Origin of the sequence: Streptomyces sp. NPDC005722 (assembly GCF_040630935.1) — a bacterium.
In the GTDB taxonomy this organism is placed as follows: domain Bacteria; phylum Actinomycetota; class Actinomycetes; order Streptomycetales; family Streptomycetaceae; genus Actinacidiphila.
Genome location: NZ_JBEXYN010000010.1, coordinates 171,260 through 222,079, shown reverse-complemented (window position 1 = coordinate 222,079; position 50,820 = coordinate 171,260). Strand labels below are relative to the sequence as shown.

At 72.5% G+C, this 50,820-nt stretch carries 43 protein-coding genes (1 of these 43 running past the window's edge); 21 read left to right on the top strand and 22 right to left on the bottom strand.

The features are described 5' to 3' along the window. Positions 1-585: 585 nt before the first annotated feature. Positions 586-1,593: a stage II sporulation protein M gene (locus tag ABZ479_RS15310; protein WP_500462030.1), complete on the bottom strand. Its 1,008-nt coding sequence runs from the start codon at positions 1,591-1,593 to the stop codon at positions 586-588. Positions 1,594-1,687: 94 nt separating this feature from the next. Here ABZ479_RS15310 and ABZ479_RS15305 point away from each other — a divergent pair, with 94 nt between their 5' ends. Then, positions 1,688-2,701, top strand: coding sequence for an RDD family protein (locus ABZ479_RS15305; protein WP_500462029.1), 1,014 nt, complete (start codon positions 1,688-1,690; stop codon positions 2,699-2,701). A gap of 23 nt (positions 2,702-2,724) precedes the next feature. On the opposite strand, the gene ABZ479_RS15300 is transcribed toward ABZ479_RS15305, so the two are convergent. The 8 genes from ABZ479_RS15300 to ABZ479_RS15265 form a co-directional block, all read right to left on the bottom strand. Then, positions 2,725-3,348, bottom strand: a complete 624-nt coding sequence (locus ABZ479_RS15300; RefSeq protein ID WP_500462028.1) for a hypothetical protein — start codon at positions 3,346-3,348, stop codon at positions 2,725-2,727. A gap of 129 nt (positions 3,349-3,477) precedes the next feature. Next, positions 3,478-4,929, bottom strand: a complete 1,452-nt coding sequence (gene ahcY / locus ABZ479_RS15295; RefSeq protein ID WP_500462027.1) for an adenosylhomocysteinase — start codon at positions 4,927-4,929, stop codon at positions 3,478-3,480. Positions 4,930-5,167: 238 nt separating this feature from the next. After that, positions 5,168-6,112, bottom strand: coding sequence for a cation diffusion facilitator family transporter (locus ABZ479_RS15290; RefSeq protein WP_500462026.1), 945 nt, complete (start codon positions 6,110-6,112; stop codon positions 5,168-5,170). A 95-nt stretch (positions 6,113-6,207) separates the two neighbouring features. Further along, the gene (manA, locus tag ABZ479_RS15285; protein WP_500462025.1) at positions 6,208-7,416 is read right to left on the bottom strand and encodes a mannose-6-phosphate isomerase, class I; all 1,209 of its coding nucleotides are present in this window, start codon (positions 7,414-7,416) and stop codon (positions 6,208-6,210) included. A 4-nt stretch (positions 7,417-7,420) separates the two neighbouring features. Beyond that, positions 7,421-8,572, bottom strand: a complete 1,152-nt coding sequence (locus tag ABZ479_RS15280; RefSeq protein WP_500462024.1) for an SIS domain-containing protein — start codon at positions 8,570-8,572, stop codon at positions 7,421-7,423. Between the two features lie 145 nt (positions 8,573-8,717). After that, positions 8,718-8,897 carry a Trm112 family protein gene (locus ABZ479_RS15275; protein WP_431967699.1) on the bottom strand — a complete coding sequence of 60 codons (180 nt, stop codon included), beginning with the start codon at positions 8,895-8,897 and terminating at the stop codon, positions 8,718-8,720. Positions 8,898-9,085: 188 nt separating this feature from the next. Then, positions 9,086-10,444, bottom strand: a complete 1,359-nt coding sequence (locus ABZ479_RS15270; RefSeq protein ID WP_500462023.1) for a phosphomannomutase/phosphoglucomutase — start codon at positions 10,442-10,444, stop codon at positions 9,086-9,088. A gap of 277 nt (positions 10,445-10,721) precedes the next feature. Then, positions 10,722-11,141 carry a DUF3499 domain-containing protein gene (locus ABZ479_RS15265; protein WP_078619945.1) on the bottom strand — a complete coding sequence of 140 codons (420 nt, stop codon included), beginning with the start codon at positions 11,139-11,141 and terminating at the stop codon, positions 10,722-10,724. Between the two features lie 302 nt (positions 11,142-11,443). Between ABZ479_RS15265 and ABZ479_RS15260 the strand changes: the two genes are divergently transcribed. Beyond that, positions 11,444-11,899: a metallopeptidase family protein gene (locus ABZ479_RS15260; RefSeq protein ID WP_500462022.1), complete on the top strand. Its 456-nt coding sequence runs from the start codon at positions 11,444-11,446 to the stop codon at positions 11,897-11,899. A 34-nt stretch (positions 11,900-11,933) separates the two neighbouring features. On the opposite strand, the gene ABZ479_RS15255 is transcribed toward ABZ479_RS15260, so the two are convergent. From ABZ479_RS15255 to ABZ479_RS15245, 3 genes are all read right to left on the bottom strand, one after another. Continuing rightward, the gene (locus ABZ479_RS15255; protein ID WP_500462021.1) at positions 11,934-13,415 is read right to left on the bottom strand and encodes a DUF5719 family protein; all 1,482 of its coding nucleotides are present in this window, start codon (positions 13,413-13,415) and stop codon (positions 11,934-11,936) included. Continuing rightward, positions 13,412-17,227: a glycosyltransferase gene (locus ABZ479_RS15250; protein ID WP_500462020.1), complete on the bottom strand. Its 3,816-nt coding sequence runs from the start codon at positions 17,225-17,227 to the stop codon at positions 13,412-13,414. The genes ABZ479_RS15255 and ABZ479_RS15250 overlap by 4 nt, the downstream gene beginning before the upstream one ends. Positions 17,228-17,426: 199 nt before the next feature. Next, positions 17,427-17,690 (bottom strand): WhiB family transcriptional regulator, encoded by a 264-nt coding sequence (locus ABZ479_RS15245; protein WP_018559705.1) that lies wholly within the window; start codon positions 17,688-17,690, stop codon positions 17,427-17,429. A 590-nt stretch (positions 17,691-18,280) separates the two neighbouring features. Between ABZ479_RS15245 and ABZ479_RS15240 the strand changes: the two genes are divergently transcribed. From ABZ479_RS15240 to ABZ479_RS15230, 3 genes are read left to right on the top strand one after another with little or no spacing between them, the layout of a single operon-like run. Next, positions 18,281-18,790, top strand: a complete 510-nt coding sequence (locus tag ABZ479_RS15240) for a cysteine dioxygenase (protein ID WP_500462019.1) — start codon at positions 18,281-18,283, stop codon at positions 18,788-18,790. Between the two features lie 25 nt (positions 18,791-18,815). After that, positions 18,816-19,787 carry a 2-phospho-L-lactate transferase gene (gene cofD / locus ABZ479_RS15235; RefSeq protein ID WP_500462018.1) on the top strand — a complete coding sequence of 324 codons (972 nt, stop codon included), beginning with the start codon at positions 18,816-18,818 and terminating at the stop codon, positions 19,785-19,787. Beyond that, entirely contained in the window at positions 19,784-21,088 is a 1,305-nt protein-coding gene (locus ABZ479_RS15230) for a coenzyme F420-0:L-glutamate ligase (protein WP_500462017.1), read from the top strand. The genes cofD and ABZ479_RS15230 overlap by 4 nt, the downstream gene beginning before the upstream one ends. A 53-nt stretch (positions 21,089-21,141) precedes the next feature. Here ABZ479_RS15230 and ABZ479_RS15225 read toward each other — a convergent pair whose 3' ends face one another. After that, the gene (locus ABZ479_RS15225) at positions 21,142-21,573 is read right to left on the bottom strand and encodes an ATP-binding protein (RefSeq protein ID WP_500462016.1); all 432 of its coding nucleotides are present in this window, start codon (positions 21,571-21,573) and stop codon (positions 21,142-21,144) included. Positions 21,574-21,685: 112 nt separating this feature from the next. On the opposite strand from ABZ479_RS15225, the gene ABZ479_RS15220 reads away from it, so the two are divergent. Both ABZ479_RS15220 and ABZ479_RS15215 read left to right on the top strand, forming a co-directional pair. Further along, entirely contained in the window at positions 21,686-22,552 is an 867-nt protein-coding gene (locus ABZ479_RS15220) for a helix-turn-helix domain-containing protein (RefSeq protein ID WP_500462015.1), read from the top strand. Next, positions 22,549-22,734, top strand: coding sequence for a DUF397 domain-containing protein (locus tag ABZ479_RS15215; RefSeq protein WP_500462014.1), 186 nt, complete (start codon positions 22,549-22,551; stop codon positions 22,732-22,734). Before ABZ479_RS15220 ends, ABZ479_RS15215 begins: the two co-directional genes overlap by 4 nt. 93 nt (positions 22,735-22,827) lie before the next feature. Here the strand turns inward: ABZ479_RS15215 and ABZ479_RS15210 are convergent, their stop codons facing one another. From ABZ479_RS15210 to ABZ479_RS15195, 4 genes are all read right to left on the bottom strand, one after another. Continuing rightward, positions 22,828-23,619 carry a hypothetical protein gene (locus ABZ479_RS15210; RefSeq protein WP_500462013.1) on the bottom strand — a complete coding sequence of 264 codons (792 nt, stop codon included), beginning with the start codon at positions 23,617-23,619 and terminating at the stop codon, positions 22,828-22,830. A gap of 29 nt (positions 23,620-23,648) precedes the next feature. Then, the gene (locus ABZ479_RS15205; protein ID WP_500462012.1) at positions 23,649-24,626 is read right to left on the bottom strand and encodes a DNA-3-methyladenine glycosylase family protein; all 978 of its coding nucleotides are present in this window, start codon (positions 24,624-24,626) and stop codon (positions 23,649-23,651) included. 131 nt (positions 24,627-24,757) lie between these two features. Next, positions 24,758-25,840: a mannose-1-phosphate guanylyltransferase gene (manB, locus tag ABZ479_RS15200; RefSeq protein ID WP_500462011.1), complete on the bottom strand. Its 1,083-nt coding sequence runs from the start codon at positions 25,838-25,840 to the stop codon at positions 24,758-24,760. Between the two features lie 64 nt (positions 25,841-25,904). Continuing rightward, on the bottom strand, positions 25,905-27,515 hold the full coding sequence (locus tag ABZ479_RS15195; RefSeq protein ID WP_500462009.1) for a peptidoglycan recognition protein family protein: 1,611 nt from the start codon (positions 27,513-27,515) through the stop codon (positions 25,905-25,907). Between the two features lie 116 nt (positions 27,516-27,631). Between ABZ479_RS15195 and ABZ479_RS15190 the strand changes: the two genes are divergently transcribed. From ABZ479_RS15190 to ABZ479_RS15170, 5 genes are all read left to right on the top strand, one after another. After that, positions 27,632-28,384, top strand: a complete 753-nt coding sequence (locus ABZ479_RS15190) for a TIGR03089 family protein (RefSeq protein WP_500462008.1) — start codon at positions 27,632-27,634, stop codon at positions 28,382-28,384. Positions 28,385-28,513: 129 nt separating this feature from the next. Further along, complete coding sequence (locus ABZ479_RS15185) at positions 28,514-29,824, top strand: LCP family protein (RefSeq protein ID WP_500462007.1); 1,311 nt, start codon at positions 28,514-28,516, stop codon at positions 29,822-29,824. A 120-nt stretch (positions 29,825-29,944) separates the two neighbouring features. Further along, entirely contained in the window at positions 29,945-31,762 is a 1,818-nt protein-coding gene (locus ABZ479_RS15180) for an LCP family protein (protein WP_500462006.1), read from the top strand. Between the two features lie 53 nt (positions 31,763-31,815). Then, positions 31,816-33,489 (top strand): LCP family protein, encoded by a 1,674-nt coding sequence (locus ABZ479_RS15175; protein WP_500462005.1) that lies wholly within the window; start codon positions 31,816-31,818, stop codon positions 33,487-33,489. Positions 33,490-33,692: 203 nt separating this feature from the next. Continuing rightward, positions 33,693-35,600, top strand: a complete 1,908-nt coding sequence (locus tag ABZ479_RS15170; RefSeq protein WP_500462004.1) for an LCP family protein — start codon at positions 33,693-33,695, stop codon at positions 35,598-35,600. 16 nt (positions 35,601-35,616) lie between these two features. Here ABZ479_RS15170 and ABZ479_RS15165 read toward each other — a convergent pair whose 3' ends face one another. After that, positions 35,617-36,780, bottom strand: a complete 1,164-nt coding sequence (locus ABZ479_RS15165; RefSeq protein ID WP_500462035.1) for a glycosyltransferase family 2 protein — start codon at positions 36,778-36,780, stop codon at positions 35,617-35,619. Here ABZ479_RS15165 and ABZ479_RS15160 point away from each other — a divergent pair. Then, on the top strand, positions 36,744-38,189 hold the full coding sequence (locus ABZ479_RS15160; RefSeq protein ID WP_500462003.1) for an LCP family protein: 1,446 nt from the start codon (positions 36,744-36,746) through the stop codon (positions 38,187-38,189). The genes ABZ479_RS15165 and ABZ479_RS15160 overlap by 37 nt on opposite strands. 51 nt (positions 38,190-38,240) lie before the next feature. On the opposite strand, the gene ABZ479_RS15155 is transcribed toward ABZ479_RS15160, so the two are convergent. After that, on the bottom strand, positions 38,241-38,783 hold the full coding sequence (locus ABZ479_RS15155; protein ID WP_500462002.1) for an acyl-CoA thioesterase: 543 nt from the start codon (positions 38,781-38,783) through the stop codon (positions 38,241-38,243). A gap of 130 nt (positions 38,784-38,913) precedes the next feature. Between ABZ479_RS15155 and ABZ479_RS15150 the strand changes: the two genes are divergently transcribed. Beyond that, complete coding sequence (locus tag ABZ479_RS15150) at positions 38,914-39,177, top strand: DUF1876 domain-containing protein (RefSeq protein ID WP_499611127.1); 264 nt, start codon at positions 38,914-38,916, stop codon at positions 39,175-39,177. Between the two features lie 118 nt (positions 39,178-39,295). Next, a complete protein-coding gene (locus ABZ479_RS15145) occupies positions 39,296-40,522 on the top strand; it encodes an LCP family protein (protein ID WP_500462001.1) in 1,227 nt (408 codons plus the stop codon). A gap of 83 nt (positions 40,523-40,605) precedes the next feature. On the opposite strand, the gene ABZ479_RS15140 is transcribed toward ABZ479_RS15145, so the two are convergent. Beyond that, the gene (locus tag ABZ479_RS15140) at positions 40,606-41,673 is read right to left on the bottom strand and encodes an LCP family protein (RefSeq protein WP_500462000.1); all 1,068 of its coding nucleotides are present in this window, start codon (positions 41,671-41,673) and stop codon (positions 40,606-40,608) included. Positions 41,674-41,855: 182 nt separating this feature from the next. On the opposite strand from ABZ479_RS15140, the gene ABZ479_RS15135 reads away from it, so the two are divergent. Continuing rightward, on the top strand, positions 41,856-43,199 hold the full coding sequence (locus tag ABZ479_RS15135; RefSeq protein ID WP_500461999.1) for a UDP-glucose dehydrogenase family protein: 1,344 nt from the start codon (positions 41,856-41,858) through the stop codon (positions 43,197-43,199). Positions 43,200-43,788: 589 nt separating this feature from the next. On the opposite strand, the gene ABZ479_RS15130 is transcribed toward ABZ479_RS15135, so the two are convergent. Further along, positions 43,789-45,291: a peptide MFS transporter gene (locus tag ABZ479_RS15130; RefSeq protein ID WP_500461998.1), complete on the bottom strand. Its 1,503-nt coding sequence runs from the start codon at positions 45,289-45,291 to the stop codon at positions 43,789-43,791. A 342-nt stretch (positions 45,292-45,633) separates the two neighbouring features. Between ABZ479_RS15130 and ABZ479_RS15125 the strand changes: the two genes are divergently transcribed. Continuing rightward, positions 45,634-46,308, top strand: coding sequence for a response regulator transcription factor (locus tag ABZ479_RS15125; RefSeq protein WP_089222240.1), 675 nt, complete (start codon positions 45,634-45,636; stop codon positions 46,306-46,308). A gap of 47 nt (positions 46,309-46,355) precedes the next feature. Beyond that, complete coding sequence (locus ABZ479_RS15120; RefSeq protein ID WP_500461997.1) at positions 46,356-47,603, top strand: sensor histidine kinase; 1,248 nt, start codon at positions 46,356-46,358, stop codon at positions 47,601-47,603. Positions 47,604-47,652: 49 nt separating this feature from the next. Here ABZ479_RS15120 and ABZ479_RS15115 read toward each other — a convergent pair whose 3' ends face one another. After that, a complete protein-coding gene (locus tag ABZ479_RS15115) occupies positions 47,653-48,207 on the bottom strand; it encodes a GtrA family protein (protein WP_500461996.1) in 555 nt (184 codons plus the stop codon). 106 nt (positions 48,208-48,313) lie between these two features. On the opposite strand from ABZ479_RS15115, the gene ABZ479_RS15110 reads away from it, so the two are divergent. The 3 genes in view from ABZ479_RS15110 to ABZ479_RS15100 are tightly spaced (at most 32 nt apart) and all read left to right on the top strand, a layout consistent with a single transcriptional unit that may run on beyond the window. Beyond that, positions 48,314-49,453, top strand: coding sequence for a 5-(carboxyamino)imidazole ribonucleotide synthase (locus tag ABZ479_RS15110; protein ID WP_500461995.1), 1,140 nt, complete (start codon positions 48,314-48,316; stop codon positions 49,451-49,453). A gap of 32 nt (positions 49,454-49,485) precedes the next feature. Beyond that, on the top strand, positions 49,486-49,989 hold the full coding sequence (gene purE / locus ABZ479_RS15105; RefSeq protein ID WP_499600295.1) for a 5-(carboxyamino)imidazole ribonucleotide mutase: 504 nt from the start codon (positions 49,486-49,488) through the stop codon (positions 49,987-49,989). 3 nt (positions 49,990-49,992) lie between these two features. Then, on the top strand, positions 49,993-50,820 hold the 5' portion of the coding sequence (locus ABZ479_RS15100) for a dipeptidase (RefSeq protein ID WP_500461994.1). It continues 357 nt past the right edge of the window; the window shows 828 of its 1,185 coding nt (coding positions 1-828); the start codon lies at positions 49,993-49,995; the stop codon falls past the right edge of the window.

The following is a 50,820-nucleotide window of genomic DNA, read 5'->3' as shown; positions in this document are numbered from 1 at the left end:
GGCACCATCGGGAGGAATAATCCCGACGTGCCCAGCGTCCTCGCTGTGTTTTTCTTCAAAGGAACCTCGCCCCAGACCGAATGGTCCGGAGACGGAGTATCAACATATCTGGCGTTGACTTTTGGCACGCTGTTGAGTTCTCAAGGAACGGAAGCTTCCTTCGAGACCGTCTCACCGGCCCCTCCGGACTTTCCCTTCGTTGTCTCCAACCTTACCAGATCCGTTTCGCGTTTCCGCTCTTCGTTTCCGGCCCCCTATTGGAGCGGGGTTTTTATCTCCGGGCTTTCGCCTTTCGACGTCTCCGACTTTATCAGACTCTTTCGGGCCCGATTACCGCCGGGGTTTTGCCTCTATGAACAGCGACACAAAAGACCACTCAGAAAGTTCTTTCTGAGAGGTACTGTGCGATCGATGGTCTTTCGAAGCGGGCTAGATCCTAGCCGCTGGCCTCCGAACGTCTCCGTTCGTGGCAACTTCTCGAATCTACCTCCCCACGCCACCCGTGTCAACAGGTGTCTTTGGGGCGAGGAGGAGACTAGCAGGTCAGCCACCGCAGATGCACATCGCCGGCGTCGGCCGAACGGGTCATGCCGCGGTGGGCAGGACGTCGCTGCGGTCGCCGCGTTCCAGGTCGCCCGTCTCGCCTGCGCGGGCGGCTCGGCGCCCCACGACGAAGACGTAGAGGAGGAAGAGCAGCTCGGCGGTCACGCCGATGCCGATACGGGCCCAGGTGGGGAGGCCGGAAGGGGTCACGAACCCTTCGATGGCGCCGGAGACGAAGAGGACGGCGGCGAGGCCTATGGCCATGCCGATGGCGGCCCGGCCTTCTTCGGCCAGCGCCGTACGGCGGGGACGCGGGCCGGGGTCGATGACCGTCCAGCCGAGGCGGAGTCCCGTACCGGCCGCGACGAACACCGCGGTCAGTTCGAGGAGACCGTGCGGGAGGACCAGCCCGAGGAAGGTGTCGAGGCGGCCCGCGGAGCCCATGAGGCCCAGTCCGAGACCGAGGTTGAGCATGTTCTCGAAGAGGACGTAGAGGACCGGAAGCCCGAGGAGGACGCCGAGGACCAGGCAGTAGCCGGCGGCCATGGCGTTGTTCGTCCACACCTGGGCCGCGAAGGAGGCGGCGGGGTGGCTGGAGTAGTACGTCTCGTACTCGCCGCCCGGGCGGGTCAGGGCGCGCAGTTCCTCGGGGGCGGCGATGGCGGACTGGACCTCGGGGTGGGTGGCGACCCACCAGCCGATCAGTGCGGCGACCGCGGTGGAGGCGAGCGCGGTGGGGACCCACCAGTGGCGTGAGCGGTAGACCGCGGCGGGGAAGACCCGGGTGAAGAAGAGGACCGCGTCGCGCCAGCCGGGGGTGCGGGCGCCGGTGACGGCGCTGCGGGCGCGGGCGACGAGGGTCGTGAGGCGTCCGACGAGTGCGGGGTCGGGCGCGCTGGACTGGACGAGGGAGAGGTGGGTGGCGGCGCGTTGGTAGAGGGTGACGAGTTCGTCGGCCTCCTCCCCGGTGAGGCGTCGCCGCCGGCGCAGCAGTGCGTCGAGCCGGTCCCACTCGTGGTGGTGGGCGGCTGCGAAGACGTCGAGGTCCATGGGCGCTGCTCCTGGCTGGCCGGGGAGGTCCCAGCTTGGCAGAAGGGGCAGACTGGGCGCTCCGGGTCCGGGGTGGGCAGGAGGAGGTTCCCGCATGACTGAGGCGAGCGCGGTGGACGGTACCGGGCGTCTGGTGACCGGTGAGGCCGTCGAGCTGGGGTTGCACACGGCGAAGTTGCCGAGCCGGGCGCTGGCGGCGGCGCTGGACGGGGTCGTGTACATCGGCGGCTATCTGGTCGTCTCGATCGTGCTGGCGGTGGCGACGGCGTCGATGGACGACGCGGCGGTCGCCGCGGTGTACGTGGCCTCGTTGTTGCTGGTGCTGATCGGGGTGCCGATCGCGGTGGAGACGCTGACGCGGGGGCGGTCGCTGGGGAAGCTGGCCTGCGGGTTGCGGGTGGTGCGCGACGACGGCGGGCCGATCCGGTTCCGGCACGCGCTGGTGCGGGGGGCGGTCGGGGTCGTGGAGATCCAGATGTTCCTCGGGGTGATCGCGTGCATCGCCTCGCTGGTGTCGGCGCGCGGGCGACGGGTCGGGGACGTGTTCGCGGGGACGCTGGTGGTGCGGGAGCGGATTCCGGTGCCGCGGGCGGCGCGGCCGATGCCGCCCGCGCCGCCGTGGCTTGCGGGGCAGTTGGCGGGGGTGGACCTGTCGGCGGTGCCGGCGGGACTGTGGCTGGCGGTGCGGCAGTTCCTGTCGCGGGTGCACCAACTGGACCCGCAGGTGGGCTGGTCGATGGCGGAGCGGCTCGCGAGCGATGTGGTGGCGTGCACGGGGGCGCCGGTGCCGGAGGGGACGCCGCCGGCGGCGTTCCTGGCGGCGGTGGTCGCGGAGCGGCAGGCGCGGGACGCGCGCCGGGTCTTCGGCGCTCCGGTCGGCGGGCCGGTGGAAGCGGGGGCGTTCGGGGTGGTGGAGCCGGGGAAGGGTCCTGCCGACGGTTCGACGGTGGGCTGGGGGACGCCCGGTCCGGACGGTGGGGCGCGGGAGGACGTTCTGCCGCCGGTACACGGGGAGCAGGCTCCGCGGGGGCCGGTGGCACCGGGGCCCTCTTCTCCGCCCTCGGCCTCTCCGCCCTCGTCGTCGACGGGCTTCGCGCCTCCGGCCTGAGGTGGTGCCGGGGCGCCGGGGTGTCAGTCCGTGGCCGGGAACACGGACGGGGGTGACTCGAGGTCCTCGAGTTCGATGCCCGGGGCGGACAGGACGACGTCGCCGGCGATGTGGACGGTGTGTTGTTCACCGGTCTGCAGGTCGTTGACCTGGTACTCGTCCACGAGCAGGGGGGCGTTGTCAGTGGGGTGTGCTTCGCTCTTGATCAGTGCCCACGACTGGTCGAGGGTGCGGGGTGCGAGCACGGGGGGCTGGAATGCGACGAGACGTACGCGGGTGGCCGGGGAACCGGGGCGGAGCCGGAGCAGCCGCGCGGTGGCGATGTAGAACGCGGGGGACGCGCCCGTGAAGGCGTGGCCGGGGACGTTGCCCTCCTGAGCGTGTTCGCCGGAGGGGTCGGTGCGGACCCAGGTGAGGCCGTCGAGGGCGGCGGCGCGGACCTGCCAGCCCGCGGCGTGCAGTTCGAGGCGGATGGGGCGGCCGAGTTCGTCGACGGTGAGGTCGACGGAGCCGGCGTGGCCGCCGTCGGGGTGGGTGTTCTGGGCGGTGTAGCGCCAGCCGGTGGGGCCGGTGGCGCAGTGGAAGTGTTCTTCGCCGAGGGGGGTGTGGTCGTGGGTGTCGTGGAACGAGTAGCGGCCGCGGGGCATGGTTCGACCTTACAAAGCGGGCCGGGGCCCTACGGGGCAGGCCCCCGCCGGGGGCGGGGGCCTGCGGGGTGGCTCTTGCGCTGCCTGTCGGGCCGGTGGCGCGCTGTCGCGCGTGCGGCCCGGGCGGCGTCAGTAGCGGTAGTGGTCCGGCTTGTAGGGGCCCTCGACCGGGACGCCGATGTAGGAGGCCTGCTCCGGGCGGAGGGTGGTGAGCTTGACGCCGAGGGCGTCGAGGTGGAGCCGGGCGACCTTCTCGTCGAGTTGCTTGGGAAGGACGTAGACGCCGATCGGGTACTCCTCGGGCTTGGTGAACAGCTCGATCTGGGCCAGGGTCTGGTCCGAGAAGGAGTTGGACATCACGAACGAGGGGTGGCCGGTGGCGTTGCCCAGGTTGAGCAGGCGGCCCTCGGACAGCACGATCAGGACCTTGCCGTCGGGGAAGGTCCAGGTGTGGACCTGGGGCTTGACCTCGTCCTTGACGACGCCGGGGATCTTGGCGAGGCCGGCCATGTCGATCTCGTTGTCGAAGTGGCCGATGTTGCCGACGATCGCCTGGTGCTTCATGCGCTGCATGTGCTCGGCGAGGATGATGTCGCGGTTGCCGGTGGTGGTGACGAAGATGTCGGCGGTCTCGACGACGTCCTCGAGCACGGTGACCTGGTAGCCGTCCATCGCGGCCTGGAGGGCGTTGATGGGGTCGATCTCGGTGACGATGACGCGGGCGCCCTGGCCGCGCAGCGATTCGGCGCAGCCCTTGCCGACGTCGCCGTAGCCGCAGACGACGGCGACCTTGCCGCCGATGAGGACGTCGGTGGCGCGGTTGATGCCGTCGATGAGGGAGTGGCGGCAGCCGTACTTGTTGTCGAACTTCGACTTGGTGACGGCGTCGTTGACGTTGATCGCCGGGAAGAGCAGGGTGCCGTCGCGCTGCATCTCGTAGAGGCGGTGGACGCCGGTGGTGGTCTCCTCGGTGACGCCGCGGATCTCGGAGGAGAGCTGGGTCCACTTCTGGGGGTTCTCGCCGAGGGTGCGGTTGAGGAGCAGCAGGATCTGCTCGTACTCCTCGCTGTCGGCGGTGGAGGGGTCGGGGGCCTGGCCGGCCTTCTCGAACTCGACGCCCTTGTGGACGAGGAGGGTGGCGTCGCCACCGTCGTCGAGGATCATGTTCGGGCCGCCGGTGGGCACGTCGGGCCAGGTGAGGGCCTGCTCCGTGCACCACCAGTACTCGGCGAGGGTCTCGCCCTTCCAGGCGAAGACGGGGATGCCCTGCGGGTTCTCGGGGGTGCCGTGGGGGCCGACGGCGATGGCCGCTGCGGCGTGGTCCTGCGTGGAGAAGATGTTGCAGGAGGCCCAGCGGACCTGGGCGCCGAGGGCGGCGAGGGTCTCGATGAGGACGGCGGTCTGCACGGTCATGTGCAGGGAGCCGGTGATGCGGGCGCCGGCCAGCGGCTGGGAGGCGGCGTACTCCTCGCGGATGGCCATGAGGCCGGGCATCTCGTGCTCGGCGAGGGTGATCTCCTTGCGGCCGAAGGCGGCCAGGGAGAGGTCGGCGACCTTGAAGTCGTTGTTGACGGGGGACATGCAGTCTCCTCGTGGGGTGCTTCCAGAACGGACATCGGCTTTCCGCTGCGGGGCGTGGGAAGGCATGCGGACATGCGTCTCCCTCGACCGCAGCTCAGCCCGTCGGAGGCCCTCTCTCCCTCGGCCGGTCCGTGTCCGGACCGCCCGACCGCCATCAGCAGCGACGTCTGGCTAGTGACGAATCTACACCGAGTGGCCGGGCGCGTCCGGAAGGTGCGCGGAGGTCGTGCGGGGCGGGTCAGTCCGCCGCGGGGGCGGTGGGGGCGGCGGACTGCTCGCGGTAGATGTCGGGTTCGAGGTAGATGACGCGGGCGATGGGCTCGGCCTCGCGGATGCGGGCTTCGGCGGCGTCGATGGCGCGGGCCACCTCGGTGGCGGTGTCGTCGTGCCGGACGGCGATCTTGGCGGCGACGAGGAGTTCGTCGGGGCCGAGGTGGAGGGTGCGCATGTGGATCACGCGGGTGACGGTGTCTCCGGCGGAGATCGCCTCACGGATGCGGGCGACGACCTCGGGGCCGGCCGCCTCGCCGAGGAGCAGCGACTTGGTCTCGGCGGCGAGGACGAGCGCGATGACGACGAGGAGGACGCCGATGCAGAGGGTGCCGATGCCGTCCCAGATGCCGTCGCCGGTGAGCAGGGACAGGCCGACGCCGACGAGGGCGAGCACGAGGCCGACGAGCGCACCGAAGTCCTCGAGGAGGACGACGGGGAGCTCGGGGGCCTTGGCGGTGCGGATGAACTGGCCCCAGCTCTGCTTGCCGCGGAGCAGGTTGGATTCCTTGATCGCGGTGCGGAAGGAGAAGCCCTCGGCGATGATCGCGAAGACCAGGACGCTGATGGGCCAGTACCAGGCGTCGATCTCGTGGGGGTGCTGGACCTTCTCGTAGCCCTCGTAGAGCGCGAAGACGCCACCGATGGTGAACAGCACGATGGAGACGAGGAAGCCGTAGATGTACCGCTCACGGCCGTAGCCGAAGGGGTGTTCCTCGGTGGCCTTCTTCTGGGCCTTCTTGCCACCGAGGAGGAGCAGCGCCTGGTTGCCCGAGTCGGCCACCGAGTGCACGCCCTCGGCGAGCATCGACGAGGAGCCGCTGAAGGCGAACGCCACGAACTTGCTCACCGCGATGGCGAGGTTGGCGCCCAATGCGGCGACGATCGCCTTGGTTCCGCCTGACGCGCTCATAGGTGCTGGTGGTCCCTTCCCTCGGCCCTGGTCTTTGCCCGGTCTTTACGGCGTTACGGCGGGACATTCTTGCAGGCCGTGGTTCACGTGGTGCGTCAGGCCACCACGGTGGCCCGGAAGACGGTTCCCTCGCCGGTGAGTTCGACCCGCTCGCCTGCGGGAACGTAGGCGGACTGGCCGCGGTCCAGGGTGAGTTCGGGTGCCGTGGGCTCGCCGGGCGTGCGCAGGGTGGCGGTGCCCTCGGTGCAGAGCAGGATCTGGGCGGTGCGGTCGTCGGGCGTGCGGGGGGCGGCGCCGGCGGCGAGCGAGTAGCGGGAGAGCCTGAACTCGTCGATGGGGGTGGCGTAGAGCTCCTCGCCGTCCGGGGACGCCTCGGGGCGCAGGACGCCCGCGTCGCCGGCCTGGAAGCGGACGATGCGCAGCAGTTCGGGGATGTCGACGTGCTTGGGGGTGAGGCCGCAGCGCAGGACGTTGTCGGAGTTGGCCATGATCTCGACGCCGAGGCCGCTGAGGTAGGCGTGGGGTATGCCGGCGCCGAGGAAGAGCGCCTCGCCGGGCTGGAGGCGCACGTGGTTGAGGAGCATGGCGGCGATGACCCCGGGGTCGCCCGGGTAGGCGTGGGCGATGGCGGCGTAGGCGGCGTACGCGTCGGCGTGCGGTCCGTCCTCGGTGGCGAGGCGGGCGGCGGCCTCGGCGGCCTCGTCCACGGCGCCTGCCATGGCGTCGCGTTCGGCTCCGAGCACGGCGGTGAGGACCTCGCGGAGCGCGGCCTCCTCGGGGTGGGCGCGCAGGATGTCGGCGTAGGGCTTGAGGGAGTCCACGCCGAGGCCGGAGAGGAGGGCCGCGGTCTCCTCGGGGTGGCGGAAGCCGCACAGTCCCTCGAAGGGGGTGAGCGCGACGATCATCTCCGGCTTGTGGTTGGCGTCCTTGTAGTTGCGGTGCGGGGCGTCGACGGGGATGCCGCGGGCCTCTTCGTCGGCGAAGCCGGCAGCGGCCTGGACGAGGTCGGGGTGCACCTGCAGGGAGAGGGGGGAGCCGGCGGCGAGGAGCTTGAGCAGGAAGGGCAGCCGGGGGCCGAAGCGTTCGACGGCGGGGGCACCGAGTTCACCGCCGGGGTCGGCGGTGATGACCTGGTCGAGCGGGACCGGACCGTTGCCGCGGTCGATGCGGGAGGGGGCGCCGGGGTGGGCGCCCATCCAGAGTTCGGCCTGCGGCTCGCCCGTGGGGGTGGTGCCGAGCAGTTCGGGGATGGCGGTGGCCGATCCCCAGGCGTACGGGCGGATGGTGTTGGTCAGGCGGTCCATGCGGTCATGATCTCCCGGTGGAGGTGATGGCGAGGTAAACGGAGGCGAAATCCGCGACGGCGAGGAGTTCGACGGCGGATTCCAGGTCCCCCCCTTCGGCGGGGGCGAGTTCGCTCATCGGGGTGTCGTGGGTCGTGGCGAGTTCGCGGGCGAGCGGGGCGGAGCTCGCGGCGACGTTGCCGGGGCGGTGCATCAGCACCACGCGCAGGCGGAGGTCCTCGGGCTCGTCGACGCGGTCGCGGAAGAAGTCCTCGGGGTCGAGGGCGCCGGCCAGGGAGCCGGCGAGCAGCGCGCCGTGGGTGTCGAGCGCCTCGGGGAGTTCGCCGTGCAGGGCGGGGCGGCCGGCGCGGGCGGCGATGGCCGCGGCGAAGCGCCGGGCGGCGACGGCGGCCACCGGTCCCTCGCTCCACATCACCGGCAGGGATTCGGCGAGTTCGGAAGCGAGTGCCTTGGCGGGGTTGCTGTAGGTGGCGGTCGCGGGGCCGCAGCGGCCGGCGACGTCGTCGAGGCGGTCGGCGGCGCGCTCGATGGCGTCGGGCGGCGCGGAGAACAGGCCGATGCGGTCGCCGAGGGCGAGCAGCGGGGTGAGCAGCGCCCAGAAGGCGCCGAGGTCCTCCGCGGGGTCGGCGGCCTCGCCGAGGACGCCCGCGACGGACGCCGGGTCGGGGGCGGGGGCGTACGGCAGGACCATGCCCCGTACCTGCTGGATCGCCTCGGCGATGGGTGAGCCGGCGGGGACGACGGCGGCGGCGGTGCAGCCGCGGCGGTAGGCCTGCTCGATGAGGTCGGCCAGGCCGGCCTCGGTGCCCGCGGGGCTGGCGATGAGCAGCAGGTCGAGGGGGCCGGCCCAGCCGGGGAGGTTCCACCGCAGGTCGTACGGGGCGGGGCCGGTGGGGTGCAGGGACAGCACGGGTCCGCTGCCGTTGCCGAGGGCGGCCAGCAGTTCGGCGACGGCGGCGACGGCCACGGCGCCGGGTCCGGCGACGAGGACGCTGCGGGGGCGGCCGTCGGGCTTGAGCTCGCCGACGCCTGCCTCCTGGGCGAGGCGGGCGGCGGTACGGACGCGGGCGCCGGCGGCGGCGACGCCGAGGAGGAGGCCGCGGGTGTCGGCGCGGGCGAGGGCGTCGGGGTCGTCGAGCAGCGTCTCGTCCAGCATCGGGGGTGACCTCCGGTCCGGTCCGGTCGTGTCGGGTGTCGCGGTGGCGCCGTGCGGTGCGGCGCGGGTGTTCTGCGGGCGGGGGCCGCCGTGGCGGTGGCTGCCGGGCGGGCGGGCGCGCGGCAGCGGACGGTCCCGGGTCGCGTCACGCGGGGCGGCGGGCCTCGTCGACCAGGAGGACGGGGATGTCGTCGCGCACGGGGTAGGCCAGGCCGCAGTCGGCGGAGGTGCAGGTGAGCTCGGTGGCCTCGACGTCCTCGCGCAGCGGCGCGTGGCAGGCGGGGCAGGCGAGGATCTCCAGGAGGCTGGCTTCGACGAGCGGCATGGGTGGCGTCTCCCCTGTGTTCGTGGTGTCGTCGTGGTTTCCGGGTGTCCGCCGTGTGCGGGCGTACACGTCCGGACCGGCGGATTCAGCCTATCGCCGGGGGCTCCGGCCCGCGTGACCGTGTCGGGGACCCCGGCTCCCGCCGGAGGAGCGCACCGCGTGCGCCGCCTCCTCCGGCGGGGCGGCCGTCAGGCGCGGACGATGGCGAGGACCTCGTCGCGGACGCGGGCCATGAGCTCGGCGTCGCGGGCCTCCACGTTGAGGCGCAGCAGCGGCTCGGTGTTGGAGGGGCGGAGGTTGAACCACCAGCCGTCGCCGGTGACCGTGAGGCCGTCGAGCTCGTCGGTTCCGGTGCCCGGGGCGTCGGCGTAGGCAGCGCGGACGGCGGCGGTGCGGCGGGCCTGGTCGTCGACGGCGGTGTTGATCTCGCCGGAGGCGGCGTAGCGGTCGTACTCGGCGACGAGCGCGGACAGCGGGCCGTCCTGGCCGCCGAGGGCGGCGAGGACGTGGAGCGCGGCGAGCATGCCGGTGTCGGCGTTCCAGAAGTCGCGGAAGTAGTAGTGCGCGGAGTGCTCGCCGCCGAAGACGGCGCCGGTGCGGGCCATCTCCTGCTTGATGAAGGAGTGGCCGACGCGGGTGCGGACGGGCGTCCCGCCGTGCTCCTTGACGACCTCCGGCACGGTCCACGACGTGATCAGGTTGTGGATGACGGTGGAGCCGGGGTGCTTGGCCAGTTCGCGGGCGGCGACCAGGGCGGTGATCGCGGACGGGGAGACGGGCTCACCGCGCTCGTCGACGACGAAGCAGCGGTCGGCGTCGCCGTCGAAGGCGATGCCGATGTCGGCGCCGGTCTCCCGCACCTTCTCCTGCAGGTCGACGATGTTCTTGGGGTCGAGGGGGTTGGCCTCGTGGTTGGGGAAGGTGCCGTCGAGCTCGAAGTACATCGGGACGAGGTCGAGGGGCAGGCCGTCGAAGACGGTGGGGACGGTGTGCCCGCCCATGCCGTTGCCGGCGTCGACGACGACCTTGAGGTGCCGGATGGAGCCGAGGTCGACCAGGGTGCGCAGGTGGGTGGCGTACTCGGCGAGCATGTCCCGCTGGGTGACCTCGCCGGGGGTGGCGTCGCTCGCCGGGAGGCCGGTCTCGGACCACTGCTCGACGAGCTCGCGGATCTCGGTGAGGCCGGTGTCCTGGCCGACGGGGGCGGCGCCGGCGCGGCACATCTTGATGCCGTTGTACTGCGCCGGGTTGTGGCTGGCGGTGAACATCGCGCCGGGCAGGTCGAGCCTGCCGCTGGCGAAGTACAGCTGGTCGGTGGAGCACAGGCCGATCTCGGTGACCTTCGCGCCGCGCGAGGCGGCACCACGGGCGAAGGCCCGGGACAGGCCCGGCGAGGAGGGCCGCATGTCGTGGCCCGTCACGATCGCGTCGGCGCCGGTCACGGTCACGAAGGCCGCGCCGAAGAGCTCGGCGAGCGGCTCGCCCCATTGGTCGGGGACGACACCGCGGACGTCGTACGCCTTCACGAGCTGGGAGAGGTCGGTCACCGCATGTGCTCCGCTCTGGAATCCGGTTGCCGGTGGATGGATCGTGGCAAGAGCCAACCTACCGGGGCGGATCCGAACGGGCCGACGCGGATGCCGCGCGAGCGCGGGCCGGGGGTGGACGGCGGGGGCGCCTGTTCTTCGGGGGGCGGCCACCACCAGCCGGACCACCGCCAAGGAATGGGACGGGTGGGGCGTGGGTGCCTGCCGGGGGCCGGGCAGGTCGGGTGGTGGAGCGTGCCGACGCCCGGGGTACCGGCGGGGAGTCCGGCCGGGGACGTCAGGAGTCGGGGGAGCGGAGGACGCGGAGGTGGCCGCGGCGGGCGATCTCCATGGGGTCGCCGCCTCGGCCGTTGGTGCCGTTGCCCTCGCGTTCCTGGGGGCGGGCGGCCTCGCGCACGGCGTTAGCGAGCGCTTCGAGGTCGTCGCCGCTGGGGCGGGTGGGGCCGGTGTCGGTGGCGAGCCGTACGACTTCCCAGCCGCGGGGGGCGGTGAGGCGCTCGGAGTGCTCGGAGCACAGGTCGTAGCAGTGGGGTTCCGCGTAGGTGGCGAGCGGTCCGAGGACGGCGGTGGAGTCCGCGTAGACGTACGTCAGCGTCGCGACGGCGGGACGGCCACACGCGGTGCGCGAACAGCGACGTACAAGGCTCACGACGTTGGACGGTACCGCACTCTTGAGCGGGCCGCGACGACTCCCCAGGAGCTCACCCCGTCGTGTCGTCCGGGTTGGCCGGGAAGGTCCGACCTGCGCCCGAGGCAGCTGACCTGCGAAGGGCCGGAAATGTGCGGATGCCCCGGCGGGCGCATCGATCACGAATCGTCGCAAATGATGCCAACAGCGATCGGCGAAGCGGTCAGGGCAGAGGAATCGCGCGGGCTCAGGGGGTCGGCGACCGTACATTCTGCGACATCGACGGGGATGTCCCGTCCTCGTACCCCGTGGTGGTGGCAGCGGTCACGGAGCCGCATACCCGGGGCTCCCGACGGCTACTCTCAGAGGTGATGGACACCCCTTCGCCCGCACCGCGCCAACGCCACCGCGACCGACACGGCCGCGGCATGCGTGGCCCCATCGCGCCCCCGCAGGTACCGCTGGCGCGCACCCGCGCCGACGCCTTCGACGACCTCGTGCGCGACGCGGCCGACCGGCTCGAGCGGCGCTGGCCGCAGCTGGCGGAGGTGGAGTTCGCGGTGCAGGAGGTGCCCTGGCCGGTGGACGGTGCCGCCGACGGCGCCGCGGCCGACGGCCGGTTCGACGACGGGGTGCCGCTGGGGCGCCTGCTCGGCGGGCACAAGGGCAACCCGCACCGCATCGTGGTGTACCGGCGGCCGGTGGAGATCCGGGCCAAGAGCCGCGAGGAGCGGGCCCTGCTGGTGCACGACGTGGTCGTGGAGCAGGTCGCCGAGCTGCTGGGGCTGTCGCCGGAGAACGTCGACCCCCGGTACGGGGAGGGCTAGCCTCCCCGCGCCGGGGGCCGGGGCGCGGGGGCCGTCAGCGGTTCAGGATGGACAGGTCCTCTTCCGACTTCGGGACGGCGACCAGGCCGCGGTCGTCCGGCATCGTCTGGATGGTGAACATCGGGACGCCGCCCTCCGGCAGGGCGAGCATCCGCGAGGCGTAGACGGGGCCGCCCGAGGCCGGTTGCACGGTGACGGCGAAGGAGCCCTTGCCGGACGAGGGGGCGGGCGGCGACAGGACGACCGTCGTGCCGCGCTTGACCGGGACGTTCTTGGTGACGGCCTCGCCGCCCTTCGTCGAGGCGGAGGTGACGACCCGTACGGTGGCGTCGCCCTCCGGCGCGGTGAGGGCGAGCGTCGAGCCCTTGGTGCGGTTGTCGGCGGCGCTGGCGCGGTCGCCGATGGGGGCGGTGGCGGACACGAAGGCCGTCTCCTGATTGTCGCCCTTGCCGCGGGTGATCCGCAGGGTGGCGACCACGGGGGCGTCGTCGGAGGGGTCGGTCGGGCTGAGGACGAGCGAGCCGGCCTCGCCCTTGGTGACGTCGCCGAGGTCGACGGCGGTGGTCATACCGCTCTTGACGTGGACGGTCTCATGCCCGGCCGGGGTGATCTCACCGCCCGAGGAGGCGAGCCGCAGCTTGAGGTCGGCGTCGCTGTCGCCGGTCGCGAAGACCACCAGGCGCACGGAGGAGGCGTCGCCGGGGATGCCGGGCATGACGGCGCCGGCGGCGGGGTCGGTGGAGGCGGGCAGCCAGTCGCCGCCCGCCTTGGCGTCCTCGGCCTCCACGGTGGCGCCGACCCGGCCGCTGCGGGCGGTGACGTGCAGGGTGAGGGCGTCGCTCTTCTCCGTGGTGAGCGTGGAGAGCAGGACGGGCACGGTCGCGCCGGGCGGCACCGTGATGCCGTCGGTGGTGGTGGTCTTGACCTCGCCCTTGTCGCCGTAGAGCCGCAGGTCGACGACGGCCGCGGTGTCGTCCGGGTTCGTCAGGTGGACGTAGTCCTGCCGGTCGGCGCCGGTGCTGATACCGGGGAACCAGAACTCACTGTCCGGCACGGCGCAGGAGGTGCCGAGGACCGCCCGGGCCGGGCCCGCGTCGACGACCGTGGTCTGCTGCACGGTCCAGCCGGGGGCCAGCGCCCCGTCGGCGGTGCCGACGAGGGCGGGGGCGTCGGTGGCCTCGGTGACCGCGGTGACCGGCGTGCCCGCCTCCTTCAGCGGCGCGACCGGCTTGCGCTTGGCGGGGGCCTTGCCGTCCTGGCCGGCGGCGGGCAGCAGGGCGGCGGTGCCGCCGGAGCCGGCGGAGTCGCCCTTGGGCGTGAAGGCGGTGTAGGTGGTCGAGGCGAAGTCGGAGTCCGACGGCGCCGGGCAGGTCAGCGTGGACCGTTCGACGGGCAGTCGCGCCGCGCTCACGGCGGGCGCGGCGTCCGGGGTGCCCGCGCCGGAGACGGTGGCGACGCCGGCGACCGCGGCCAGGGCGGCGGTGACGCCGATCAGGGAGAGGGTGCTGCGGTTCACTGCTGGTTGCTCCCGTCGCGGCGGTAGCCGTCCGTGTCGTACGCGTCCGTGTCATAGGTGCCGTACGGGGCGTACGAGGCGTCGTAGCCCTGTTGCTGCTGGGGCTGCTGGGGCTGCTGTTCGTAGCCCTGCGGCTGCTGGGGCTCCTGTTCGTAGCCCTGCCGGTCGTAGCCGGGCTGCGGGGACTGCTGCCCGTAGCCGTACGGGTCGTAGACCTGCTCCTGCTGCTGGGCGGGCTGCTCGTAGCCGTAGCTGCTCTGGTACTCCGCGGCCCACTGCTCCTGGCCGTACGGGTCGTCCTGCTGCGGGGCGGCATAAGGGTCGTACTCGGCGTACTGCGCGTACTCGGCCTGCTCCTGCCGGGCGGGCTCGGCGGCCCGGGGCTCGTCGGGGGCGTCGTCCGCCTCCGCCTCCCCCTCGGCCTCGGCGGCGGCGCGCAGCCGGCGGGCACGTCGGCCGTCGCCGCCCTGCGACGGGATGCCGGCGCCCGCGGCGGCGAGCACGGGCTCGGGCTCCGCGTCGGGCAGGTCGTCGTCGACCTCGCGGCGCCGGCCCGGCAGGGCCATGACGACGAGCACCAGGCCGAGGAAGCCCTGGACCCACAGCCACACGGTGTGCGTGAAGGGGTCGTCGTAGACGAGGTCGAGCCGGCCGCCGTTGGCGGGGAGCCGGAAGCCCTGGGCCCAGCCGTCGACGGTGGTGGCGGTGAGTTCCTTGCCGTCGAGGGTGGCGGTCCAGCCGGGGGCGGCGCGGTCGGCGATGCGCAGCACGCGGCCGTCGGTGCCGGCGGGGACGGTGGTGTGGGCCTCGACCTTGCCGGAGGCGACGGTCACGGTGCCGGCGGGGGCCCCGGTGTCCTCACCGGAGCCGTCCTCGCCATTGCCGGAGTCCTCACCGCTGCCGGAGTCCTTGCCGCCGGAGGGCTCGACGATCGTGACGCGTGCGACGTCGTCGTCGACCCGCCACAGGGCGCTGCCGTCGGCCTGGCTGAGCCGGGACAGGCCCGGCGTGCTGTCGAGGGTGCGGCCGACCTCGCGCGGGGCGCCGCTCTGGACGAGGACGTAGCGGACGGCGTAGCCGCCGAGCTGGCTGGCCTGGTCGGCGCCGGAGCCCGCCACCAGGTTGCCGACGATCTTGGCGAGCCGGGCGTCGCCACCGTCCGCGGCGGCGATCTCGGCGTCGCCGAGGCGGGCGCCGGCGCCCCGGACGAGGGCGTACGAGACGTGGGCGGGCGTGCCCGACAGGACGAGGGTGCGGGCCTGGTCCCGGGTGGTGCTCTCCTCGGCGACGAAGGCGGGCACCTGGGTGGGGTCGCGGCGCTCCAGCGGGCCGTCGGCGCCGCCGGCCATCCAGCCGACGGCGGCGGACAGCGGCGCGAGCACGGCGGCCAGGGCGACGAGCGCGGCGACGGGCTGGCGCCAGCCGAAGCCGGAGGCGGCGAGCCGCTCCTGGGCGCGCTCGGCGCCGACCGCGGCGGCGGCCAGCAGGGCGAAGCCGTAGACGAGGGTGGCGGGGCCGGCCCAGGCGGCGGTGTTGGCGAGGACCGCGAACACCAGGCCGGTCAGGGCGCCCACCCAGGCGGTGACGATGGCCGAGCGGCGCTCGGCGCGCACCAGTGCGGCCAGCGCGGCCAGCACGATGCCCGCGAGCAGGTAGCCGCCCGTGGCGCCGGGGCCGCCGGGGTTGATCAGCAGCAGGTCGGTGGCGCCGGCCGACTGGGCGCCGAACGGCAGGCCGGCCTCGTCCAGGAAGCGGCGGGGGTGCGTGAGCAGCCCCAGCGACCAGGGCGCGAGGACCACCATGGGGGCGCCGAGCACGGCCACGGCCCGCAGGGCGAGCGGGACGAGGAGCCGGCCCTGCCCGCGCACGACGCGCGTGGCGATGGCGACGCCGGCGAGCACCAGCGCGATCAGCCAGGTGATGGGGGTGAACGCGGTCGTGACGGTCAGCAGCAGCGCGACCGCCCAGGCGGCGCGCCAGCCGGGCCGCAGCCCGCGCTCGACGGCGTCGGCGGACATCCGCAGCCCCGCGGCGGAGACGGCGGCGCGCGCCATGAGCGGCAGCAGGATCGCCAGGACGGCGGTGCCGAGCCGGCCGCCGGCGAGGGCGCCGGTGGCGGCGGGCAGGAAGGCGTACGCGACGGCGCCCCAGGCACGCAGCAGGCGGGAGTCGACCAGCGGCCGCGACACGAAGTAGGCGCTGAGGCCGGCGAGCGGCACCGAGGCGACCAGGAGCACGGTCAGGGCGAGGCCGGAGCTGCCGAGCAGGATGCTCGACAGGGTGGCCACGATCGCCAAGTACGGCGGCGCGCTCTCGGTGCTGCCGGCGCCGAGGGAGTGCCAGCCGCCGAGGTAGGAACCCCACAGGTCGGAGGCGTCGGAGGCGGCGGGCAGCAGTGCGCCGCCGGACAGCGCGCCGCCGCCGAGGAGCGCGCGGCAGGCGATGAGGGAGAAGAGCAGCAGGACGGCGAAGAGCATCGGGGCGGGCTGCCGGGCGATGCGCTTGAGCAGTGCGAACTGCTCGACGTCCATGTACTCGCCGTCGTCGTCGCCACCGCTGGGCCCGGACTCCAGGCCGCCGCCGTGGCGTCCGGCGGAGGAGGCGTCGGCGGCCGCACGGCCGGAGACGTTGCTGACGACCTGCTCGACGGTGGCCCGTACGGTCGCGCCGGGCGGCGGGAAGAGCGGCCGGAGTTCGGAGGGCGGTACGACGGCCCGGGAGCGCCGGCGGCGGGCGCCGAGGAGGCGGCCGGGGCGCAGCAGGACCGACAGCAGGCCGGTGATCTCGTCGACGGCCTGTCCGGGGACCTTGCCGACGAGGTAGGCGAGGGTGCGCAGCACGGTGCCGAGCACGACGCGCGCGAAGACGTACGGGAGCAGCGCGCCACGGGTGTTGGCCAGAAGCGTGTAGACGGCGCCCGCCTTGTCGACGCGGTGCGGGTCGACCGCGGAGCGGCCGGCGCAGTCGACGGGGCGGCGCTCGCGGGAGGCGGCCTCGGCGTGCCGCAGGACGGCGTCGGGGGCGACGAGGACGGTGTGGCCGGCGGACTGCGCGCGCCAGCAGAAGTCGACGTCGTCGCGCATGAGGGGCAGCCGGCGGTCGAATCCGCCGAGGTCCTCCCACACGTCGCGGCGCACCAGCATGCCCGCGCTGGAGACGGAGAGCACCTGGCGGACCTGGTCGTGCTGGCCCTGGTCCTGCTCGCGGCGCTCCAGGCCGGTCCAGCGGCGGCCGCTGCGGGCGATGGAGACGCCGACCTCCAGCAGCTGGCGCCGGTCGTACCAGCTGCGCAGCTTGGGGCCGATGATCGCGGCGGAGGGCGAGGAGTCGGCGACGCGCAGCAGGTGGAGGAGGGCGTCCGGGGCGGGCTCGCAGTCGTCGTGCAGGAGCCACAGCCACTGGACGGGTTCGCCGTGCGGCTGCTCGGGCTCGTCGTAGGCGTCGTCGTTCCAGGTGCGGGTGGCCGGGTCCCAGCTGCTGCGCCGTGCCAGGTAGGGCAGCTGCTCCGCGGTCAGGGGCTCGGCGGCGCGGACGCACTCGTCGACGGCGGCGCCGAAGCCGTTGCGGCGGGCGAGGTGCAGGACGCGGTGGTCGCCGAGGCTCTCGGCGAGCAGACGGGCGGAGTCGTCGCTGCTGCCGGTGTCGGCGGCGATGACGTCCTGGACCGGGCGGTCCTGGGAGACCAGGCCCGAGAGCGCGTTGGGCAGCCAGCGGGCACCGTCATGGGAGACGAGCACGGCGGTGACGACGTGGCGCGGGAACTCCGGTGCCTGGGCGGCGTATTGAGTCCCGGCTGAACTGTTCACGGACATCGAGGTTCGGGCCCCGGTTCGCTGGACTTCGGACGACGCCTTGGGCGTCTCGGACGGGCCCCCACACTAACGGTTGCGGGAGGCGGCCCTTCCGGGTCCGGGGCACATATGCCGACGAAGCCTGCCGTGACGGGCGCGAACCGGGCGGACACCGTGCGGTCGCCCTGCGGTCACCGCGCGGCTGCCGTACGGAGGGGCGTCAGACGACGCCCTTCTTCAGGCGCCGGCGCTCACGCTCGGACAGCCCGCCCCAGATGCCGAAGCGCTCGTCGTTGGCGAGGGCGTAGTCCAGGCAGTCGGAGCGGACCTCGCAGGCTAGGCAGACCTTCTTGGCCTCGCGGGTGGAGCCGCCCTTCTCGGGGAAGAAGGACTCGGGATCGGTCTGCGCGCACAGCGCGCGCTCCTGCCACCCGAGCTCTTCGTCGGCCTCTTCGGCCAGCAACAGCTGGAACAGCTCGGTCATGCGCGCCCCTCGTCTGTTTTCGCGTCCCCGTGATGTTGCCGTTACCTGCGACGGTCGAACGACACGAGTGAAATTACAAGTGTGCCGATACGGGCCAGTCAAGCCGAGATCTGCTATTGGGCCCGTTATTCACCCTGCGGAACCAAGGCCTGACAGAAAGTGTTCAAATCAGCCCAAACGTCCGCATACGTCAACCGCGGTCGCGGCCCCTGGAGGGTGGCGATCACGATGCGATCACGAAAACACAACGACGTTTCACGAGGAGACGTTCCTGCGTACCCGTGTGGTTGCGTCGGCACTTTTCCTGGGTGTTCTGCACACAAACCTTTCACCACGCCGAATAGCCGGATCAGGTGAAAGATTTACGACAAACCCGACATCAAGTTGACAGGCCGCCGGGGACCCGGTGTGCTAGAGCGCATGCCAGTGACCCACGTGCCCACCCGGACCCGCCGCCTCGGCGAGTTCCGTCGTGCCGTGGAAGCTCACTGTCGCTGTTCCAGCTGTTGCCGCTGAAGGACACTTCCCAGCCCGCACAGCCTCATGCGCATGCCTGACGCTCCTCACTTCCCGTAGGAACTCCCGCACCCATGAACAGCGACGTCTCGATCGCCGGCGACCCCCTCGCCATCCCCCACCTCCTTCCGCCTGCTCCCGCCTACCCCGGCACGGTCGCGGAATTCGCCGGACTGGCGCGCAAGATCGCGGCGGACCGCGCCCGTTGGGCGCCGCGCGTCCGCTACGACGCCACCACCCGCTGGTACGAACGCCTGGAGACCGGTCCCGGGTACGAGGTCTGGCTGCTCAGCTGGGTCCCCGGCCAGGGCAGCGGGCTGCACGACCACGGCCGGTCCTCGGGGGTGCTGACCGTCCTGGAGGGCGGACTGACCGAGCGCGCCCTCGGCGGCAACGGCGAGACCCGCCGTTCACTCCTGCCGGGGCACCAGCGGGTGTTCGCCCCCGGTTACGTCCACGAGGTGGTCAACGACTCCCTGGAAGGCGCGGTCAGCCTGCACGTCTACTTCCCCGGCCTGACGGAGATGACCCCGTACGCCTGCACCCCGGGGAAGCCGGCGGCCGAGGGGACGTTCGCTGGCTGACGCAGCGGGCTGACAGACTGTCCGCATGCGAATCGTGGTACTGGCCGGCGGCATCGGGGGAGCCCGTTTCCTGCGCGGTCTGAAGGCGGCGGCGCCGGAGGCGGACGTCACCGTCATCGGCAACACCGGCGACGACATCCACCTGTTCGGCCTCAAGGTCTGCCCCGACCTCGACACCGTCATGTACACCCTCGGCGGCGGGATCCACGAGGAGCAGGGCTGGGGCCGCGCCGACGAGACGTTCACGGTCAAGGACGAGCTGGCCGCCTACGGCGTCGGACCCGAGTGGTTCGGCCTGGGCGACCGCGACTTCGCGACCCACATCGTGCGCACCCAGATGATCGGCGCGGGCTACCCGCTCAGCGCGGTCACCGAGGCGCTGTGCGCGCGCTGGCAGCCAGGGGTGCGGCTGATCCCGATGACGGACGACCGGATCGAGACGCACGTCGTCGTCGACGACCCGGACGTGGGCCCCGGTGGCGGACGCAAGGCGGTCCACTTCCAGGAGTACTGGGTGCGGCTGCGGGCCTCCGTCCCGGCGTACGCGGTGCTGCCGGTCGGCGCGGAGGGCGCCAAGCCCGCGCCCGGCGTGCTCGAGGCGATCGCGGAGGCGGACGTCATCCTCTTCCCGCCGTCCAACCCGGTGGTGTCGGTCGGCACGATCCTGGCCGTGCCCGGCATCCGCGAGGCCATCGCCGAGGCGGGCGTGCCGGTGGTGGGCCTCTCCCCCATCGTCGGCGACGCACCGGTACGCGGCATGGCCGACAAGGTGCTGGCGGCGGTCGGTGTGGAGTCCACGGCGGCGGCGGTCGCCGCCCACTACGGCTCGGGGCTGCTGGACGGCTGGCTGGTCGACACGGTCGACGCCGGTTCGGTGGCGGAGGTCGAGGCCGCGGGCATCCGCTGCCGGGCCGTGCCGTTGATGATGACGGACCTGGACGCGACGGCCGCGATGGCCCGCGAGGCGCTGACGCTGGCCGGGGAGGTGCGGGCGTGATCGCGTCCTTCCGTGTGTGGACCGTCGCGGGCCTGCCCGAGGTCGGGCCCGGTGCGGACATCGCGAAGCTGATCGCGGCGAACGCGGCGGAACTGGCGGACGGCGACGTCCTGGTCGTCACCTCGAAGATCGTCAGCAAGGCGGAGGGACGCGTCGTACGCGCCGCCGACCGCGAGGCGGCGATCGACGCGGAGGCGGTGCGGCTCGTCGCGCGCCGCGGGCCGACCCGGATCGTGGAGACCCGGCACGGCTTCGTCATGGCCGCGGCCGGCGTGGACGCCTCCAACACGGCCCCCGGCACGGTGCTGCTGCTGCCCGAGGACCCGGACGCCTCCGCCCGCACGATCCGGGCGGGGGTGCGGGACGCGCTCGGCGTCAACGTCGCCGTGGTCGTCACCGACACCTTCGGGCGGCCCTGGCGCGAGGGCCTGACCGACGTCGCGATCGGCGCGGCCGGGCTGCGTGTGCTGGAGGACCTGCGGGGGGCGACGGACTCCCACGGCAACGAACTGGCCGTCACGGTCACGGCCCTGGCCGACGAGCTCGCCGCGGCCGGGGACCTGGTGAAAGGCAAGGCCACCGGGTCGCCGGTCGCCGTCGTCCGGGGTCTGGAGCGCCTGGTGCTGCCCGCGGAGGAGGACGGCGCCGGCGGCCGCGCCCTCGTCCGGCCCGCCGCCGACGACATGTTCCGGCTGGGCACTTCGGAGGCCGTGCGCGAGGCCGTCTCCCTGCGGCGCACCATCCGCGACTTCACCGACGAGCCCGTCGACGGGGCCGCCGTACGGCGCGCCGTCGCCCTCGCCGTCACCGCGCCGGCGCCGCACCACACGACGCCGTGGCGCTTCGTGCTGCTGGAGTCGGAGCAGGCGCGGGTCCGGCTGCTGGACGCCATGCGCGACGCCTGGATCGCGGACCTCCGGCGCGACGGCCGCAGCGAGGAGTCCATCGCCAAGCGGGTCCGCCGAGGCGACGTCCTGCGCAGGGCGCCGTACCTGGTGGTGCCCTGCCTGGTCGCGGACGGGGCGCACGGCTACCCGGACGCACGGCGGTCGGCGGCGGAGCGCGAGATGTTCGTGGTCGCCATGGGGGCGGCCGTGGAGAACCTCCTCGTCGCCCTGGCCGGCGAGCAGTTGGGGTCGGCGTGGGTGTCGTCCACGATGTTCTGCCGCGACGTGGTGCGCGAGGTGCTGGACCTGCCGGACGACTGGGACCCGATGGGTGCCGTCGCGATCGGCCGCCCCGCGGTGCCCCCGAAGGAGCGTCCGGGGCGGAGCGCGGAGGCGTTCATCGAGGTGCGCTAGGCGTCCTTCGGGACGGCCTGCGCCGCCGAGCCGTGCTCTGACACAGGCGTCGGTCAGTGGCCGAGAGGAAGTTCGACGTCGGCCCGGACCGTCTTGCCGGGAGACCGGTCCACGACGTCCCACCGGTCCGCCAGCGCCTCCACCAGCAGCAGGCCGCGCCCCGATTCCGCCTCCGGGCCCGGGGCGGCGGCCGGCAGGTGCGGCATCCGCTCACCGCGGGTGTCGCCGACTTCGACGCGGAGCCGCCGCGCGGTGAGGACCAGGCGGAGCTCGAAGCAGCGGCCTTGCACGCGGCCGTGGGTGACGGCGTTGGCAGCCAGTTCGGCGACGATCGCCGCGGCCCGGTCGGAGACGTCGCTGCCGCGCGGGATGCCCCACTCGCCGAGCCTGCGCAGCGTCACGTGGCGGGCGAGACGGGCCCCTGCACGGGTGGCGCTGATCAACTGCCTGAACTCGGTGGCGGGAGTGATGATTTCGGCGTTCACCTCACCGAGCGTGGCCGCCGCGCCCTACGCTGACCAGCAGCAACACCGGTACAGAACGTAGCTGTACGGATGCGCTGCGTTGCCAGTACGGATGTCCGGGAAGCGGGGACGCATGGGCGATGTCACACGCGAGGAGCGCCCGCCGCCCCCGGAGGACGCGGACGCGGCGGCCGATCTGTTCCGGGCGCTCGGCAGGCAGGTCAAACTGCTGCGCGAGCGGGCCGGGCTCACGCAGCGCGAGATGGGCGAACGCCTGGGGTACGGGGAGGAGCAGATCTCGTCGCTGGAGCGCGGCCGCCGGGTCCCGCAGCCGGAGTTCCTGGCCGCCGCGGACGAACTGCTGGGCGCGGGCGGGCTGCTGCGGGCAGCGACGGAGGACGTCGTTCGCGCCAGGGCGAAGACCCGCGTCCGGCACCCGTCATGGTTCCGGGACTACGCGCGCCTGGAAGCGGAGGCGGTGGAGCTGCACTTCTACAGCAATCAGATCGTCCCCGGGCTGCTGCAGGCGGAGGAATACGCACGGGCTGTGTTCGCCATGCGCAGGCCGTTGCTGGACGACGAGACGATCGAGCGGCGGGTCACCGATCGTCTGTCACGACAAGCGGTCTTCGAACGGTGGCCCGGGCCGGTCGCGAGCTTCGTGATGGAGGAGGTCGTCCTCCAGCGTCCTCTTGGCGGGCACGCCGTACAAAAGGTCCAGCTCGAACAGCTCCTGCGCATCGGCCGCCTGCGGACCGTGGAGCTTCAGGTGATGCCGACCGACCGGGAGGAACATCCCAGCAACGACGGGGCCTTCACCTTGCTGGTCCCGAAGGAGAGGCCACAAGTGGCCTACACGGAAGTCCAGGGGTACAGCCGCCTGATCGTCGATCCGGAAGAGGTGCGTCTCATGGCATCGCGATATGGCATCCTCCGGGCACGGGCGCTCACGCCACGGGAGTCGCTGGCCCTGATCGAGAAGACGCTGGGAGAGCTATGAACACGGAGACACTCACCTGGTTCAAGAGCAGCCACAGCGGCGGCGAGGGCGGCGAATGCGTCGAGGTCGCCGTCGGGCAGGGGATCGTGCACGTGCGGGACTCCAAGGACCCGGACGGGCCGGGGCTGGACTTCACCTCCGCCGAGTGGGCCGCCTTCGTCGGCTTCGTCGCCGGGCTCTAGCGGCCGTCTGCCGGCCTCCGGGCCCCGGCCGGCGGGTGACCATGCGGTCGCGGTCGTCCCGGACCGCGTCGATCTCCCCGTCCGGCAGCGCGCCTACCGGCGCCACCAGCGGCGCGGCCGCTCGGGTGCCACGTCGTACTCGCGCGAGACCACCTCGACGCGGCGTGCGGCATGGTCCGCGCGCACGGTGTCCAGGCCCATCGTGTCGAGTTCGCGCGCGGCGGCCGCATCGGCATCGGATTCCGGGTGCAGCACCCGTACGACGACCTCGCGGGTCTCGGCGCCGAGGGCGATCGCCGAGAGCACGTCCTCCATCAGCGCGTCGGCCGTGCCCGGTTGCGCGGCGTCCGTGAGCGCCAGGTGGAGCATGAGCTGTTCCGTGCCCGTGTCCATCCAGCGGACCTCGGCGATCCACACGCACCCGATGCCGGGGAAGTCCAGGAGCCGGTCGCGGACCGTGTCGCGCAGCGCCACGGCCATCGGGTGCGTGGACCAGCTGTACCTCACGGTGCGCTCGCTCGTCAGGCGCATGCCCCGGCTGCGCAGGGTGTGTGCCACCAGGGCGAAGGGAACCGTGGCCCAGCCGTGTTCGGAGAAGACGGCGAGCGCTTCGGTGTTGGTGTGCTTCTGGATGTCCATCAGGCGCGTCACGTCGCAATGAAGGGCGGCGGCGGCTTCGGGCCGGCGTTGGTGACAACACGCCTCGCTGACGTAACCGGGCAGCACGGGATCCCCGTCCTGCCCCTTCATGAAGATCACCGAGCCGTTGTCGCCCACGGGGACGAACACGCCGAAATCGATGACGGCGGCGAGCAGTTGCTCCGCCTCCTCCTCCGGCTTCCGGCGGTCGAGTATGTCGGCGAGGGCGGCGTTCGTGGTCGTCACCCGCAGAGTGTAGGGCGGCGTCCCGCGCGTCAGAGCGGGACGATGTTGCCCGGGGCCATGCGGGGGGCGCGGCGTGGGGGGCGGCGGCCGGTGAGGAGGATGAGCCGGGCGGCGCGGTGGCGCTGGCCGGCGTAGGGCTCCAGCAGCTCCAGCATGGTGGCGTCGTCCGTGCGGTGGGCGCCGGTGAGGGCGTAGCCGACGGTGTGCGGCAGGTGGAGGTCGCCGACGGTGACCGCGTCCGGGTCGCCGTTGCTGCGCTGCAGGGTCTCGGCGGCCGTCCAGGGGCCGATGCCGGGGACGGCCTGGAGCCGGGCGAGGGCGTCGGCGGGGGCGAGGGCGGTGGCCTGCTCCATGCGGGCGGCGGCGCGGGCGGCGCGGACCGCGGCGGCGGAGCGCTTGCCGTCCACGTTGGCGCGGTGCCACTCCCAGGAGGGGATCATGGCCCAGCCGCGGGCGTCGGGCATGACCCGCATGCGCAGTTCCTCGCCGGGGCCGGGGGCGGGCTCGCCGAAGCGCCACAGCAGGACCCGCCACGAGCGGTAGGCCTCGTCGGAGGTGACCTTCTGCTCCAGGATCGCCGGGACGAGGGACTCCAGCACCAGTCCGGTACGGGTCAGCCGCAGGCCGGGGTTGCGGCGGTGGGCCTCGTGGACGACGCGGTGCCGGGCGGTGAAGGCGGCGGGGTCGTCGGTGTCGCCGAGCAGCCCGGGGAGGCCGTCCAGCAGCCATTCGGCGCCGGGGCCCCACGCCTCGGCCTCGACCTCGCCGCCGGAGGGGCGGGCGATGCGCAGGGTGCCGGGGCCCTCGGGGGTGCGTGAGGCGCGGTAGACCGCGCGGTCGGCGCCGACGCGGAAGGCGGGGTCGCCCGGTCCGCGGCGCAGGGGGCCGAGCGTGAGCCCGAGGTCCAGGGGGCCGCGCGGGGTCCAGCGGCGGGTGCGGCCGGGTGTGCGGGGGCCGGGGACGCGGCCGGACGAGGCGCGGAGGAGTCGGGTCTGCTCGGGATGCACCCTCCGAGCGTACGGCGTGGGCCGCCGGGCTTCGGGACTTTCCGGCCGCCGGGGCCGCCGGCTCCGAGGGCACGGGCCCCGGGCCCCCCGGCCGGTGGGCGGGACGCGCCCACCGGCCGGGCGCACGGCGGCTACTGGTCGGAGGAGAAGCGGACCGCGCCGTCCGGGATGACCGCGCCGCACCAGATGCGCACCCCGTGCCGCAGTTCGTTGTCGGCGCCGATGCGTGCGGCGTCGCCGATGACCGATCCGTGGACGACGGTGCGCTCCCCGATGACCGCCCCGGCGCCGATGAGGGAGTCCACGACCGTCGCGCCGGGGTGCACGACGGCGCCGGCCAGGACGGTGCTGCCCTCGACGACCGCCCCGGAACCGATGACGGCGCCCGCGGAGACGGCGGTGCCGCCGGTGAGCTTGGCGTCGTCGGCGATCCGGGCGCCCTCCAGGACGAGGCGTTCGCCGCAGCGGCCCGGGACGGCCGGGGAGGGCGCGTGGCCGAGGACGAGGTCGGCGGAGCCGCGGACGAAGGCGTGCGGGGTGCCGAGGTCGAGCCAGTACGTGGAGTCGACCATGCCCTGCAGGTGGGCGCCGTCGGCCAGCAGGCCGGGGAAGGTCTCGCGCTCGACGGAGACCGGGCGGCCGGTGGGGATGGAGTCGATGACGGAGCGGTCGAAGACGTAGGCGCCCGCGTTGATCTGGTCGGTGACGATCTCCTCGGGCGTCTCCGGCTTCTCCAGGAACGCGGTGACGCGTCCGGTGGCGTCGGTCGGCACGAGCCCGAAGGCCCGCGGGTCCTCGACCCGGGTCAGGTGGAGGGAGACGTCGGCGCCGGAGTCGCGGTGGGTGGCGACGAGGCCGGCGATGTCGAGGCCGGTGAGGATGTCCCCGTTGAAGACGAGGACCGGGTCGCCGGGGGCGGAGTCCAGGCGGTCCGCCACGTTGCGGATGGCGCCGCCGGTGCCGAGCGGCTCGTCCTCGGTGACGTACTCCAGGCGCAGCCCCAGGGCCGACCCGTCGCCGAAGTGCGGCTCGAAGACCTCGGCCAGGTAGGAGGTCGCCAGGACGATGTGCTCGACGCCCGCCGCGCGCGCCCTGGCCAGTTGGTGGGTGAGGAACGGGACACCGGCCGCGGGGACCATCGGCTTGGGGGTGTGCACCGTCAGGGGGCGCAGCCTGGTGCCCTTGCCGCCGACCAAGAGGATCGCTTCAGTCACCTGTGTTTGTCTCCGCTTCCTGGCGGGCCGAACGAATGAGCGGCCAATCCTATGCAGGGTGCGATCAGCGGCCCTGGAGCCCCGCCGCGGTGCGGCGGATGATGCCGAGATCGTCGTACAACACCGTTCCTGGGCATTGCGTGTTGAATCCGTCCCGGTGGCCCGAGATGACGTTCATGTGGACACGTGTGCCCTTCGGGTACCTGTTGCTCCCTCCGGACACCAGATAGGTCATGCCCTCCGGGTTGCGGCCGTAAATTCCGAGTTTCCACGCGGCGAGCCGGGCGACGGCCGACAGGGCCTCGGCGCTGGGCCGTTCCTCGGAGTAGTCGCCGAGCACCGCGATGCCCATGGTGTGCTCGTTGAAGCCGAGGGTGTGCGCGCCGAAGACGGCCTTGGAGACGCCGCCGCTCCGGCCTTCGTAGATGTTTCCGCACTTGTCGACGAGGAAGTTGTAGCCGATGTCGCGCCAGCCGCTGCTCTTGACGTGGTAGCGGTAGATACCGCGGATGACGGAGGGCGAGTCGGAGCACTCGTAGTCGTTGCCGGTGGCGGTGTGGTGGACGAAGATCGCGCTGACGGCATCCGTGAACTCGGATTCCTCGTTGCGCAGTTGCTCGTCCGCGCCCCAGCCGAACCGGGTGACGATGCGGGGGCGCGCGCCGGTGAAGCGCTGCCCGGTGAGGGCCTCGGTCTGGGACCGGCTGAGCTCGGGCACGAAGGGGGACTCGACCGGGGTGCCCGTGGTGTCGCCCGGGTCGGCCGCGGTGTCGGTGGTGGTGCCGTCCTGCGGGCGACCTCCGCCGAGCGGGTCGCCGGCCTCGCTGGGTCCGACGCCGTCGAAGGGGTCGCCGTCCTCGGCGGGACCGGCACCCTCACCGGGGCCGATACCGGCGAAGGGGTCGCCGCCGGAGGGGCCGGGGACGGAGGGGACGCCGCCGACGGAGGGGCCGCCTGTCGTGACGTCACCGCCCGGGCCCGTGCCTCCCGGCCCGGCGGGGCCGGGGTCGAGGGCGGCATCGGGGTCGAGGTAGCTGCCACCCAGGTCACCGCCGAGGTCACCGCCGAGGTCACCGCCGAGGTCACCACCCACGTCACCGCCGGGACCGTCACCGGGGCCGTCGCCCGGTGCGTCCCCGGGGTCGACCATGTCCACCCGCAGCCCCTTGGGCAGGCCGGGCTGCACCCCGCGCCTGCCGCCGGTGGGGGCCTCGGGCACGACCCGCACCTCGATCCCGTCGGAACGGCCCACCCACAGGGGGACGGTCGAGCCGCGCACCGCGGGGGCCGAGCCCTCGGCCGAGCCGGCGTCGGGGGCGTCGTCGTTGTGCGCCTCGACGGTGCGCCAGTTCGACCACCGGCCGGTGCCGAGGGCGCGGGTCCTGACCTGGACGGTGCCGCGCAGGTCGGTGCCGACGTCGTCCCAGGTGATGCCGATCATGGAGAACGGACGTACGGCACGGGCGGGCAGCCCCTGGGAGAGCGGGGCGCCGACGACACGGCCGGACGTGGCGAGCGGGCCCAGCGCGAGGGTGCGGGTGGCGCCGGGGGGAGTGTCGGAGGCGGCCGCCCGCGCCGGCGCGCTGGTGGCGGTGGCGCCGGAGGGGAAGGCGAGCGGCAGGGCGAGAGCAGCCATGCACGCCGCGGAGATCGACGTCGCAAGAAGTGCACGCATGGGAAGAACGGTTGCATAAGCCCCCAGAACGCGCAGCCGGGATCTGACGGACCGTCCTCTTCTGCCGGGCCCTCAGCGCCGCCCGGGACGCCGCCGCCTGACGTAGCCTGGGCCGCGTGACAGCGACTGCCCGTACACCCGCCGACCTGCTGCGTTCCGCGCTCGCGGCGGACCCCGCCCGGCCCCTGGTCACCTTCTACGACGACGCCACCGGCGAACGCGTCGAACTGTCGGTGGCCACCTTCGGCAACTGGGTGGCCAAGACCGCCAACCTCATCCAGGACGAACTGGGCGCCCAGCCGGGTGACCGCGCGGCACTGCTGCTGCCGGCGCACTGGCAGACCGCGGTATGGGTGCTCGCCTGCTTCTCCACCGGCGTGGTCGTGGTGCCCGGCGGCGACCCGGGCGGTGCCGACCTGGTGGTGTCCGGCCCGGACACGCTGGAGGCGGCCCGCGCCTGCTCCGGCGAGCGGGTCGCGCTGGCGCTGCGCCCGCTGGGCGGCCGGTTCCCGCAGCCCCCCGAGGGTTTCCTGGACTACGCGGTCGAGGTGCCGTCGCAGGGCGACCGCTTCGTCCCGTACGCGCCGGTGGACGCCGGCGCGCCGGCGCTGGAGCTGCCGGACGGGGAGGAGCTCACCGGCGCGGAGGTGGTCGGGCGGGCCCGGTCCTCCGCCTCGGCCCTGGGCCTGACGGCCGGGGCGCGGCTGCTGTCGGGCCGGTCGTACGAGGACTGGGACGGGCTGGCCGCGGGGCTGCTGGCGCCGCTGGCGGCGGACGCCTCCGTGGTGCTCTGCCGCAACCTGGACCGGCTGCCCCCCGCCGACCTGGACAAGCGCCGGGAGAGCGAGCGGGTGACCCACGTGGCGTAGCCGGGCGCCCGGCCACCGTCTTCGGCCGCCTCGGACGGAATTGAACAACTCCGCACAACCGAGGACGGGACTGGACGGTCTTTATAGGTGACCTGATCATCAGTAGCACCTGTAAGGACGGGCCCGGACGTGACCACGCCAGCCGATTCGCCGGAAGCCGAGGGCACCCCTCCCGCCGAGGCCCCAGCGGCCGAGGCCCCATCCACCCACACCCCGGAAGCCGGCACCCCGCAGAGCGACAGCCCGGAGCGCGACACCCCACCCGCCGAGGCCGCACCGAGGAAACGCCGCCGCACCTGGCTGCGCGTCCTCGGGGTGGTCGTCTCCCTGGTGCTGCTCGCCGGGGCCGGGGTCTCCTGGTACGTCTACAAGCAGCTCGACGGGAACATCCGGACGGACACGGACACCGCCCACGAGCTGATGCGGGTGCAGTCCGAGCGGCCGACGGTGCTGCCCGAGGCGACCACCGCCGAGAACATCCTGCTCCTGGGCTCGGACGACCGCGGCAACGGCAACGGCAAGTACGGCCAGGACACCGGCACCCAGCGCTCGGACACCGCGATACTCCTGCACCTGGCCGCCGACCGGCAGACCGCGACGGCGGTCAGCCTGCCGCGTGACCTCATGGTCGACATCCCCTCGTGCCGGCGGGCCGACGGCAGCATGACGAACCCCCAGTTCGCGCAGTTCAACTGGGCGTTCGAGTTCGGGGGCGCGGCCTGCACGATCCGCACGGTGGAGAAGCTGACCGGGATCCGCGTCGACCACCACCTCGTGGTGGACTTCAACGGCTTCAAGAAGATGGTCGACGCGGTCGACGGCGTCGAGGTCTGCGTCCCGCACGCCGTGCACGACCAGGACGCGCACCTGGACCTGGAGGCCGGGCGCCAGGTGCTGCGCGGCGAACAGGCCCTCGGTTACGTCCGCGCCCGCAAGGGCATCGGCGACGGCAGCGACACCCAGCGGATGGACCGCCAGCAGCAGTTCCTCGCCTCCCTGGTGCAGAAGGTCGACTCCACGGGGGTGTTGCTCAACCCCGCCAAGCTCTACCCGCTGCTGGACGCCGCGACCTCCTCGCTCACCGCGGACGAGGGCCTGGACTCGCTGGCCGAGCTGTACGAACTGGCGCAGAGCCTGCGCAAGACGCCCACGGACCAGGTGCGTTTCCTCACCGTGCCGCGGCGCCCCTACACCGCGGACCCCAACCGTGACGAACTGGTGCAGCCCGCCTCGGACGAACTGTTCACGACGCTGCGCGAGGACGGGCAGGTGACGGTCGAGGGCGACGGGGACTCCGGCTCGGGCTCGCCCCGTCCGACGGACGGCGGAACCTCCACCGCCCCTCCGGCATCTCCTACACCGTCGGGCTCGGCGAGTGCGTCCCCGTCGTACCGCGGCACCACCGCCGACCGCGACGTGTGCGGCGGCAGTGGGGATTGAACAGTTTGTCCAGGTGTAGGGGAGCGGAATTTGTCAGCGGCGGGCGTAGACGCTGAACTGTGGGGTTAGTGTGAGCGATCCGGCCTGTTGCAGCGGCCGAGACGGAGGACTCGATCGACCGTGGACACGCAAGGCCGTAGGCACGTCGACCCGGCGGATCAGTGGGTTTTCGATCCCGAGACGGGCAGCTACCAGTTGCGGCTCGACCCCCCGCAGCAGGCGGAGCGAGCCGTTCCCGCGCAGGGGACGGGCCGGCGGGCACAGCGCGTCCAGCCACAGGGCGGCGACCGCGCACGACAGGGCCGTTCCGGCGCCGAGGGCGAGGGCCGCGCCGCCGAGGGCGGCCGCTCCGCCGAAGGCGGCTCCAGGGCGGCGGGCGGCGGCCGCGCGGCGGGCAACGGCCGTACGACGGGGCCCGGAAGGGCGGCCGGCGGCGGCCGTGCGGCCGCCCGGGCCGAGGGTGGCGGCCGTGCGGCCGCACGCACCAGCCGGCGTCGTCCCAAGGCCCGGAAGTCGGCGAAGAAGCGGGCCCTGATCTGGACGGCCGGCACGCTGGGCGTCGTCATCATCGCGGCCTGCGTGGGCGTCTACGCCCTGTACCAGCAGCTCAACGGCAACATCAACGCGATCGACCCGGGCATCGGCTCCAAGAACGCCACGTCCACCGGTCCGGTCAACATCCTCGTCATCGGCACCGACAGCCGGCAGGGCCTGAAGGGCAAGTACGGCGACGCGGCCAACGTCGGCCACGCCGACACCACGATCCTCTTCCACGTCTCCAAGGACCGCTCCAACGCGACGGCGCTGAGCATCCCGCGTGACATCATCACCGACATCCCGGACTGCCCGACGAAGCAGCCCGACGGCTCCACGAAGATCATCCCGGCGGAGAGCGACGTCCGGTTCAACACCAGCCTGGGCCAGTACGGCCGCGACCCGGGCTGCACGATGCGGACCGTCAAGGCGCTGACCGGCATCACCCCCGACCATTTCATGATGGCCAACTTCGACGCGGTGAAGGACCTGTCGACGGCGGTCGGCGGCGTCGAGGTGTGCCTGGCCAAGGACATCGACGACCCGGACTCGCACCTGAAGCTGGCCAAGGGACGGCACACCGTCGCGGGCGAGCAGGCGCTGGCCTTCGTCCGCACCCGGCACAGCGTCGGCTTCGGCGGCGACCTGAGCCGCATCGAACTGCAGCAGCAGTTCCTCAGTTCGATGATGCGCAAGATGAAGTCGGGCGACACGCTGACCAGTCCGACCAAGCTGCTCAAGCTGGCGAACACCGCGACGAAGGCGCTCACCGTCGACACCGGCATCGGCAGCGTGACCAAGCTGAGCGAGCTCGCCAAGGACCTGAGCCGGGTCAACACCAAGAACATCACCTTCGCGACGGTGCCGGTCATAGACAACCCCGCCGAGAAGGTGCACACCACGGTGGTGCTGGACGAGACCAAGGCGCCGCAGCTGTTCAGCATGGTGAAGGACGACATCTCGCTCACCGAGGTGAAGAAGAAGCAGAAGGCGTCCGAGGCGGCCAAGCTCAAGGGCCCCAAGGCCGACCCGATCGACGTCCGGGTCGAGGTGTTCAACGGCAGCGGGGTCTTCGGCGCCGCCCAGGACACCGTCAACTGGCTGCAGAACGACGAGGGCGTCAGCCGCTCCACCAACGGCGGCAACGCGCCCGCCGAGGTGAAGAAGACGACGCTGGAGTACGCGCCCAACCAGGCCGACCAGGCACGGCGGCTGGCCGAGATGATGGGGCTGCCGGCCTCGGCGCTCCAGCAGGGCACCGAGGACGCCGCTCCGCGCGCCAACATGACCCTCACCCTCGGGAAGGACTTCAAGCAGGCCGGCACGCCGATCGCCGCGCCGACGAAGGCCCCCGAGGGCATCCAGAAGGTCGAGGCCGACGACAAGAGCGTGTGCGCCAAGTAGCCGCCCGTTGAGGGCACGAGGGCCGACAGAGGTGGCAGGGTGGGTACCGGACGATGACGGACAGTCGTGTGCGCGATCTCGGCTGGGACGACAGCCTCTACGACGACCACCCGCGGGACGGGGCGGCGGAGCGGGGCACGGACACGGCGCGGTCCCCGCACACGGACCCCGCGGGTGACCGCGACGGCGACGGGCGCCGCGGAGGGCCGCGGCCGGCGAAGCGCGGACGCCGGGTCCTTAAGTGGACCGCGACCGGTCTCGCGGTGGTCGTCCTCGGGACGGCGGGCGCCGCCTACGCGTACTACGAGCACCTGAGCGACAACATCCGCAAGGGCAAGCGGAACAGCGGCGACAGCGACGTGGCGAAGGCGCCGACGAACGCGCTGAACGTCCTGCTGCTGGGCGCCGACGGCCGCAACTCCGAGGAGAACCTGAAGCTGGGCGGCGCCAAGTACACCAAGGGCGACCCGCCCCGCGCCGACGTGATCATGCTGCTGCACGTCTCCGCCGACCGCAGCAACATGTCCGTGGTGAGCATCCCGCGCGACACCCGGGTGCCGATCCCGGCGTGCACCGACCCGACGACGGGCAAGAAGTACGCCGCCACCACGCACGCGATCATCAACGAGAGCCTGGCCCGCGGCGGTCCCGGGTGCACGCTCGCCACCGTGCAGAACCTCACCAAGGTCTACATCGACCACTGGATGATGATCGACTTCGCGGGCGTGGTGAAGATGGCCGACGCGATCGGCGGCGTCGACGTCTGTGTGAAGCAGCCCGTGTGGGACCACCCGACCCCGCAGCAGCCGGGAGGGTCGGGGCTGAAGCTGAAGGCGGGCCGGCAGAAGATCACCGGCAAGACGGCGCTGCAGTGGCTGCGTACCCGGCACGCCTTCGAGAGCGACCTCGGGCGCGCCCAGGCGCAGCACATGTACATGAACTCGATGGTGCGCGAGTTGCGCTCGCAGAACGTGTTCACCGACGGCGGACGGCTGCGGGACCTCGCCGAGGCCGCGACCAAGGCGCTGCAGGTGTCGGAGGAGATAGGGACACCGAAGGAGCTCCTCAACCTCGGCATGCAGCTCAAGAGCGTGCCGTCGGACCGGATCACCATGCTGACCATGCCGCCGGTCACGGACACCGAGAACGACCAGCACTACATGCCGGACCCGGTGGCCGCCCCCAAGGTGTGGTCGCGGCTGGTCCATGACGTCGCCTTCGACGACAAGGGGAAGAAGAAGCCGAAGGAGAGGACCGAGCCGTCCGAGCCGTCCGGGCCGGCCGCCCGGCCCGCCGCGGACATCCCGGTGACGGTCGTGAACGGCACCGCCGGCGACGCCACGGGGATTCCGGTCAACGGCCGGGCGCGAGCCCTGGCCGGGGTGCTGGCTCAGTCCGGCTTCGGCCGGGCGACGGCGGACGGCACGGCGCAGCCGACGGCGGCCACCGTCGTCGAGTACCCGGCCGCCGAGGGCGCGCAGGGCCGCTCGGACGCGCTCGCCGTGGCGAAGGCGCTCGGGCTCCCCGGCGGCGCTGTGAAGGAATCCTCACATGTCGGCTCCGTCACACTCGTCGTGGGCGCCGACTGGCGCGACGGGACGGCGTTCCAGGGTGCCGCCGACGACGGCGGAACGCTGCCCAAGAGCGCCGGGGCCCTCAACGGAGCGAATGATTCAGCCTGCATGGACGTGTACAGGCCATATCGCTGGGATCCCGGTTTGGGGTAATGCGCACGTTCGCTTTGCACAGGCGATAAGAAACCAAAGCCTTGACCCCGTCGCGGTTTATGTATCGTGACCTCCAACCATTCGCGAGCAGGGCTGTTCCGGTTCCACAGGACTTCGACAGTCGCACAGCTGAACATCACCCGATCCGAGCGCCGCGGCGCAGCCGGTGACCGTAGTGACCAGCGCGTCATGGGAGGGCCCACATGCGCCACGGCAGCATCCCCGGGGGGCGGAACGTCCCCTTCGATCCTCGCGAACCCGGATGGGGCGACGCTCCGTACGGGAACGGTCACGGACAGCCGTACGTGCCGCAGCAGCCGACTCCGCACCCGCATCCGACGGTTCCGCAGCAGCCGCAGCGCGGCGGCTACCGCCCCGAGGAGCCGCAGCGCGGCGCCGGGTACCCGCCGCAGGATCCGTACGCGCCCTACCAGCCGGGCGGCCAGGACACGGCGGGCCATGAGGCCGGGGGCTACGGCGACGACGGCCACGGGGCCGGTTACGGCGCCTACGAGGACTACGCGGACGACGGCGGGTCCACCGGCACCCTGACCGCGACGCAGGGCGACGGCGCGGACGACGACGGACACGACGGCCAGGACGGCGGCGGCCGCCGCGGGAACCGCCGCCGCAAGAAGGGCAAGAGGCGCGCCCTGCGCTGGGTGGCGATCGTCACGTCGGTGGCGATACTCGGGACGGCCGGCGCCGCTTACGCGTACTACCAGCACCTCAACGCGAACATCAAGAAGGACGCGCTCAACCTCGGCGACAGCCAGGCCGCCAAGAGCAAGGCGAACGCGGCCGGCCAGACCCCGCTGAACATCCTCCTCCTCGGTTCCGACAGCCGGGCCTCCAAGGCGAACCAGAAGCTCGGCGGTGCGAAGGCCGACGCGGACCGCAAACCGCTCGCCGACGTCCAGATGCTGCTGCACGTCTCGGCCGACCGCAGCAACATGACCGTGGTCAGCATCCCGCGCGACACCCGGGTCACCATCCCCAAGTGCACCGACCCGGACGACGGGCGCGTCTACCCCGAGACGACGACGGAGACCATCAACACGAGCCTCCAGCACGGCGGTCCCGGCTGCACCGTGGCCACCTGGGAGAAGCTCACGGACATATCCATCGACCACTTCATGATGATCGACTTCGCCGGCGTGGTGTCCATGGCCGACGCGGTCGGCGGCGTCCCGGTCTGCGTCAAGGGCAACGTCTGGGACCGCAAGTCCGGGCTCAAGCTCACCAAGGGCGACCACACCATCAAGGGCCAGCAGGCCCTCCAGTGGCTCCGTACCCGGCACGGCTTCGAGGACGGCAGCGACATCGGCCGTACCCACGCCCAGCACATGTACATGAACGCGATGGTGCGCCAGCTGAAGTCGGGGACGAAGCTCACCGACCCCGGCAAGCTGACCGGTCTGGCGGAGGCCGCCACCAAGGCGCTGACCGTCGACACCGGCCTCGGCACCGTCAAGAAGCTCTACGACATGGGCAACGACCTCAAGGGCGTGCCCACCGACCGCATCACCATGACGACGATGCCGTGGGGCGCCGACCCGGAGAACCCGACCGCGCACGTCGTGCCGACCGGTGCGGCGGGCAAGCTCTTCACGCTGCTCCGCAACGACCAGGCCGTGGACGGCAAGGCCGCCAAGAAGAAGAAGACCGACAAGTCCACCGCCACCGCGAAGGCCTCGCCCAAGGGCGAGATCGCGGTGACCGTCCAGAACGGCACCGGCAGCGCCTCGACGCCCGCCGTCTCCGGCCGGGCGGGCGCGGTCACGGAGGAGCTGAAGTCGCTGGGCTTCACCCAGGCCGAGGCCGACTCCACGCCGCAGTCGCAGTCCGGCAGCACGATCACCTACGCGAGCGACGACGACAAGGCGAACGCCCTGGCCGTCGCGAAGGCGCTGAAGCTGCCCGCCGGCGTGGTGAAGAAGTCCTCCTCCGCCGAGGGCGTCACGCTGGTGATCGGCGCCGACTGGACGACCGGGTCGACGTACCCGGCGGCCAGCAGCACCGACACCAAGGAGGTGCTGGACAGCGCGAGCGCGCTCAACGCCTCCGACGACTCGGCGTGCATGAAGGTGAACTCCTACTACAGCTGGTAGGGGTCCGCCCCCGGCCTCACGCGTCGGCCGCCGCCCGCACCGCGGGGCGGCGGCTGGCGATGACCCGCCGGGCGAGCGACCGCGGGCTGGTCAGGAAGCCGAAGCCCCAGGACATGTGCATGGTGGCGAGCGCCACCGGGATCCGCAGCCGGGCGCCGGCGGACAGCCCCTTGCCGGCCGGGAGCGAGCCCAGCGCGATGGCCGCGAGGTAGCCGCCGGGGACGACGAAGCCGAGCGGGTTGACCGCGGCACCGACCACCACGCCGGCCGCGATGGCCACCACGGCGACCGGGGCGGCGAGGTAGCGCAGGTTGACCGAGCCCTGGTGGTAGCGGGTGACGACGCGGCGCCAGCGCCCGTAGTCCTTGTACTGCTTGGCCAGCGCGCGGACGCTGGGCCGCGGGCGGTAGGAGACGCGCAGCTCGGGGGAGAACCAGATCAGGCCGCCGGCCTCGCGGATGCGGTAGTTCAGCTCCCAGTCCTGGGCGCGGATGAACTCCTCGTTGTAGCCGCCCTGCTGCTCCAGCACCTCGCGGCGGAAGACCCCCAGGTAGACGGTGTCGGCGGGGGCGGCGGCGCCCCCGGTGTGGAAGGCCGCGTTGCCGACGCCGATCTTCGAGGTCATGGCGGCGGCGACGGCGCGCTCCCAGTCGTTCTCGCCCTCGGCGTGCATGATGCCGCCGACGTTGACCGCGCCGGTCTCCTCCAGCAGCCGCACCGCGGTCTTGATGTAGTCGGGCGAGAGCATGCCGTGGCCGTCGACCCGCACCACGACGGGGTGCCGGGAGGCCTTGATGGCGGCGTTCAGTGCGGCGGGGGTGCGGCCGGTGGGGTTGGGCACCGTGTGGACGCGGGGGTCCTCGCGCACCAGCTCCGCGGCGATCTCGTCCGTGCGGTCCGTGGAGGGGCCGAGGGCGATGACCACCTCGAGTTCGCCCGCGTAGTCCTGCTCGAGGATGTGGCGGACGGAGTTTCGCAGGTGCCGCTCCTCGTCGAGCACCGGCATGATCACGGAGACGGCGGGCAGCACGTGGGGGGTCGCAGCGTTCACAGCCGCACACGTTACCGCGAACGGATGATAGGAGCGCGTGCGGCCGGGCGGGGCTCGTCCCGTACGACGGTATGACTCCTTAGCGTGACTGCATGACCGTCGCTCGTCGCCGTCAGCAGCCCGCCGCAGCCGCCCGCCGGACCCGGAAGCGGACGCCCGTGCGCCGTGGGATGCGCGTCCTCGGTGCCCTCTCGCTGGGCATCCTGACCGCCAGCGGGATCGGGCACGCCGTCCTGGGGCACATGGACGACCGCCTGGAGCGGGTGGACGCCTTCGCCGGGATGAAGAACCGGCCCAGCCCCGCCAAGGGCACCAACTTCCTCCTCGTCGGCACGGACGTGCGCCGCGGGCTGACCCAGGCGCAGCGCACGGCGCTGCGGCTGGGCGGGGAGCCCTGCGACTGCACCGACACCATGATGCTGGCGCACCTGTCGCGGGACGGCAGGCGGGTCAGCGTGGTCGCGCTGCCGCGGGACTCGTACGCGGAGCTGCCCCGGGCGGGCAAGCTGAAGTGGGCCTGGGGGGTGGGCGGCCCGGGGCTCGCCGTCGGCACGGTCGAGAAGATGACCGGGCTCAAGATCGACCACTACGCCGAGTTCGACTTCGGTTCGTTCATGAGGACCGTCGACCGGATCGGCGGCGTCGACCTCTGCTTCGCCCGTCCGCTCAGCGACCCCGTGACGGGACTCGAACTGCCCGCGGGCACGGTGCGCGCGGACGGCGGCACGGCGCTGCGCTACGTGCGCTCCGGTCACCTCCCCGGCAGCCCCGACCTGCCGCGGATGCAGAACCAGCAGCGGTTCCTGGCGGCCCTGGTCCGCCGGGTCACCGACATCGGGCTGCTGCAGAACCCCGTGAAGCTCGACCAGGTGGCCAAGGCCGCGCTCGGTTCGGTGCGCGCGGACCGGCAGACCAAGCCGGACGACCTGATCGCCCTCGCTACCGGGCTGCGCGGCGGCTTCGGTGCCCGCTCGGTGGAGTACGCCACGGTGCCGGTGGACGCCACGCCGTTCCGGGTGCAGGGGGTGGGGACGACCCTGCGCTGGGACGTGAAGGGCGCGAAGCGGATCTTCGACGCGCTGCGCGAGGACCGGCCGCTCACCGGCCCGGACGGCGGCCCCCTGGTGAAGCCCAGCCCGCCGGCGCCCGAGCCCGAGCGGGTCGACGTGCCGCCCAAGTCGATCCGCGTCCAGGTCAACAACGGGACGACGGTCAACGGGCTGGGGGCGCGGGTGGACAAGGAACTGCGCCACCTGGGCTTCCGCACCACCGGTACGCCCGGCAACACCGTCCGGCACGACGCGGAGTACACCGTCATCCACTACGACCCGGGCTGGGACCGCTCCGCCAAGGCCCTGGGAACGGCCCTGCCGTACGCGGAACTGCGCCCGGTCTCCGGGCTGGGGCCGACGCTGCGGATCACCGTGGGCGCGGACTACGACGGGCTGACCCCGGTGCGGGCCGGCGAGCCGGACCCGCCGCCGGCGCCGCCGGTGGAGATCCCGCCGACGCGCGGCGACCGCGTGCTGTGCGGCTGACGGCGGCCGGTGGGCCCGTGCCGCCGAGGGCGGACGAGCGGGCGGGCCCCGTCAGTCGTCGAAGCCGTCGGCGGCGCGCTTCTCGCGCAGCTCCATGATCGCCCGGCGGCGGGCGAGCCGGTGCGTGCGGCGAATCTGCGCCTCCTGCAGACGGCGCCGGTCGCGCTCGGTCTCGGGGTCGATCTGGGGCACCCGGCGCGGCGCGCCCTCGGCGTCCACGGCCACGAAGACCAGGTAGGCGCTGGCCACCTGGGTCGCCGGACCGGACTCGTTCCAGCGCTCGGCGAGCACGCGCACGCCGACCTCCATGGAACTGCGCCCGGTCCAGTTGACCTGGGCCTGCACCTTGAGGAGGTCGCCGACCCGCACCGGTTCGAGGAAGGCCATCTCGTCCATGGCGCCGGTCACCGCGGGCCCCTCGGAGTGGCGGCCGGCGACGGCGCCCGCCGCGTCGTCCACGAGTTTCATGACGACGCCGCCGTGCACGGTGCCCAGCAGGTTGGTGTCGTGGTGGGTCATGATGTGCGCCAGCGTGATCCGCGAGGCGGACGTGGGCTTGGACGGCACAGGGTGCGGGGGCGGCTCCTCGAACATGGCTCCACCCTAAGCACTGCGGCGCCGTGCTCCCCGCCCTGCTCCCCACCGGGCACACCTTGCCCGCCGGCGGGGGCGGGCGGATGCTGAGAAAGGGGCCGACGTCCCGAGGTCCGAGAGGTGATCCGCCATGGAGAAGACGTGGACGATCAAGCTGTCCCTCGAGGAGGACGGCAGCCGCACCGCCTGCACCGCCTCGCTCACCGGGGACGGCGCCCCGGGCGTGGTGGGCCACGGCTATTCGCGGCGCAATCCGAACGACGAGCCCGACATGCGCATCGGGGAGGACGTGGCCGCGTCGCGGGCCTGCTCCAACCTCGCGCACGAACTGCTGGAACAGGCCGCCGGAATGATCGAGACCCACACCAACTCCCCCACGCACCTCACCGGCTGAGAGCACCCGGGCACAACCGGTCACCGCACCGCGCCGGTCCTGTGACCTTTGCATCAGCTCTGCTTCAGAAGCGCCACGGAGGCACTGCCGGGCGGGGCGGCAGGGCACACTGCCGTACATGAACGCATGGCCCGACGGTTGGTCCGACAACAGGAACCAGCGGCAGCAGCAGGTCTCCGAGCCGCCGCTGCCCCCCGAGCTGTCCCCGCGCCGTGCGGCGGCGGCTCCCGGCAGCGTGCCGCGCCAGCAGGCGTACGGCAGCGGCGTCCCCGGCCACGGAGGGCCGGGCGGCCACGACGGTCACGGCGGAGGCTCGTACGGCCCGCCGTCCACCGGCGGGCGCGCCACGCCTCCCGGCAGCCGCAGGCGGCGGGTCAAGGCGGTCCTGATCGGTCTGGTCGTCGTGGTCGCCGCGTGGTCGATCGGCACCTACTTCTGGGCGGACGGCAAGGTGCGCCGCGAGGTGGACCTGGGCACGGTCATAGACCGCCCGGAGACCGGCGAGGGCACCAACTACCTGATCGTCGGCTCCGACAGCCGCGAGGGCCTGTCCAGCGAGCAGAAGAAGCAGCTGCACACCGGCTCCGCCGACGGCAAGCGCACCGACTCCATGATGATCCTGCACGTCGGTGACAACGGGAACTCGCTGATCTCGCTCCCCCGCGACTCCTACGTCACGATCCCCGAGTTCAAGGGCTCCGAGTCGGGCAAGACCTTCTCCTCGCGCGGCCAGAACAAGCTGAACGCGGCCTACTCGATAGACGGGCCGACACTGCTGGTGCGGACGATCGAGTACAACACGGGCCTGCACATCGACCACTACGCCGAGATCGGCTTCGCCGGCTTCGCGGGCCTCGTCGACGCGGTCGGCGGTGTCGACCTGGACATCCCCCGCGACATCGACGACAAGAACTCGGGCCTGCACATCAAGAAGGGCCGGCAGACCCTCAACGGCGACGAGGCCCTGGCCTTCGTCCGCCAGCGCTACCAGGAGGCCGAGGGCGACCTCGGCCGCACCAAGAACCAGCAGAAGTTCCTCGCCGCGCTCGCGAGCCAGACGGCCACGCCCAGCACGGTCCTCAACCCCTTCAAGCTCTACCCGACCATGGGCGCCGGCCTGGACACGCTCATCGTCGACAAGGACATGAGCCTGTGGGACCTGGCGTCGATGTTCTGGGCGATGAAGAGCGTCTCCGGCGGCGACGGGCTCTCGATGAACATGCCGACCTCGGGCTCCGTCAGCACCAACGTGGGCAGCGCGCTCAAGTGGGACATGCCGAAGGTCAAGCAGCTGGTCTCACAGCTGAAGAACGACGAGAAGGTCACGGTCACCCCGGACTCCTGACCCCCCCGACGGCCGAGGGGCCGGCCGGGCGCGCACACCGCGCCCGGCCGGCCCCTCCGTACGTCCGCGGGACCCGCGGCGGGTCACGGTGTCGAGGAGCCCAGGCGGTCGATGGAGTGGTTCGCCACGTACTCGGCCATGGTGTCGTTGCGCATGGCCTCCCACAACTGCTCGCTGCCGTTGTCGTCGAGCAGCACCACCGACTGGCCCTTGATCATGTCGAGGCCGCCGACCGGGGCGTTCATGAAGACCATGTCGCCCGCGCGCACCCCGCGCATGCTCCACATCAGGTCGCGCAGGCCGCTGTCGGAGAGCCGGTCGTCGACGCTGACCACCCCGGTGACGCGGTCCAGCAGCTCCTTGGCCTTCAGCGGGTTGCTCATGGAGTCCTTGGTCAGCGTCTTGGCGATCACCGCGCGCAGGAACGCCTGCTGGCGGTGGGTGCGGTCCAGGTCGCCGCGCGGCAGGTTGTAGCGCTCGCGGACGTACTTCAGGGCCTCCTCGCCGTTCATGTGCTTCCCGGCCAGGTCGACGCCGCCGATGTCGTCGGTGAGCGTCCTGAAGCCGCTCCAGTCGATCACGGCCAGGTGGTCGACCTTCACGTCGGTGAGCCGCTGCACGGTGTCGATCAGCAGCGGCGGGCCGCCCCAGGAGAAGGCGGCGTTCAGCTTGGCCTTGCCGTTCCCCGGGATCGGGACCCAGCTGTCGCGCGGCAGCGAGACCACGTAGGCGTGCTTGTGGTCGGCCGGCAGGTGCACCAGCATCATCGTGTCGCTGCGCTGGGCGCCGCGCTTCCACTCCGGGGCCTGGGCGTCCCGGCCCGTGGTCGGCAGGTCGGAGCGGGCGTCCACACCGACCAGGAGGAACGTTTCACCGCCCTTGGCGGCCTGCGGCTGCTCGCTCTCCGGCACGTTCGTCGGGAAGACGTTGGGGATGCGGTCCACCTTGCCGGTGTAGTGGTCCACCGCCCACCACAAGGTTCCGGCCACCCCCAGCACGCCCACGGCCAGCAGGACCAGCGCGCCCAGCAGCACCCGCCGGGTGCGGCTGCGCCTCCTGCGGGCCGGCTCCGCCGCCTTCCCCGGTACCGCTTCCCGTTCCGTTTCCGTGGCCGCCGTCTGCTCGTGGCCCGCCGGATCCGTCGTCGTCATCGTCCACCCCCACCATGTGCACCCGCTCCCCACGTGTGCGTCGGGGGGCATTGTGGCGCGTGGGGCGGTGCCATGGCCATTCCCGGGGCCTCTTTCGGTGCCCTCACCGGAGGAACCCGGACGTCCCGCCGGGGCTATGCTCAACATCGCAATCAGGCCACGACCTGGGAGGGACCCTCCGCATGGCGCTCAAGCTCACCGTGATCGGCACCGGCTACCTCGGTGCCACCCACGCCGCGGCGATGGCCGAACTGGGCTTCGAGGTGCTGGGCCTGGACATCGACCCTGCCAAGATCGAGACCCTCTCCGCCGGCCGCGTGCCGATGTACGAGCCGGGCCTCGAGGAGCTGCTGCGCCGCCACGTCGTGGGCCTGCCGGACTCCAGCGGGCGGCTGCGCTTCACCACCTCCTGGGAGGAGGTCGCCGCCTTCGGCGACGTCCACTTCGTCTGCGTGAACACGCCCCAGAAGCACGGCGAGTACGCCTGCGACATGAGCTACGTCGACAACGCCTTCGAACTGCTCGCCCCGCACCTGGAGCGGCCCGCGCTGGTCGTCGGCAAGTCGACCGTGCCGGTCGGCAGCGCGGCCCGGCTGGCGGCCCGGCTGGCCGAGCTCGCCCCCGCCGGGGACCAGGCGGAGCTGGCGTGGAACCCCGAGTTCCTGCGCGAGGGCTTCGCGGTCGAGGACACCCTCCACCCGGACCGCATCGTCGTCGGCGTCGCCTCCGAGCACGCCGAGAAGCTGCTGCGCGAGGTCTACGCGACCCCCGTGGGCGACGGCACGCCCTTCGTCGTCGCCGACTACCCGACCGCGGAACTGGTCAAGACGGCGGCCAACGCCTTCCTCGCCACGAAGATCTCCTTCATCAACGCGATGGCCGAGGTCAGCGAGGCGGCCGGCGGGGACGTGGCGAAGCTCGCCGAGGCCATCGGGCACGACGAGCGGATCGGGAAGAAGTTCCTGCGCGCCGGCATCGGCTTCGGCGGCGGCTGCCTGCCCAAGGACATCCGCGCCTTCATGGCCCGCGCCGGGGAACTCGGCGCGGACCAGGCGCTCACGTTCCTGCGCGAGGTCGACTCCATCAACATGCGCCGCCGCGCCCACATGGTCGAGCTCGCCCGCGAGGCCTGCGGCGGCAGCGGCTTCCTCGGCAAGCGGATCGCGGTGCTCGGCGCGGCCTTCAAGCCCGACTCCGACGACGTGCGGGACTCCCCCGCGCTCAACGTCGCCGGGCAGATCCACCTCCAGGGCGGGCAGGTCACCGTGTACGACCCCAAGGCGATGGAGAACGCGCGGCGGCTCTTCCCGACGCTCGGGTACGCCCCGAGTGCGCTGGACGCGGTCCGAGGGGCTGACGTCGTGCTGCACCTCACGGAGTGGCGGGAGTTCCGGGAGCTCGACCCGGCGGCGCTCGGGGCGGTGGCGCGCGGGCGGCACGTCATCGACGGGCGGAACGCGCTCGATCCGGTGGGGTGGCGTGAGGCCGGGTGGACGTTCCGGGCCATGGGCCGCCCGAACGCGTAGCCCTCCGGGCGCGACCCGGACTACGTGCTGCGCCGGGCCGCCCGTTTGTCGTGTGCGGGTCGTTTGTGGCTGGGGTTGCGGTTTTCCCCCACCCTCCCGCCCGATTGCCCGGCGCGATTGGTGCGGGTCTCGCACGTCGTTCTGGGGTCGGGGCCGCGCCGGCGCACGTCCTCAACGCTCGCGGTTTACCCCCACATCCTTGGGCGCCGGGTCCACCGCTCGTCGTTTCCGGGCGCACCCCGACACACCCCCTCCGGCCGGTTTGCGCGCACAACGGCCGGTGGGGGGGCAGTGAGGCAACCGGGGTGCCCCCGGACCGCTTCATCACCCCGTCCGGCCGTCAGTCGCCCCATCCTCCCGGAGGGGGTGTGGCGGGGTGCCCCCACAGGCGACGAGCGGTTAAGTGCGGCGCCCGACGATGTGGACGTAAACCGCGAGCGCCGAGGAGGTACCCCGGCGCGGCGCCGACCCCACACCGCACGCAGCGTGGCGGTCACTGACCGCGCCGGGCAATCGGGCGGGAGGGTGGGATGAACGCCCCAACATCAACCACCGCGGCGCCGCACACAACCACCGGCCGACGGAGAACTCAGTGGACGTCGCCCATGAGCCGGATGACCCGCTTGCGGTAGAGCACGAACACCGCACCCGCCGCGAGCGCCACGAACCCCTGGATCGCGAAGGACGTCTCCGACAGGAACGCGTCGCCGATGACCAGCTGCAGGATCGCCGCCACACAGTCCCCCGCCGTGACGGCCAGGAACCACAGGCCCATCATCTGGCTGGCGTACTTGACCGGGGCCAGCTTCGTGGTGACCGAGAGCCCCACCGGGGACAGGCACAGCTCGGCGGTGGTCTGGATCAGGTAGACCACGGCCAGCCACAGCGGCGTGACCTTGGTGTCGCCGGAGGCGGCGGCCTGGGCGAGCATCATCACCACGAAGGAGACGCCGATGCCGGCGACGCCGAGGGCGAACTTGACGGTCGTGCTGGGGTTCCGGCGGCCGAGCGTCATCCACAGGGCGGCGAAGACCGGGGCGAGGGCCATCACGAACAGCGGGTTCAGGGACTGGAACCAGCTCTCGGGGAAGTTGAAGCCCCACAGGGTGGACGCGGTGTGCTCGGAGGCGAAGACCGTCAGGGTCGATCCGGACTGGTCGTAGATCATCCAGAAGACGGCGGCCACGACGAAGAACCAGATGTAGCCGCCGACCTTGGTCTTCTCGTCCGGGGTGAGCTCCTGGTCCTGGCGGATGCGGGTGAAGTAGTACGCCGGCAGCGCCAGCCCCAGCAGGGAGAGCGGCCAGAGCACCCAGTTGATCGTGAAGTGGCCGGTGAAGGTGACGACGCCGTAGAAGACCACCGCGGCGGCCAGCCAGATCAGCGCCTTCTTCATCAGGCCGGCGCGCTCGGCGGCGTCCAGCGGCGTGGGGACCACGCTGGAGACGGGCGCGAGGTGCCTGGTGCCGATGAGGAACTGGGCCAGGCCCAGCCCCATGCCGACGCCGGCCATGGCGAAGCCCAGGTGCCAGTCGACCTGCTGGCCGACGGTGCCGATGGCGAGCGGCGCGAGGAAGGCACCGAGGTTGATGCCGATGTAGAAGATCGTGAAGCCGCCGTCCCGGCGCGGGTCGTTGCGGTCCGGGTACAGCTGGCCGACCATCGTCGAGATGTTCGACTTCAGCAGGCCGGAGCCCACGGCGATGAAGACCAGGCCGACGAAGAACGAGGCCTCCACCGGCACGGCCAGCAGGAAGTGGCCGATCATGATGATCGTGCCGCCGATGGCGACCGTGCGGCGCGGGCCCCACAGGCGGTCGGCGAACCAGCCGCCGGGCATCGCCAGCAGGTACACCGTGGCGGTGTAGACGCTGTAGATGGCGCCGGCGGTGGCGGCCTTCATGCCGAGGCCGCCGTCCGTGACCGAGGCCGTCAGGTAGAGGACGAGCAGCGCCCTCATGCCGTAGTAGCTGAAGCGCTCCCACGTCTCGGTGAGGAAGAGGGTGGCCAGGCCGCGGGGGTGGCCGAGGAAGTTCCTGCCGCTGGGTCCGGAGTCCGGCGCGGCGAGGCCCTCAGTCAGGCTGGACGCCATGGGCTTTCCTTGCTTCTCGGGACGCGCTGCGAGAGCGGTGCGCGCCCGGGTGGGGGGTGACCGGCACCGGGGCGCGTGGGGGCGCACCGGGATCCACGACCGACGCCTTCACAGGCGCGGTCCCGGCCTACAGGTCGTTGACTGGTTGCTGGTGGGGACCAGCCCCGTCACAGAGCGGCCCCTGCGGCGCGTGGGGCGCGCCGGAGGTCCCTTGGACTGATTCGGGCTTTTGGTTACCTTATGGCAGCACGAGATGTGCTATATGGGACGACTTGAGATGTACCTCACAACGGTCACGGCCCGCCCGGCGTGCGCTTTCTCCGGGCGGACTACCATCAGCGCATGACCCGCGTACTGCTCGCCGAGGACGACGCATCCATCTCGGAACCGCTCGCACGCGCGCTGCGCCGCGAAGGGTACGAGGTCGAGGTGCGCGAGGACGGACCCGCGGCGCTCGAAGCCGCCCTGCTCGGCTCCTTCGACCTTCTGGTGCTCGACCTGGGGCTGCCCGGAATGGACGGGCTCGAGGTGTGCAGAAGGCTGCGCACCGAAGGCCATGGCTTCCCGGTGCTGGTGCTGACCGCCCGCGCCGACGAAGTGGACACGGTGGTCGGCCTGGACGCCGGCGCCGACGACTACGTGACCAAGCCCTTCCGGCTGGCCGAGCTGCTGGCCCGGGTGCGCGCGCTGCTGCGGCGCGGCACCTCCGAGGCCCAGCACCCCTCCACCCAGGGGGTGCGGATCGACGTGGAGTCGCACCGCGCCTGGATGGGCGACGAGGAACTGCAGCTCACCGCGAAGGAGTTCGACCTCCTGCGGGTGCTGGTGCGGGACGCCGGCCGGGTCGTCACCCGGGAGCAGCTGATGCGCGAGGTGTGGGACACCACCTGGTGGTCCTCCACGAAGACCCTGGACATGCACATCTCGTGGCTGCGCAAGAAGCTCGGCGACGACGCGGCGGCCCCCCGCTACATCTCCACGGTGCGCGGGGTCGGCTTCCGGTTCGAGAAGAACTAGGAAGAGCGGGCACGCCGACGGTCCGCGCGGTCTGAGACGCTTCACTCATGCGCCGCCGCCTCATCCAGTCCACGCTCGCCGTGGTGCTCGTCGTCATCGCCGTCTTCGGTGTCTCCCTCGTCCTGGTGGAGGCCCGGACGATCGAGAACAGCGCCAGGGAGAGCGTGGACTCCGAGGCGGTGCGGCTGATCGGCATCGTCGAGAGCAGGATGATCGGCGAGGAGCGGATCAGCCGCGAGGTGCTGGCCCAGCAGATCGCCCCCGGGCGGTACGCGCTGGTGCGGATCCCCGGGGAGGCGCCGATCACCATCGGCGCCAAGCCCACGGGTCAGGTGATCTCCTCGCGGCAGACCGGCGAGCAGGGCGAGACGGTCACCGTCGAGGAGTCCCGCAGCAAGGTCAGCCAGGAGATCGGCCGCACCCTGCTGATCATCCTCGCGGTGGCGTTGCTGGCGGTGCTGGCCGCCGTCGTCCTCGCGGTGCGCCAGGCGCGCCGGCTCGGCAGCCCGCTGACCGACCTCGCCGAGACCGCAGAGCGGCTGGGCTCGGGCGACCCCAGGCCGCGGCACCGGCGCTACGGGGTGCCGGAGCTGGACCGGGTCGCCGACGTGCTGGACCGCAGCGCCGAGCGGATCGCCCGGATGCTGACCGCCGAGCGGCGCCTGGCGGCGGACGCCTCGCACCAGCTGCGGACACCACTGACGGCGCTGTCGATGCGGCTGGAGGAGATCATCGCGACGGCCGAGGACGAGGAGGCCGTCAAGGAGGAGGCGACGATCGCACTCGGTCAGGTGGAACGGCTGACGGACGTCGTGCAGCGGCTGCTCACCAACGCGCGGGACCCGCGGACCGGCTCGGCGGTCGTCTTCGACATCGACGACGTGATCAAGCAGCAGGTGGAGGAGTGGCGCCCGGCGTACCGCAGCGCGAGCCGGCCCATCACCTCCGCGGGCAAGAAGCGGCTGCGCGCGGTCGGCACCCCCGGGGCGGTGGCCCAGGTGCTGGCCTCGCTGGTCGAGAACGGCCTGATGCACGGCTCCGGGACGGTCGCGATCTCCACCCGGGTGACCGGGACGCAGGTCGTCGTCGAGGTCACGGACGAGGGCCAGGGCGTGCCGCCGGAGCTGGGGGCGCGGGTCTTCGAGCGCACGGTCAGCGGGCACAACTCCACGGGCATCGGCCTCGCGGTCGCCCGCGACCTGGCGGAGGCCGACGGCGGCCGGCTGGAGCTGCTGCAGCAGCGTCCGCCGGTCTTCGCGCTCTTCCTGGCGCGCGCGGACCAGCCGAAGCGCTAGCGGGACCGCTAGCGGGACGCAGCGGACCGCGCGGGGTCCCGGTGGGGGGTCAGCGGGCGGAGGAGCGCGCGCCGGGGGCGCCGGTCCGGGCGCCGGGGGTCTCGTTCCCCTTCGCGACCAGGAACGATTCTGCTTGGTGCACCGTCTCGCGGACGGGCAGCGCCTTGAACACCCAGCTGCGGTACGACCAGAAACGGAACAGGGTCGCCACGCCGATGCCGATGAACTTGAAGACGTTGCTCTGCAGCGGGCTGTCCCAGCCGAAGGCGTAGGTCGCCGTGTAGAGCACCCCGTTCTCGATCACCAGGCCCACCGCGCTGAACGCCAGGAACAGGGTCAGCTCGCGGGTGCGGCCGGACTTGTCGCGGTCACGGTAGGTGAAGTAGCGGAAGCCCACGTAGTTGAAGGCGATCGCGACGACGGTCGCGATGATGCTGGCCCGCACGACCTGGAGGTCCGTGGTGTGCCGGACGAGGTTGAAGACCCCGATGTTGACCAGGACCCCCGCCCCGCCGACCGCGCCGAACTTGGCGATCTCGCGGGACATCGCCGTCAGCCGGTCCCGCAGTCCTGTGCGGGTGGCGGACCCGGTCGCACCGTCCATGTGATCGTTCGGCCCCGTCTGTGTCTGGTCAGTGACCCTCATGCTAACCGGGGCCCCCGGGGGACGGCGGTCGGTGCGCCATTCGTACCCCGATATCCTGGTGACTGTGACATTCCCCGTAGTCGGCATGATCGGCGGCGGCCAGCTCGCCCGTATGACCCACGAGGCGGGCATTCCGCTCGGCATCAGGTTCAAGCTCCTCAGCGACACGCCCGTGGACTCCGCGGCCCTCGTCGCCGGTGAGGTCGTGGTGGGCGACTACCGCGACCTCGACACGTTGCGCGCGTTCGCCGCCGGCTGCGACGTGATCACCTTCGACCACGAGCACGTGCCCACCGAGCACCTGCGGGCGCTGGAGGCCGACGGCATCGCCGTCCGCCCCGGGCCCGACGCGCTGGTGCACGCCCAGGACAAGGGCGTGATGCGCGCGCGGCTCGACTCCATCGGCGTGCCCTGCCCGCGGCACCGCATCGTCGCCGACCCGGCGGACGTGACGCGCTTCGCCGAGGAGGGCGGGGGGTACCCCGTCGTGCTCAAGACGGTGCGCGGCGGCTACGACGGCAAGGGCGTGTGGGTCGTCCGCGACGAGGCCGGCGCCGCCGAGCCGTTCCGGGCGGGCGTTCCGGTGCTGGCCGAGGAGAAGGTCGACTTCGTACGGGAACTGGCGGCGAACGTCGTGCGCTCCCCGCACGGCCAGGCGGTCGCCTACCCGGTGGTGGAGTCCATCCAGGTCGACGGCGTGTGCGACACGGTCATCGCCCCGGCGCCCGAGCTGCCGGAGGCCCGTTCCTCCGAGGCCCAGCGGCTCGCGCTGACCATCGCCAAGGAGCTGGGCGTGGTGGGCCACCTCGCGGTGGAGCTCTTCGAGACCCGCGACGGCCGGATCCTCGTCAACGAGCTGGCGATGCGCCCGCACAACAGCGGCCACTGGACCCAGGACGGCGCCATGACCTCGCAGTTCGCCAACCACCTGCGCGCGGTGCTGGACCTGCCGCTGGGCGATCCGCGCCCGCGCCAGCCGTGGACGGTGATGGCGAACGTCCTCGGCGGCGACTACCCCGACATGTACGCGGCGTACCTGCACTGCATGGCGCGGGACCCGCAGCTGAAGATCCACATGTACGGCAAGGACGTGAAGCCCGGCCGCAAGGTGGGCCATGTCAACACCTACGGCGACGACCTGGCCGAGGTGCGCGAGCGCGCCCGGCACGCCGCCGACTACCTGCGAGGGACGATCCAAGAGTGAGCAATCCCGCTGGGCCGCTGGTCGGCATCGTGATGGGTTCCGACTCCGACTGGCCGGTCATGGAGGCCGCAGCCCAGGCGCTGGACGAGTTCGAGGTGCCGTACGAGGTCGACGTCGTCTCCGCGCACCGCATGCCGCGCGAGATGGTCGCGTACGGCGAGCAGGCCGCGGAGCGCGGCCTGAAGGCGGTCATCGCGGGTGCCGGCGGCGCCGCGCACCTGCCCGGGATGCTGGCGTCGGTGACGCCGCTGCCGGTGATCGGGGTGCCCGTGCCGCTGAAGTACCTGGACGGCATGGACTCGCTGCTCTCCATCGTGCAGATGCCCGCCGGCGTCCCGGTCGCCACCGTCTCGGTGGCCGGCGCGCGCAACGCGGGCCTGCTGGCGGTGCGCATGCTCGCCGCGCACGACGCCGAACTGCTGGAGCGCATGCGGCACTTCCAGGACGAGCTGAACCAGCAGGCCACCGAGAAGGGCAAGCGCCTGCGTGCCAAGGTGGAGGGGTCGGCCGGCTTCGGTTTCGGAGGGAAGAAGTAGTCCATGGACCTGCTCGCGCGCGCACAGGAGCTGCTCACCGCCCACCCCGTGGTGGACGGCCACAACGACCTCCCGTGGCGGTTGCGCGAGCAGGTCCGCTACGACCTCGACCGGCGTGACATCTCCGGCGACCAGTCCGCCCACCTGCACACCGACATCCCGCGGCTGCGGGCCGGCGGCGTCGGGGCGCAGTTCTGGTCGGTGTACGTCCGCAGCGACCTCGCCGGGGGCGACGCGGTCGTCGCCGTCCTGGAGCAGATCGACTGCGTGCTGCGCCTGGTCGACCGTCACCCCGACGCCCTGCGGCTCGCGGTGACGGCGGACGACATGGAGGCCGCCCGCGCCGAGGGGCGCATCGCCTCCCTCATGGGCGCCGAGGGCGGCCACAGCATCGCCAACTCCCTCGGTGTGCTGCGGATGCTGTACACGCTGGGCGTGCGCTACATGACGCTCACCCACAACGACACCATCGACTGGGCGGACTCGGCCACGGACGAGGCGCGGCACGGCGGACTGACCGCCTTCGGCGAGGAGGTCGTCCGCGAGATGAACCGCCTCGGCATGCTGGTCGACCTCTCCCACGTCTCCCCCGGCACGATGCGGGCGGCGCTGCGCGTCAGCGAGGCCCCGGTGATCTTCTCGCACTCCTCCTCGCGCGCCGTCTGCGACCACGTCCGCAACGTCCCGGACGACGTCCTGGAGCAGCTGCCCCGCAACGGGGGCGTCGCGATGGCCACCTTCGTGCCGCAGTTCATCCTGCCGGCCGCCGCCGGGTGGATCGTCGGCGCGAACGAGAACATGGCGGCCCACGGCCTGCACCCGCTCGACCAG

What these genes read in the sequence shown, in the direction of transcription:
- ABZ479_RS15310 (WP_500462030.1), bottom strand. Translation starts at nt 1,593, where the DNA reads ATGGACCTCGACGTCTTCGCAGCCGCCCACCACCACGAGTGGGACCGG.
- ABZ479_RS15305 (WP_500462029.1), top strand. Translation starts at nt 1,688, where the DNA reads ATGACTGAGGCGAGCGCGGTGGACGGTACCGGGCGTCTGGTGACCGGT.
- ABZ479_RS15300 (WP_500462028.1), bottom strand. Translation starts at nt 3,348, where the DNA reads ATGCCCCGCGGCCGCTACTCGTTCCACGACACCCACGACCACACCCCC.
- ahcY (WP_500462027.1), bottom strand. Translation starts at nt 4,929, where the DNA reads ATGTCCCCCGTCAACAACGACTTCAAGGTCGCCGACCTCTCCCTGGCC.
- ABZ479_RS15290 (WP_500462026.1), bottom strand. Translation starts at nt 6,112, where the DNA reads ATGAGCGCGTCAGGCGGAACCAAGGCGATCGTCGCCGCATTGGGCGCC.
- manA (WP_500462025.1), bottom strand. Translation starts at nt 7,416, where the DNA reads ATGGACCGCCTGACCAACACCATCCGCCCGTACGCCTGGGGATCGGCC.
- ABZ479_RS15280 (WP_500462024.1), bottom strand. Translation starts at nt 8,572, where the DNA reads ATGCTGGACGAGACGCTGCTCGACGACCCCGACGCCCTCGCCCGCGCC.
- ABZ479_RS15275 (WP_431967699.1), bottom strand. Translation starts at nt 8,897, where the DNA reads ATGCCGCTCGTCGAAGCCAGCCTCCTGGAGATCCTCGCCTGCCCCGCC.
- ABZ479_RS15260 (WP_500462022.1), top strand. Translation starts at nt 11,444, where the DNA reads ATGGACACCCCTTCGCCCGCACCGCGCCAACGCCACCGCGACCGACAC.
- ABZ479_RS15250 (WP_500462020.1), bottom strand. Translation starts at nt 17,227, where the DNA reads ATGTCCGTGAACAGTTCAGCCGGGACTCAATACGCCGCCCAGGCACCG.
- ABZ479_RS15245 (WP_018559705.1), bottom strand. Translation starts at nt 17,690, where the DNA reads ATGACCGAGCTGTTCCAGCTGTTGCTGGCCGAAGAGGCCGACGAAGAG.
- ABZ479_RS15240 (WP_500462019.1), top strand. Translation starts at nt 18,281, where the DNA reads ATGAACAGCGACGTCTCGATCGCCGGCGACCCCCTCGCCATCCCCCAC.
- cofD (WP_500462018.1), top strand. Translation starts at nt 18,816, where the DNA reads ATGCGAATCGTGGTACTGGCCGGCGGCATCGGGGGAGCCCGTTTCCTG.
- ABZ479_RS15220 (WP_500462015.1), top strand. Translation starts at nt 21,686, where the DNA reads ATGGGCGATGTCACACGCGAGGAGCGCCCGCCGCCCCCGGAGGACGCG.
- ABZ479_RS15215 (WP_500462014.1), top strand. Translation starts at nt 22,549, where the DNA reads ATGAACACGGAGACACTCACCTGGTTCAAGAGCAGCCACAGCGGCGGC.
- ABZ479_RS15195 (WP_500462009.1), bottom strand. Translation starts at nt 27,515, where the DNA reads ATGCGTGCACTTCTTGCGACGTCGATCTCCGCGGCGTGCATGGCTGCT.
- ABZ479_RS15175 (WP_500462005.1), top strand. Translation starts at nt 31,816, where the DNA reads ATGACGGACAGTCGTGTGCGCGATCTCGGCTGGGACGACAGCCTCTAC.
- ABZ479_RS15170 (WP_500462004.1), top strand. Translation starts at nt 33,693, where the DNA reads ATGCGCCACGGCAGCATCCCCGGGGGGCGGAACGTCCCCTTCGATCCT.
- ABZ479_RS15160 (WP_500462003.1), top strand. Translation starts at nt 36,744, where the DNA reads ATGACCGTCGCTCGTCGCCGTCAGCAGCCCGCCGCAGCCGCCCGCCGG.
- ABZ479_RS15155 (WP_500462002.1), bottom strand. Translation starts at nt 38,783, where the DNA reads ATGTTCGAGGAGCCGCCCCCGCACCCTGTGCCGTCCAAGCCCACGTCC.
- ABZ479_RS15150 (WP_499611127.1), top strand. Translation starts at nt 38,914, where the DNA reads ATGGAGAAGACGTGGACGATCAAGCTGTCCCTCGAGGAGGACGGCAGC.
- ABZ479_RS15145 (WP_500462001.1), top strand. Translation starts at nt 39,296, where the DNA reads ATGAACGCATGGCCCGACGGTTGGTCCGACAACAGGAACCAGCGGCAG.
- ABZ479_RS15140 (WP_500462000.1), bottom strand. Translation starts at nt 41,673, where the DNA reads ATGACGACGACGGATCCGGCGGGCCACGAGCAGACGGCGGCCACGGAA.
- ABZ479_RS15135 (WP_500461999.1), top strand. Translation starts at nt 41,856, where the DNA reads ATGGCGCTCAAGCTCACCGTGATCGGCACCGGCTACCTCGGTGCCACC.
- ABZ479_RS15130 (WP_500461998.1), bottom strand. Translation starts at nt 45,291, where the DNA reads ATGGCGTCCAGCCTGACTGAGGGCCTCGCCGCGCCGGACTCCGGACCC.
- ABZ479_RS15125 (WP_089222240.1), top strand. Translation starts at nt 45,634, where the DNA reads ATGACCCGCGTACTGCTCGCCGAGGACGACGCATCCATCTCGGAACCG.
- ABZ479_RS15120 (WP_500461997.1), top strand. Translation starts at nt 46,356, where the DNA reads ATGCGCCGCCGCCTCATCCAGTCCACGCTCGCCGTGGTGCTCGTCGTC.
- ABZ479_RS15115 (WP_500461996.1), bottom strand. Translation starts at nt 48,207, where the DNA reads ATGGACGGTGCGACCGGGTCCGCCACCCGCACAGGACTGCGGGACCGG.
- purE (WP_499600295.1), top strand. Translation starts at nt 49,486, where the DNA reads ATGGGTTCCGACTCCGACTGGCCGGTCATGGAGGCCGCAGCCCAGGCG.